General features: G+C 56.1%; 48 protein-coding genes (2 of these 48 running past the window's edge). 25 read left to right on the top strand and 23 right to left on the bottom strand.

Translation table 11 applies throughout. The annotated features are described in order from the left end of the window. Both PVU19_RS00505 and PVU19_RS00500 read left to right on the top strand, forming a co-directional pair. Positions 1-118, top strand: partial view of a bifunctional enoyl-CoA hydratase/phosphate acetyltransferase gene (locus PVU19_RS00505; protein WP_050664207.1) — the end only. Its footprint begins 1,301 nt before the window's first position; the window shows 118 of its 1,419 coding nt (coding positions 1,302-1,419); its start codon lies off the left edge, out of view; it ends in the stop codon at positions 116-118. Further along, complete coding sequence (locus PVU19_RS00500) at positions 118-1,287, top strand: acetate/propionate family kinase (RefSeq protein ID WP_050664200.1); 1,170 nt, start codon at positions 118-120, stop codon at positions 1,285-1,287. The genes PVU19_RS00505 and PVU19_RS00500 overlap by 1 nt, the downstream gene beginning before the upstream one ends. A gap of 72 nt (positions 1,288-1,359) precedes the next feature. On the opposite strand, the gene PVU19_RS19370 is transcribed toward PVU19_RS00500, so the two are convergent. Continuing rightward, positions 1,360-1,413 (bottom strand): hypothetical protein, encoded by a 54-nt coding sequence (locus tag PVU19_RS19370; RefSeq protein WP_369038192.1) that lies wholly within the window; start codon positions 1,411-1,413, stop codon positions 1,360-1,362. Positions 1,414-2,093: 680 nt separating this feature from the next. On the opposite strand from PVU19_RS19370, the gene PVU19_RS00490 reads away from it, so the two are divergent. The 3 genes from PVU19_RS00490 to PVU19_RS00480 all read left to right on the top strand — a co-directional run bounded on the left by PVU19_RS00490 (position 2,094) and on the right by PVU19_RS00480 (position 5,605). Beyond that, a complete protein-coding gene (locus PVU19_RS00490) occupies positions 2,094-3,602 on the top strand; it encodes a hypothetical protein (protein WP_152911707.1) in 1,509 nt (502 codons plus the stop codon). A 243-nt stretch (positions 3,603-3,845) separates the two neighbouring features. Next, positions 3,846-4,607: a VPLPA-CTERM sorting domain-containing protein gene (locus tag PVU19_RS00485; RefSeq protein WP_050664197.1), complete on the top strand. Its 762-nt coding sequence runs from the start codon at positions 3,846-3,848 to the stop codon at positions 4,605-4,607. A 308-nt stretch (positions 4,608-4,915) separates the two neighbouring features. Then, positions 4,916-5,605 (top strand): VPLPA-CTERM sorting domain-containing protein, encoded by a 690-nt coding sequence (locus PVU19_RS00480; protein WP_274789854.1) that lies wholly within the window; start codon positions 4,916-4,918, stop codon positions 5,603-5,605. A 63-nt stretch (positions 5,606-5,668) separates the two neighbouring features. Here PVU19_RS00480 and PVU19_RS00475 read toward each other — a convergent pair whose 3' ends face one another. The 4 genes from PVU19_RS00475 to PVU19_RS00460 are packed head-to-tail and all read right to left on the bottom strand — an operon-like array spanning position 5,669 to position 9,767. Further along, positions 5,669-6,529 (bottom strand): glycosyltransferase family 2 protein, encoded by an 861-nt coding sequence (locus PVU19_RS00475; RefSeq protein WP_274789853.1) that lies wholly within the window; start codon positions 6,527-6,529, stop codon positions 5,669-5,671. Between the two features lie 20 nt (positions 6,530-6,549). Continuing rightward, positions 6,550-7,362 carry a CpsD/CapB family tyrosine-protein kinase gene (locus PVU19_RS00470; RefSeq protein ID WP_050664233.1) on the bottom strand — a complete coding sequence of 271 codons (813 nt, stop codon included), beginning with the start codon at positions 7,360-7,362 and terminating at the stop codon, positions 6,550-6,552. Positions 7,363-7,392: 30 nt separating this feature from the next. After that, entirely contained in the window at positions 7,393-8,949 is a 1,557-nt protein-coding gene (locus PVU19_RS00465; protein ID WP_050664232.1) for a GumC family protein, read from the bottom strand. Continuing rightward, positions 8,946-9,767: an ExeA family protein gene (locus tag PVU19_RS00460; RefSeq protein WP_274789852.1), complete on the bottom strand. Its 822-nt coding sequence runs from the start codon at positions 9,765-9,767 to the stop codon at positions 8,946-8,948. The genes PVU19_RS00465 and PVU19_RS00460 overlap by 4 nt, the downstream gene beginning before the upstream one ends. Before the next feature lie 586 nt (positions 9,768-10,353). On the opposite strand from PVU19_RS00460, the gene PVU19_RS00455 reads away from it, so the two are divergent. From PVU19_RS00455 to PVU19_RS00425, 7 genes are all read left to right on the top strand, one after another. Then, positions 10,354-11,031 (top strand): sugar transferase, encoded by a 678-nt coding sequence (locus PVU19_RS00455; protein ID WP_050664230.1) that lies wholly within the window; start codon positions 10,354-10,356, stop codon positions 11,029-11,031. Between the two features lie 131 nt (positions 11,032-11,162). Further along, positions 11,163-13,610 (top strand): tetratricopeptide repeat protein, encoded by a 2,448-nt coding sequence (locus PVU19_RS00450; RefSeq protein ID WP_050664229.1) that lies wholly within the window; start codon positions 11,163-11,165, stop codon positions 13,608-13,610. Positions 13,611-13,734: 124 nt separating this feature from the next. After that, positions 13,735-14,340, top strand: coding sequence for a polysaccharide biosynthesis/export family protein (locus tag PVU19_RS00445; RefSeq protein ID WP_050664228.1), 606 nt, complete (start codon positions 13,735-13,737; stop codon positions 14,338-14,340). Between the two features lie 9 nt (positions 14,341-14,349). Beyond that, positions 14,350-15,762, top strand: coding sequence for a hypothetical protein (locus PVU19_RS00440; protein WP_152911709.1), 1,413 nt, complete (start codon positions 14,350-14,352; stop codon positions 15,760-15,762). 163 nt (positions 15,763-15,925) lie between these two features. Further along, a complete protein-coding gene (xrtD, locus tag PVU19_RS00435) occupies positions 15,926-17,521 on the top strand; it encodes a VPLPA-CTERM-specific exosortase XrtD (RefSeq protein ID WP_050664226.1) in 1,596 nt (531 codons plus the stop codon). Positions 17,522-17,734: 213 nt separating this feature from the next. Continuing rightward, positions 17,735-18,724 (top strand): hypothetical protein, encoded by a 990-nt coding sequence (locus PVU19_RS00430; RefSeq protein WP_050664225.1) that lies wholly within the window; start codon positions 17,735-17,737, stop codon positions 18,722-18,724. Positions 18,725-19,065: 341 nt separating this feature from the next. Beyond that, the gene (locus PVU19_RS00425; protein ID WP_235575893.1) at positions 19,066-19,497 is read left to right on the top strand and encodes a rhomboid family intramembrane serine protease; all 432 of its coding nucleotides are present in this window, start codon (positions 19,066-19,068) and stop codon (positions 19,495-19,497) included. A gap of 3 nt (positions 19,498-19,500) precedes the next feature. On the opposite strand, the gene PVU19_RS00420 is transcribed toward PVU19_RS00425, so the two are convergent. The 5 genes from PVU19_RS00420 to PVU19_RS00400 form a co-directional block, all read right to left on the bottom strand. Then, positions 19,501-20,814: a nucleotide sugar dehydrogenase gene (locus PVU19_RS00420; protein WP_274789851.1), complete on the bottom strand. Its 1,314-nt coding sequence runs from the start codon at positions 20,812-20,814 to the stop codon at positions 19,501-19,503. 83 nt (positions 20,815-20,897) lie between these two features. After that, entirely contained in the window at positions 20,898-21,401 is a 504-nt protein-coding gene (locus PVU19_RS00415; RefSeq protein WP_274789850.1) for a glycosyltransferase, read from the bottom strand. Next, on the bottom strand, positions 21,398-21,859 hold the full coding sequence (locus tag PVU19_RS00410) for a glycosyltransferase family protein (RefSeq protein ID WP_235575916.1): 462 nt from the start codon (positions 21,857-21,859) through the stop codon (positions 21,398-21,400). Before PVU19_RS00410 ends, PVU19_RS00415 begins: the two co-directional genes overlap by 4 nt. Before the next feature lie 194 nt (positions 21,860-22,053). Then, positions 22,054-22,452, bottom strand: coding sequence for a hypothetical protein (locus PVU19_RS00405; protein ID WP_152911723.1), 399 nt, complete (start codon positions 22,450-22,452; stop codon positions 22,054-22,056). 360 nt (positions 22,453-22,812) lie between these two features. Then, positions 22,813-23,481 (bottom strand): polysaccharide deacetylase family protein, encoded by a 669-nt coding sequence (locus tag PVU19_RS00400; RefSeq protein ID WP_160316398.1) that lies wholly within the window; start codon positions 23,479-23,481, stop codon positions 22,813-22,815. 140 nt (positions 23,482-23,621) lie between these two features. Here PVU19_RS00400 and PVU19_RS00395 point away from each other — a divergent pair, with 140 nt between their 5' ends. From PVU19_RS00395 to PVU19_RS00385, 3 genes are all read left to right on the top strand, one after another. Then, entirely contained in the window at positions 23,622-24,398 is a 777-nt protein-coding gene (locus PVU19_RS00395; protein ID WP_082238037.1) for a methyltransferase domain-containing protein, read from the top strand. Positions 24,399-24,487: 89 nt separating this feature from the next. Then, on the top strand, positions 24,488-25,642 hold the full coding sequence (locus tag PVU19_RS00390) for a glycosyltransferase family 4 protein (protein WP_082238035.1): 1,155 nt from the start codon (positions 24,488-24,490) through the stop codon (positions 25,640-25,642). 385 nt (positions 25,643-26,027) lie between these two features. After that, entirely contained in the window at positions 26,028-26,702 is a 675-nt protein-coding gene (locus PVU19_RS00385; protein ID WP_082238032.1) for a capsular polysaccharide synthesis protein, read from the top strand. Between the two features lie 30 nt (positions 26,703-26,732). Here PVU19_RS00385 and PVU19_RS00380 read toward each other — a convergent pair whose 3' ends face one another. Further along, positions 26,733-27,401 (bottom strand): GNAT family N-acetyltransferase, encoded by a 669-nt coding sequence (locus PVU19_RS00380; RefSeq protein ID WP_274789848.1) that lies wholly within the window; start codon positions 27,399-27,401, stop codon positions 26,733-26,735. 293 nt (positions 27,402-27,694) lie between these two features. Between PVU19_RS00380 and PVU19_RS00375 the strand changes: the two genes are divergently transcribed. Further along, entirely contained in the window at positions 27,695-28,588 is an 894-nt protein-coding gene (locus PVU19_RS00375; protein ID WP_274789847.1) for a glycosyltransferase family A protein, read from the top strand. A 164-nt stretch (positions 28,589-28,752) separates the two neighbouring features. Then, positions 28,753-29,586 carry a sulfotransferase family 2 domain-containing protein gene (locus PVU19_RS00370; RefSeq protein ID WP_338049939.1) on the top strand — a complete coding sequence of 278 codons (834 nt, stop codon included), beginning with the start codon at positions 28,753-28,755 and terminating at the stop codon, positions 29,584-29,586. Positions 29,587-30,918: 1,332 nt separating this feature from the next. Here the strand turns inward: PVU19_RS00370 and PVU19_RS00365 are convergent. Next, positions 30,919-32,100, bottom strand: coding sequence for an aminotransferase class V-fold PLP-dependent enzyme (locus PVU19_RS00365; protein ID WP_160316397.1), 1,182 nt, complete (start codon positions 32,098-32,100; stop codon positions 30,919-30,921). Positions 32,101-32,296: 196 nt separating this feature from the next. Here PVU19_RS00365 and PVU19_RS00360 point away from each other — a divergent pair, with 196 nt between their 5' ends. The 3 genes from PVU19_RS00360 to PVU19_RS00350 are packed head-to-tail and all read left to right on the top strand — an operon-like array spanning position 32,297 to position 35,508. Then, positions 32,297-33,292: a glycosyltransferase family 2 protein gene (locus PVU19_RS00360; RefSeq protein ID WP_050664407.1), complete on the top strand. Its 996-nt coding sequence runs from the start codon at positions 32,297-32,299 to the stop codon at positions 33,290-33,292. Next, positions 33,289-34,485: a GNAT family N-acetyltransferase gene (locus PVU19_RS00355; protein ID WP_050664406.1), complete on the top strand. Its 1,197-nt coding sequence runs from the start codon at positions 33,289-33,291 to the stop codon at positions 34,483-34,485. Before PVU19_RS00360 ends, PVU19_RS00355 begins: the two co-directional genes overlap by 4 nt. A gap of 9 nt (positions 34,486-34,494) precedes the next feature. Continuing rightward, positions 34,495-35,508 (top strand): lipid II:glycine glycyltransferase FemX, encoded by a 1,014-nt coding sequence (locus tag PVU19_RS00350; RefSeq protein ID WP_050664405.1) that lies wholly within the window; start codon positions 34,495-34,497, stop codon positions 35,506-35,508. 74 nt (positions 35,509-35,582) lie between these two features. Here PVU19_RS00350 and PVU19_RS00345 read toward each other — a convergent pair whose 3' ends face one another. From PVU19_RS00345 to PVU19_RS00305, 9 genes are all read right to left on the bottom strand, one after another. Next, a complete protein-coding gene (locus tag PVU19_RS00345) occupies positions 35,583-36,194 on the bottom strand; it encodes an FkbM family methyltransferase (protein WP_082238024.1) in 612 nt (203 codons plus the stop codon). 240 nt (positions 36,195-36,434) lie between these two features. Next, positions 36,435-37,685, bottom strand: coding sequence for an IS256 family transposase (locus tag PVU19_RS00340; RefSeq protein WP_089280568.1), 1,251 nt, complete (start codon positions 37,683-37,685; stop codon positions 36,435-36,437). A gap of 226 nt (positions 37,686-37,911) precedes the next feature. Then, positions 37,912-39,441 carry an oligosaccharide flippase family protein gene (locus PVU19_RS00335; protein WP_050664240.1) on the bottom strand — a complete coding sequence of 510 codons (1,530 nt, stop codon included), beginning with the start codon at positions 39,439-39,441 and terminating at the stop codon, positions 37,912-37,914. A 246-nt stretch (positions 39,442-39,687) separates the two neighbouring features. Beyond that, entirely contained in the window at positions 39,688-42,522 is a 2,835-nt protein-coding gene (locus PVU19_RS00330) for a right-handed parallel beta-helix repeat-containing protein (RefSeq protein ID WP_160316392.1), read from the bottom strand. A gap of 134 nt (positions 42,523-42,656) precedes the next feature. Beyond that, on the bottom strand, positions 42,657-44,048 hold the full coding sequence (locus PVU19_RS00325) for an efflux transporter outer membrane subunit (protein ID WP_082237974.1): 1,392 nt from the start codon (positions 44,046-44,048) through the stop codon (positions 42,657-42,659). Between the two features lie 158 nt (positions 44,049-44,206). After that, complete coding sequence (locus PVU19_RS00320) at positions 44,207-45,520, bottom strand: HlyD family type I secretion periplasmic adaptor subunit (RefSeq protein ID WP_160316391.1); 1,314 nt, start codon at positions 45,518-45,520, stop codon at positions 44,207-44,209. Between the two features lie 10 nt (positions 45,521-45,530). Next, positions 45,531-47,261, bottom strand: coding sequence for a type I secretion system permease/ATPase (locus tag PVU19_RS00315; protein WP_082237968.1), 1,731 nt, complete (start codon positions 47,259-47,261; stop codon positions 45,531-45,533). Between the two features lie 488 nt (positions 47,262-47,749). After that, the gene (locus tag PVU19_RS00310; protein ID WP_050664235.1) at positions 47,750-47,971 is read right to left on the bottom strand and encodes a hypothetical protein; all 222 of its coding nucleotides are present in this window, start codon (positions 47,969-47,971) and stop codon (positions 47,750-47,752) included. A gap of 269 nt (positions 47,972-48,240) precedes the next feature. Further along, positions 48,241-49,020 carry a VPLPA-CTERM sorting domain-containing protein gene (locus PVU19_RS00305; RefSeq protein WP_082237966.1) on the bottom strand — a complete coding sequence of 260 codons (780 nt, stop codon included), beginning with the start codon at positions 49,018-49,020 and terminating at the stop codon, positions 48,241-48,243. Between the two features lie 157 nt (positions 49,021-49,177). Between PVU19_RS00305 and tnpC the strand changes: the two genes are divergently transcribed. From tnpC to PVU19_RS00285, 4 genes are all read left to right on the top strand, one after another. Then, a complete protein-coding gene (gene tnpC, locus PVU19_RS00300; RefSeq protein ID WP_274789764.1) occupies positions 49,178-50,593 on the top strand; it encodes an IS66 family transposase in 1,416 nt (471 codons plus the stop codon). A gap of 207 nt (positions 50,594-50,800) precedes the next feature. Next, positions 50,801-51,106 (top strand): hypothetical protein, encoded by a 306-nt coding sequence (locus PVU19_RS00295; RefSeq protein WP_274789846.1) that lies wholly within the window; start codon positions 50,801-50,803, stop codon positions 51,104-51,106. 983 nt (positions 51,107-52,089) lie between these two features. Further along, positions 52,090-52,812 (top strand): AAA family ATPase, encoded by a 723-nt coding sequence (locus PVU19_RS00290; protein WP_274789845.1) that lies wholly within the window; start codon positions 52,090-52,092, stop codon positions 52,810-52,812. 437 nt (positions 52,813-53,249) lie between these two features. Then, entirely contained in the window at positions 53,250-53,987 is a 738-nt protein-coding gene (locus PVU19_RS00285) for a VPLPA-CTERM sorting domain-containing protein (protein ID WP_274789844.1), read from the top strand. A 464-nt stretch (positions 53,988-54,451) separates the two neighbouring features. On the opposite strand, the gene PVU19_RS00280 is transcribed toward PVU19_RS00285, so the two are convergent. Further along, complete coding sequence (locus PVU19_RS00280; protein ID WP_274789843.1) at positions 54,452-55,141, bottom strand: hypothetical protein; 690 nt, start codon at positions 55,139-55,141, stop codon at positions 54,452-54,454. Between the two features lie 855 nt (positions 55,142-55,996). On the opposite strand from PVU19_RS00280, the gene PVU19_RS00275 reads away from it, so the two are divergent. Continuing rightward, the gene (locus tag PVU19_RS00275) at positions 55,997-57,112 is read left to right on the top strand and encodes a Fic family protein (protein ID WP_050664518.1); all 1,116 of its coding nucleotides are present in this window, start codon (positions 55,997-55,999) and stop codon (positions 57,110-57,112) included. Between the two features lie 440 nt (positions 57,113-57,552). Here PVU19_RS00275 and PVU19_RS00270 read toward each other — a convergent pair whose 3' ends face one another. Then, positions 57,553-57,671: the end of a type II toxin-antitoxin system HipA family toxin gene (locus PVU19_RS00270; protein ID WP_050664517.1), read on the bottom strand. Its footprint extends 1,207 nt past the window's final position; only the last 119 of its 1,326 coding nucleotides appear in the window; its start codon lies off the right edge, out of view; the stop codon is at positions 57,553-57,555.

Here is a 57,671-nt window from a genome sequence, read left to right as displayed (position 1 = left end):
TGGGGCGCGGGTGCCGATCATGCTGACCAGCCGCTCGGACAGCGCGGCGGCACGGCTCGCCTCGGCGGCACTGGCGCGGTTGCTGGCGGCCGCGGCGGAGCCGGTCGAGGCCAGCTGATGTCGCGTGTCCTGCTGATCCTCAATACCGGGTCGTCGACGATCAAGTTCGCCCTGCATGGCGAGGATGGGCAGGCCCGGATCGCGCATGGTCTGATCGACGGCGTCGGCCGCGCGCCGCGTCTCATCCTGCATCGCGCAGGAGAGGTGCAGGAGATGCATCCAGATTTCGCGGAGGATGCCGGGACAGAGGCGCTGATCGACTGGCTGCTAACGGTGCTGAGCGACGCTTTGGGGCCGATGGAAGTGGTCGCCGCCGGGCATCGCGTGGTGCATGGCGGGCGTGAGTTCGCGGCGCCGACGCAGATCACCGATGCGGTGATGGCAAAGCTGCGCAGGCTCTGCCCGTTGGCCCCGGGGCATCAGCCCTACAATCTCGCCGGGATCGAGGCGGTGGCGCGGCACTGGCCCGGCACGAGGCAGATCGCCTGTTTCGACACCGCCTTTCACCAGAGCCGCCCGCGCGTGGCGCAGCTTTATGCGCTGCCGCGCGCGCTGAGCGACGAGGGCATCCTGCGCTACGGCTTTCATGGGTTGTCCTATGACCATATCGCCGGGCGTCTGCCTGATGTGCTGAGCGAGCGGCTGGCGCAGGGCCGGGTGATCGTGGCGCATCTGGGCAGCGGGGCGAGCCTGTGCGCGTTGCAGGGCGGGAAGAGTGTCGAGACCACGATGGGCTTCACCGCGCTGGACGGGCTGATGATGGGCACGCGTTGTGGGCAGATCGACCCGGGCGTGGTGCTGCACCTGATGCGGGAAAAGGCGATGGATGCGGATGGGCTGGAGCGGCTCCTGGGGCGGGAGAGCGGTCTGCTGGGGGTGTCGGGGATCAGCCCCGACATGCGCGACCTGCTGGCCAGCCCCGCGCCCGAGGCGGCGGAGGCCGTGGCGCTCTTCGTGCATATGATCCTGCGCCAGATCGGCGCGCTCTCCGCCACGCTCGGCGGGCTAGACGCGCTGGTCTTCACCGCGGGGATCGGTGAACATGCGCCCGAGATCCGGGCACGGGTGATGGACGGGCTGGGTTGGTTTGGCCTTGTGCCGGACGCGGCGGCCAATCAGGCGCAGGACACAGTGATCTCGGCCCCCGAGAGCCGTGTCGTCACCGCCGTGATACCGACCGATGAAGAGGCCGTGATCCTGCGCGCCCTGCTTGCACTCACACCCTGACGAATGACCTCTCGGCAGGTGCTGGTTGGCCAGCACCATGACGGTCTCGAGCGGATAGTGGCGAAATGCGGGTCAGGCTGCGGCGCGGCGGCCGGCGAGGCCAAGCGCGCCAAGCCCGGTGAGCAGAAGGATGATGCCGGCAGGCAGGGGGATTGGCTGCGTCGGATCGGATCGTGATATTAACCGATGACATCATCGAGCGTCTGTCTGGTGGCTAAGCCAGAGATCGTGTTTCTGTCCAAAAACTTGTCGCTCCAACCTCTTCCAGCGTGACTGAGCGAGAGAGCTGACCTCGCTGAGAAGCGCGTCGTTCTGTACGGTGGCATCAAAGACACGCATCTGATTGTACTTTAACGTGATAAGGAATTCGGTCGGCAGGGACACGCACGTAATTTACCGGGCCTCCCACAACGTTTGCCGTGTCACTAGAGGTAAGCCAGTGCTGCCGTTGAACGAATCGGTCATGAGTGTTGTGTCCACCGTTGTGGCACCCGCTGTGTGCGACCCGCCCAGAATGATCAGGCTGCCGAAAATCAATCCCGCAACAGATCTCATATAAATGGTCACACCGCCTGAGAATTAATCGAAATTCCAGAGAAAGCATCTTTCCAAGTGTTAGACGTCGAGAAATGCGCGCCAATCGCCTAAACTCCGAAAGTCACGACTTGGAATGCCAGATGCCTCTTACCGTCACGCGTCGTAAACTGCTCAGATACCTCGCCGGTTTCGGGCTTTTGCCTGGCGCGGCGACCTCTCAGGTGGGTTTGCCCGGTGGGGAGCCCATCCAGGCTGAGGGCGGCAAGGTCATGTTGCGCCTCTCGTCGCTGTCGCGGCTCTTGCCTGGGCGGCGGCTTCTGGCGCGGGTGCGAATCCCCGAAACCAGCGCCCCGGTGCTTGGGTCCGAGGCGCGAGCGGCGGGGCATCGGTTGCTCTGGCGGCTGGTCTTCGAGGGGCGTGCGGCGGGCAATCATGGCGATCTCTATGAAAACCGTGATCGAGCGCATTCCCTGTTGCCGTCCGAGGCGCATCCGCAGCTGACCCATGTCGCCTATGACGAGGAGATGCGTAAGGCGGGGCTCGATTACGGCCTTGCCGGGCCGGTGATCTTTGATGCACCGCTTATAGGCAATTCCTCCACGGCTGTGAAAAACGGCCCGCTCTGGCGGTCGCTGCCGCGCATGGCACTGACCCGCGAAGACGGGCCGCTGACGCTCTATCAGAACTACCTGGCCGGGCAGATCCACGTCTACCCGGAGCATCGCGATCATGATCCGGAACATGGCGATCTCATTCCGGCCAACACGCCTTTCTTTCTGATTTCGCAAGGCTCGTCCGGGTCTGATCGACCTCATCTGGAAGCGCTGGCCATGATCCTTGCGGCCTTTCGTCCCGAGACCAAGAGGTATCTGCACGAAAACCAGCTTCTGGCGCCGACCGTGCAGATGATCTTTCGACGCAGCCTTGCACCGGTACTGAGCCGCGAGGCCTATCTGTCGGGGCAGGCGCATCCATCGGTCGTACCGGCTAACCAGATCAATCTGATGCGTATGGTGCAGCTGGCCAATGCGCTCACGCCCGAGACGGTGCCGCCGATGGTGCGACTCGCAGTTCTGTCCGAGACGGACGCCACCGAAGGGATCGACTATTTCGGCGAGGGGCTGAGCGAGCGGCTGCTCGACACGCCCGTGGCCGTTGCCCGGCTCTGGCGCAGTCATGTGCATCGCCGCAGCATGGTGGTCTCGGTCGAGGCGACGCGTGATCCGCAGGGGCGCAGGCCGACGTTTCTATGGCGTCTTTTGCGCGGAGATCCTGCGCGCACCCTGATCGAGCCGTTGGATGATCGTGGCCTGCGTGCCCGGATCACCGTGGACTGGCAGTTGCCGCGCCCGGTGCCGGGTCAGCCTGACATTCGCTCGAACCGCGTGGATATCGGTGTATTTGCCCGCAGCGGGGATCACGACAGCACACCCGGCCTGATCTCGATCCTGCTGCCGCAGCACGAAACGCGACGCTACGCCCCTGGTCCCGATGGCGAGATGCGCATCGAGCGCCGTGATCTGGGGGTGCCGGAGGGGGGCTATGCCGACCCTGTGCTTTTTCCGCAGAGTGCGTGGCATGATGTCTATCGCTATGACCCGGCGGGCGCGTTGTTGGGTTGGGACCGACAGGGGGCCGATGGCGCGATGCGCTTTGATGCCGCCGGGCAAAGGCAGACCGAAACAGGTACTGCGCCGGTGCGATATGTCGTGGAGCGCGCCCCCGGCGCGGCCCCTCGGATCGTGATGAAAACACAGGGTTTGGATGCGGCGGAGTAGACGAATCTGTGTCGTTTGAAACCCGCGTTTCCTAAAGCGTCCCAATCAAAATAAATTGATGACATTGATGCAAAAATGGCAACAAAGTCAAACACTCATCCTATGGTAGAGGCTCTTTTTAATCAGCGAGTTGATAACGAATATGGCAGGAAAAAGACTGTTTCGTGTCGCAAACCGGGAATATTTTAGCCGAATTAAGAAAACTCACGTAATATTGTTGAATAATTGACTTTGGAGAGACCTATGTCTGTTTTTCAATTGAAAGCCGTGACCTGCGCGATGGCTGTGTCCGGCGCACTTATGGCCGCTCCGGCGCAGGCGGCGACGATCACCGTATCGGTCCTCGATGCAGCTGCCTATAATGGCAGCTTTGACTCGGGATCGAATGTGGGTGAAGACTTCGAAGCCCTCGGCGCCACGAACGGCGAGGGTCAGGTGGCCAATGGATTTGCGACTGCGGTCGGCAACTTCGCGACGTTGGGTGGTCAAGGAACCGGCGGCACAGTCACCGGTCTGCCCGGGAACTCGGGCGAACTCCTGGCCTTGCGGGATGGCAATGTCTTCGGTCGCGAAAATATAACGCCTGTTGGTGGCTCGTGGTTCCTCGACAGCAATGACACCTGGGGGATGGACTGGGATGTCGCGCTTGCTGGCGGACGGGCCTTCAGCAAGATCATGTTCGCGCTCAGCGATGCCAGCGATCAGGGGGCGTATCTGCGCATCACCACCGGTACCGATAGCGCCGAAGTGCGCACAGGTGGGACGCTGCCCAGTGGCAATGACAAGCTGGTGATTATCGACTTTGGGGCAGCGGTCACATCGGCCGAGATTTTGCTGGGTAATTTCACCACGTCGGGTGGCACGACGTTCAAGAAGAATGACGGCTTCTCGATCGATGGGCTGCAGGTTGCGGCCGTGCCGATCCCGGCGTCCCTGCTGCTGCTCGGCACCGCGCTGGCTGGCCTTGGCGCGGCCTCTTCGCGCCGTCGCAGGCGCACTGTCTGAACGCGACAATCACATTTGCGCGCTCACTTGGAAACGGTCGCTTTTTGCGGCCGTTTTTCTTTGTCCGCAGGTCGGGGTGATTCGCGTCAGTTACCGTTTCTGTATCTGCAACAGTTCATGTTAAAATCATCAATTAGTGCGAATTTCGCGCTTCAGCCCGCAGTGCTCGCTTTCCAGTTGCATAGCCCCCCTCGAACTCTACCAGATTGAGGCGGAAATGTGGCGTAATTCGGATGTTTTTCTTTCCAGAACGCTTTGGATAGCTTATCTTGTAATGGTGATGAACGATCCTGTTAGGGGGAATTGAAATGGAATTCATAGGTAAAACTTTACACAACAGTGGCCTAGCAGCGTTGGCGCTGGGAGCAATGGTTGTGCTCGGCGCAGAAAAAGCGGACGCGGCGACTGTAACTTTCACTAATGGAGAGGGCGGCAACGTCGGCTCGATCGTCAGTGGTTTTGGGGCTGTTTCGCAGAACAATTTGGGTAACGGTACGGCGAACATTGACTTTACTTGGTTCAATACGGACCCTGACAATTTTCTTGCGTATTCTGAGTTCACGACAAATGGGTCTTTCCGGCTTACGTTTCAGGATTACGCACCGGAGAGTGATTTGGCCGTTGGTCCTGGGGCACGCAGCGGCTTTCAGATATACTACGGCTCTTTCGGGGGCGCTCTTCAGCCCATCCTGCCTCATACTCCGAATTCGGAACCGGCATGCGGCTCTGACGTTCTGACCAGTTTCGGCTCGACAGACTGCGTTCTTGTGACCGGTGCCGATAACGATGGAACGCCGTTTGTTGTACCGCCGATCTCCTATGATATTGATGGGTTCGGTGCGGGCACCTACGTCTTGATGTTTTCGGAAGGGAACGAGCCGAACAATGGCAGCGCAGAGTTCATAATCTCCGCCATTCCGCTGCCTGCCGGAGGCTTACTATTAATCACTGCACTTGGTGGAATGACCGTCCTGCGTCGTAAGCGCAAGGCTGCGTAACCCGAGTTATGTATCAGACTTTCGACAAAGGGCCGCCTCGTGCGGCCCTTTTTCACGTGCGCCTCAGATGTCCAGCCCCACAGCCTGGCGCAGCATCCAGACCATGCGCAAAAGGCGAAGGCGGATCAGGGTGACTGCCGCGCGCCAGCGGTCACCGGCGGTTGTGAGTTTAGGGCTGCGAAGGACTTTTGGTAGATGTGCTATCGCGCTAAGTGGCATTGCCAGTGCTTTGATCACCCAGAGCAGGCGGGTTTTCGGGCCCTGTACCTTCAAGCCAAACTGTTCCTGGGTAAGGCGCCGCCATTTTGTGCGTAGTGCTGGCCAGTCTTGTCGTGAAGGATGGCCGACACGCAGCCTGTCCTCATAGATCAACTGATAGCCCTTGTCCGTGGCGCGGAAGGACCAATCGGTATCCTCGGATACGCCGCCGCGGAAGGGACCCACATCCTCGAACACATCACGTCTGGTGATCAGGTTGCCGGTGCCGGAAAATCCCTGCGCCTCGATGTAGTGGCGAAAATCGAAGGCGAAGACCGCCTCGAAGGCTTCGGCCCCGCTTCGCGGCGGGGGGGTCTCATCAAACACCTCGACGCGACCACCGATCAGATCGGCCTTGTCCGCGACCGACCGCCCGACCGTGACCCAGTCAGGGGCGGCCACGCAATCGGCATCGATGAACATCAGGCAAGGGGCCGAGGTCTCCTGTACGCCCCTGTTGCGGGCTGCGGCAGCGCCTTTCTCGGGTTCGGTGACGAAACGAATATCGGGGAACTTTTCTTGCACCTTGGTCAGCGACTGCGTCGAGGCGTTATCGACCACGAGGATCTCACAGCCTGAAAGATCGTTCTCCTGCAGTGCGCAAAGGCAGCGCTCGAGCCGCACCACATCATTGTAATGCGGGATGATGATGGCAATCTCGGGCATCGTCCTCTCCGTTCAGGAGGTCAGTAGTAATCATACCCTTCGGCATCGCTTACGTAGCGGCACTTGTTGAGTACGATCCCCATCACATTCGTTAATTCCGCCACCTGACGCTCGGCTTGGTCGATGCGGCTCATCGGAGTTGATTCGGCCGCTGCAATGATCACCGCGCAATCGACATTCTGGAGAAAGGCGATGTTGTCGTCGCTGGCGTTGAGCGGGGAGATGTCAAAGAATGTCAGATCGGGGGAATAATCCTGCTCTATCCCATCCAGTGCCTCCCGAGCCGCACGGCTCAGCAACAGCTCCGATGGATTCGACGCGGGCCCGTTATTGAGGCCGAAACCCACGCGTTCGCCGAGACGCAGACCATGTTCTGAAAAGCGCAGGTGACCATCCAGCAGCTCGGCCATGGAATGATCGGGCTTCTGCGCCAGAACCTTATGTAGCGCGGGACGCCGCAGGTCGAGATCGATGCACATGACGCGCATGTCGCGCTGCCGCTCGAAGCTGAAGGCGAGATTCGCCAGTGTGGTCGATTTTCCGGCCCCCATATCGGGCGAGACGATCGCCACGCGTCGCCAGCCGTTGGTTTGTGCCTGATGAATGATCTTGGTCCGCAGAAGATCATAGGGTGCCGCGTCCCGTCCGGGTTCGGAGGCGACCACCCGATTGCGCTTGAGCGCGGCGCGGTTGAGCTTGAACGGCGCAAGGGCCGCCCAAGACTCCTCAACGGGTTGGCTCGGACCGGGTGTCGCGGCATGCTGCGTGCGTGTCGTGCTGCCCTGCTGGCGCTGCGCACGCGCCTTGGCCAGGGCTTCCTGAATGCGTTCCATCTCAAGCGCTCCTGATATGTTTGCGACCGATCACCAGCGGACCCCGATCTTGTTCATGGCCCGATCGGCGAGAAGGTCGAGCGGCAGGTAATACAGATGGACCGCGTAGACTACGGCGGGCAGCCCGACAAGGATCGCCAGATAGATTGTGAGCTTGATGAGGCGTTTCCAGAAGATCTCGGACCGGCTGCGCATGTAAGGAAGTGTCGCCAGTGGGCGCACGCCGATACGCTTCACGATATCCTCGGGACGTCGGGCGGTGCGGTTGAGCAGCTCGATCAGCACGATCAAAGCGATGCCAGCGACGATGCCAAACATCGTGCCGCCGCCCGCGATCAACATTCGGTTTGGTTTGGTTGGCGCGTTGGGTACGGCGGGCGGTTCGATGACCGATATACGGCCCCCGCGCGAGAGCGATTCGATCCGCTCGCCGGTGCTGGCCTTGGCCAAGCGATCAACGGCAAGGTTATATTGTTCCTCGATATTGTTGTAGGCCCGCGTCAGCTCTTCCAGAGCAACCGAGTTCGCCGGGGTTTTCGCGAGCGAGTCAGACAGGGCAGACAGCCGCTCCTCGGTCTCGCCGCGCTGCTCCTGCAAGATCGAGATACGTGCGTCGATCTCACTGAGTTGCAGGTCAAGTGTGGTCGATCCGGCGCGTCTCTTTGGTGTTTCCGCGTCGGTTTCGGCGGAGGGCTCGGGTGCTGCTGCGATTCGCTCTTCGAGCTGCGCGACACGCGCCTGCAGCATCTTCACCCGCGGGTTTGTTTCCGAGTAGATCGACAGCGCCTCGTCGAGTTGGCTTTGAAGTTCCTGGAGCCGCTGTTCATCGGGGGACAGCTGTGGCGTCGCTTGTTCCTGAGTCAGTTGGCCGGTAGCCTCGAAAATCTCCACCAGACGGGTGCGCTGGTTGCGCAGGGAGGTAATATCCCGATCAATCTGGCGCACCTGCTCCTGCAACGTGGCTTGCTGGTCCAGCCGGTAGTCGAGACTTTCTGGGAGGGCCCCAGAATTTGCGGTCTTGAACTCCAGGATGCGCGCACTTTGCGCATCGAGATCCTGGCCCAGCCGTTCGACCTCCTGCTGGAAGAACTCCAGCGTATTCCCAGCCCGCGACGTGCGGAATTCGGCATTCTGTCGTTCAATCAGCGTGAGATATTGATTCAGCACGCCGGCTGCGATCTGCGGGCTGCGCGCCTCGAAGCTGATATTCATAATCGGAGTTGGATTGCGGCCTCTGGGTTTTACAATGATTGTTCGAGCGCGCATCGCTCCTACGACCTCGTCGGCGGTCATCTTCTGGATATCCTTAAACACGGCTTGGCTACGCGCCACGTCGAGCATGTTGGCGCGCGTCATCAGCCGCTGCTCGATGATCTCGATTTGCTCGAGGAGGCCCACCATGACTGTCGAGCTGGCCAGTTCCGAAGGAATCTGCGGCCCTTCCAGAAGCAGACGGGTCTGCGACTCGTAAGCAGGCGGCAGGGCGAAAGCCGCGATCCCAGCGACGGCAGACACGATCACCGATACGAACAAAAAATAGTGCAAGCGTCTAAGAAAGATCGAGAAGTAGTATTTAAGTTCGCTCATGTTGCGTCCGTCTCTTCGGTGCCCATGGTGGCTGCAAAGAACAGCCCGTCATTGAGCACGCTATTCAGCGTATCTTCTGTCACAGTTTTTTGTTCCTTGCTCCAGGCATAGACCATCGCGATATCACAGAGCTGATTGACAAGCCGGGGCACGCCGCCAGTCTGTTCATGCGCCATCTGACAGGCGCCATCGGTAAATTCATCCCCGTCCCCACCGACCGATTTCAGTCGGTGCCGGATATATTGTGCGACATTCTCGGCGTCCATCGCGGGGATGTGAAAGCTTGCCGCGACCCGTTGTGCCAGTTGTTTCATGTTCGGGCTGCGAATGACATCGCGGAGTTCGGGCTGCCCAACCAGTATCAACTGGATCAACTCATCCTTGTTGGCATTGATGTTGGTAAGCATGCGCAACTCTTCCAGACCTTCCACCGACAGGTTCTGTGCCTCGTCAAAGATCAGCACAACGCGCCGGTCTGCGGCATATTCGGCAATCAAAAAATCCTGAAGTGTCTGGAATTTCTGCACATAGGTGGAATCATTGGGCACATCGACCGACAGTGCATTCAGAACCCATTGCAGGAGTTCACCCCGTCCGCCCTGCGCATTTGAGATCAATCCGATTGTGATCTGTTCGTCGGTGTTCTTGAGAAGATGCTGCACCAGCGTCGTCTTGCCCGAACCGATCTCACCGGTCACGACGGTGATGGGGGCACGCGAGAAGATCCCATAATCCAGAATCGTGTAGGCGTTACGATGTGCCTTGGACCAGTAGAGAAAGGTCGGATCGGGCAAAAGCGTGAACGGGCGCTCGGACATGCCGAAAAATTCTGCGTAAAGGGTCTCCGGTTTCATATGCATCTTTCACATAACATCCTTATCCAGAACTCACTCTCAACACATTGAGAATATGGCAGAGTTCCGCTGGAATTAAGAGCATAAAATACCTCTATCCAGTCACCTTGGGGTCTGCCCTTTCGCCACATCCCATGCAACAGACAAATCCTTCGCATTCATGGCACAAGCAAGAAATTTTCGAGGCTATGCGACCGCAGCGCCTTTTTTCACCCTGAAAAGCGGCGAATCATGTAGAGTAAGGAAGAGACGATGAGCCATGTTTCAGTTATCTGTTTCGCGTGGATCGACAATCGCTCTCGAGATGTTCGAATGCTATTTTTATTTTTCAGGGTTAAGAGGCTTAAATCCAAGGCTTTCAAACATTTGCACCTCGAATTTTGAGATTTGGGCAAAATTATGTCTTGTTTTGGACCGCCCTTAAATGTTCACTTGTTTGGGGGCGTAAACGCGGATCATGAGCTGCTGGTTAGTGGATTTGGTTAAAAAGAGACTCATCGGTTTGGTGAGTTCGAATTCATCCGTGTGATATGTGAGTTGAGGATATTATATGACCTTCCGGGATTATTCCGATACGACAATTAAGGTAGATTCGACCACGCCGCATTCTGGCAGCCGCCGTGCCATATACCGCATCGGGGCAAAGCGCTGCCTTGATGTCGTTCTGGTTCTGATGACGTTGCCGATCTCGTTGCCGCTCATTCTGGGCATGATGTGCCTTGTGGCGCTTGACGGAGGCAGCCCGATCTACAGGCAGAAACGTCTGGGTCGCGGCGGGCGTGTTTTTCACATGGTCAAGATACGCACCATGGTGGCTGGGGCGGATGCTCTGCTGGAATATCATCTGCGCAAGAATCCAGAGGCGCGGCGTGAGTGGGATGAGACCCAGAAGCTCAAGCGCGATCCTCGGATTACACGGACGGGCTGCTTCCTGCGTAAGTCGTCTCTCGACGAGTTGCCGCAGCTTTGGAATGTGCTCAAGGGCGACATGTCCCTCGTTGGGCCGCGCCCGATGATGGTGGACCAGAAGGAACTCTACCCGGGGAAAGCCTATTATGATCTGCGCCCGGGCATTACTGGTCTCTGGCAGATTTCGGAGCGCAATGAGACAAGCTTTGCCGAGCGGGCCGGCTTCGACAATCGGTACCTGGCGACCCTGTCACTCTCGCAGGATGTGGCGATCCTGTTGCGGACTGTAACCGTGGTGCTGCGCGGAACCGGATACTGACGCAGGCGCGTTTGCCTGCGTGATCTGGACACTTTCCGTCCCGGCTGGAATAGTCGAAATATGGTTTGTCCAGACCGGGTGGTTGGCACGCAAGGATTGTTGCCCGCGCCCGAACATGCAAGAGTAGCGATATGATAAAACCGACCTTTCTGGCTCTGGCCACCGCTGGCCTCTTATCCTTTTGTGACACGGCTGAAGAACGCGCCGACGGGCACTTCCAATCCGGCCTGGAGTTGCTGCAGGAGGGCGATGTGGATCGTGCTCTGGTCGAGTTCCGCAATGTCTTCAAGCTGGACGGCACGCATCGCGAGGCACGGTTGCGCTATGCAGAGGCCGAGCGCGCGCGTGGCAATATCCGTGAAGCCTATGGCCAGTATCTGCGACTGGTGGAACAATATCCCGACAGTTTGCCCGGACAGCGCGCCCTGGCCGAGATGTCACTCACGGTCAATGACTGGGACGCGGCGCAGCGGCACGCATCCGCCGCAGCGGAGCTTGCCCCGGAAGATCCCGTGGTTCAGGCGGTGAATGCCACGATCGCTTATCGCGATGCGTTGACCGGCTCGGGGGATGATGCCGCCCGGCGCGCAGCGGTTACCAAGGCGCAAGCCCTTGTGTCGGAGGACCCGGACCTGATGATCGCGAGACGGGTGGTGATCGACGATCTCATTCGAAATCAGGATTGGACGGCGGCGCTGTCAGCGATAGATGCGGCGCTGGCACGGGAACCGGACGACCGGCAACTCTACACGATCCGTCTCGGGGTGCTCAATCAATTGGGTGAGACCAGCGAAATCCGCGCACAGCTCGAGGACATGATCGAGCGATTCCCAGAAGATCCGAACGTTTTGGCGACGTTGGTGCGCTGGTACATGTCTCAAGGGGATGTGGACGCGGCACAGGCCTTTCTTAAGGAGCGCGCCGACGAAGACCCCGGGGAGATAGACGATATCGTCACTTATATTCGGTTTCTTGCCGAAGCGCGTGACAACCAATTGGCCCTGGCCGAGCTTGAACGTATCCTTGAAGGCGACCCGCCCGAGGTCGAGCGGTTGACCGCGCTGCGCGCTGGCTTTCGCTTTGATCTGGGTGAGCAGGATGGAGCCATCACCGAACTCGAAGACGTGATCGACGGGATGGAGCCTTCCGACGAGAGGCGCAGCATCATGGTCATGCTCGCCCGGATGCTGGATGCGACCGGCAATAATGTCGGGGCGCGTGCATTGGTCGAGCAGACACTGGAAGAAGATGAAAGCCAACCTGACGCCCTCAAGATGCGGGCGGGCTGGCTGATCGAGAGCGATCGCACCGATGAAGCGATCGTCGCTCTGCGCTCTGTTCTCGGTGAGACTCCGAATGATGCCGCGGCGATGACCCTGATGGCACAGGCACATGAGCGCGCGGGCAATCGCGATCTGATGGCCGACATGCTGAGCCGTGCGGTAGACGCATCGCGCAACGCGCCCGAGGAATCGCTGCGCTATGCCAGATATCTGATCGGACAGGACAATCTGCGATCGGCGGAAACCGTCCTGATCAACGCGCTACGGCTAGCGTCTGGCAATGTCGCACTACTGAGTGCGCTGGGTGAGGTTTACATGGGGGATCAGGACTGGCCCCGCCTCACGCAGGTGATAGAGACCCTGCGCCGTCAGGAGGGGCCCTCTGCCGAGCGCCTCGCCAACGAACTGACAGCGCGTCAGCTCGCGGCACAGGATCGCGAGGACGAGCTTTTGAGCTTTCTCGACACGCTTGCGGGCGAGGGTGCCAGTGGTCTGGGAGCGGCCGCGACGATCGTGCGTGCCCGTCTTGCACAGGGCGATGTGGAGGGGGCGCAGGAATATGCGCGCGAAACCCTCGACGCGAATCCCGAAGACCCCAATGCACGGTTCCTGATGGCGTCGGTGCAGGCGGTGACCGGTGAAATCGAGGCCGCCGAGGCGACGTTTCAGGACCTCGCTGCAAAAACGCCGCAGGATCAACGCTTCTGGCTGGCGCTCTACAATATTCGTGCGGCACAGGAAGATAGCGAGGCGGCTCGGCAAGCGCTGCGGGATGGGTTGGAAGCCTCGCCCGACAGCCTGCGCCTCAATTGGGCGCTCGCTGGCATTCTTGAGCGCGAAGGTGACGTGTCTGGTGCCATCGAAATCTACGAGAAACTTTATGCCGCCAACAGCAACAACCTGATCATTGCCAACAATCTCGCAAGCCTGCTGGCGACCGGCCGCGAAGATGCCGAGAGCCTTGATCGGGCGCATGAAATTGCGCGGCGCCTGCGTGATCGCGCAGTGCCGGCCTTTCAGGATACCTATGGCTGGATCGCGTTCCGCCGAGGTGATCTCGACACGGCGCTTTCCGCGCTGGAGCCTGCGGCGGCTGGCCTTCCGGGCGACCCCACGGTGCAATACCATCTCGCGCGGACCTATGTCGCGAGAGATGAGCAGGCCGAGGCTCTTGCACAGTTTCGCAAGGTGGTCGAGGCCGTGGGCGATAGGCCACCGCCTGAATTCATGGGCGAGGTTGAGGCGGAAATCGAGCGCCTTGAGGCAGCTGTCGGGGATGACGACGCGCAGAACTGACAAAAAATACCCTGAAATTGCTACAAATCTGCCGCAGCCTAGCGCTTTCTGTTTCTTAGGTATTTTGCTGGTCCGGCAAATACCGTAAGTTCAACGCAAAATGAAAAACCGACAGAGGCACGGGATGATCAGATTTCTAACAGCGCTTCTTCTCATGGTGGGATTGGCCGGGGTGGCCACAGCGCAGAGCAACTATCGCATTCAGCCGGGTGACACCCTGCAAGTCGAGGTTCTGGAGGACCCCAATCTCAACCGCAGTGTTTTGGTCTTGCCCGATGGCTCGATCAGCTTTCCGCTGGCCGGAACAGTCAAGGCGGGGGGGCGCAGCGTCGATACCGTGGCCCGCACGCTGTCTTCGGAGATGGCCAGTAATTTCGCAGTCGAGCCGACGGTACTTGTCTCGGTCGCTGCCCTGGCCCCGAGGACACCCCGGGCCGAGGCCGAACCGGACCTGATGAATGTCTATATCGTCGGCGAGGCGAATGAGCCCGGTCGCAAGGAAGTGCTGCCCGGCACCACGCTTTTGCAGTTTCTTGCCGAAGCGGGCGGGCTGTCGCGCTTTGCGGCTGAGAAACGCATTCAGTTGCGGCGCGTCGATCCCCAGAGTGGGCAGGAGACGGTTTATCGTTTCAACTACCGCAGCATGGGCGGCAGCGACAGCATCAGTGGTACGACGGTGTTGGCCCCGGGCGACGTGATCGTTGTTCCGGAGCGGCGCCTTTTCGAATAAGGGCGGGTTGTGAGACGCGCGCAAGGTCTGATCCGTACTGGTTGTCTGTCCGTGCTCTTTCTGGGCGCGGGCCCGATGCTGGCGCAGCAGGGCAGCAGCCCTGAGGCTGGCGGCCCGGTTCTGACTTTCGGGATAAGTTCGACGCTCAGCGCGACGGACAATTACAACCTCGAACCCAACAATAGCGAAAACGCCGAACTTTTCGACAACCGGCTGTCCTTCGGCTATGAAAAGCGGCGTGCCAATGATGTGCTCAGTTTCGATCTGAGCGGGGTGTTGCGCGCAACCGAGCCACCGGGGGGCAGCCGAACATTCGACGATCAGCGGGCACGTTTCGGCTATGACAGGCAGGGAGTGAACAGCACGCTGAGTTTTGGTGCAGATTACTCGCTGTCCTCGGTGGATGCGCTTGATCCGTTCGACGAAGATCCTTTCTTCGAAGATGACCCGTTGGAAGAGAGCGACCTGACGCAAGACCGTGGCGACCGTGAACAGATCGGGGCCAGGTTCAGCTTTGAGAGCGGGTTGAATGATCCGGTGGGCTTCATTCTTGATGGGCGCTACCGGGAGCAGACGTTTACGGACACAACCGACCCGGACTTGTTCGACACCGAGACATTCAATCTGTCCGCCACGACCCGTTTCACACTGAGCCCGGTCACCGAAACGCGTGTGGTTCTGCGCTATGAGGATTACAGCGCCGATGATGTGCCGCAAACCGACCGGCAGACCAGCAGCGTCAATCTGGGGCTGACGCAGGCGCTGTCGAAGGTCGACACGCTCGATGTGTCGCTTGGGCTTCAGGATATCGAGACAGAGGAAACCATCGGCGGTGTGCGGAGCGTAGACCGGGAGAGCGGTGTGATTGGCAACATTGGCCTCACCCGTGATCTGGCGCGGGGCACGATCGGCACGACATTTGATGTGAGCGAGAGCGAAAACGGCCGGACTGCGACCTGGCTTGTCAGCCGTGACATGCCCTTGCCGCGTGGCGCGATCGGGATCAGCGTCGGGGTGACCAGCGATGTCGACGATTCGATTATTCCCGTGGGCAGCGTGGATTTCACCCATCAGATGAAGCGCAGCACTCTGACGGCGTCATTGGAACGACAGGTCACGACCAGCTCGCGTTCGAACGAGTTGCGGACCACACGCGCCTCGCTGGGATACAATTACGAGATCAACTCGCTGTCGGCCCTGGAGTTCTCGGCGAATATCGCAGAGCTTGCGCAGTCGGGTGGACCGGCGGTGAACGATACCGTCCGCGCCGACCTGCGCGCGGCCTATTCTCGCGAGATCACCGAGGATTGGCGGCTTTCCTCGGGTTATGAATATCGCATGCGCGACGAGGACAGTGTTGGCTCGGCCACGTCGAACCGCATCTTTCTGACGCTTGAGCGGAATTTCGTACTGCGCCCGTGAGTCCGGGTACTGTATGCGATTGAAAAACAGACTGTTTTAGTCGCTCCTTCTTTGGCCTCGGGGCCTGTTTTGAATCGCCTTGCTTCGGGTTTTCCGATAGAAATTCGGGAAAGGCAGGCCCTTCTTTGGGGTATGGTGAAATAGAAAAGTGGAGTGTGACACCATGTCGGTGACGGATCAGGCTGGTTCTGGGATGATTGCCCGCCCGCTCAACCCGGCGGGCATTATGTGGTTCACGCTTCTGTTGGCCGGATCGATCCCGATCTTCTGGATCGGTTTCGTGTCTCTGGTGCAGGCCTGGTCCACGGCCGAATACAGCCACGGTCCGCTGATCCCGCTGATCTCGCTTTATCTTTTCCTGCGCGAGCTGCGTCGCCTGCCGCCACCAAAACCGGTGGTTCGGGATCGCGGCCCGGGCCTTGTCATCCTGACCCTTGGGCTCCTGCTGGCGATCGCCGGCAATCTGACGCGCATTCCCGATATCGTGACCTATGCCTTCATCATCTGGGTTGGTGGCGTGGTGCTCACGATCTTTGGTTGGGAGCGCGGCAAGCTGCACCAGCTGGGGGTGGTGCATCTGATCTTCATGCTGCCGCTGCCGCAGTTTGTCTATCTCAAGCTTACCATCGTGCTGCAGACGATCTCGTCGGAGATCGGCGTCTGGTTCGTGGCGCTGATGGGGGTGCCGGTCTTTCTCGAAGGTAACGTGATCGATCTGGGTGTCTACAAGCTGCAGGTCGCCGAGGCCTGTTCAGGGCTGCGCTATCTCTTCCCGATCCTCAGCTTTTCCTACCTCTTCGCGATCCTCTATCGCGGGCCGATCTGGCACAAGGCGGTGCTGCTGCTGGCGGCGGCCCCCCTCACGGTGCTGATGAACTCTTTCCGCATCGGGGTGATTGGCGTGCTGGTCAACAGCTACGGCATCGAGCATGCCGAAGGCTTCCTGCATTATTTCGAAGGCTGGGTGATATTTGGCGCCTGTATTGCGATCCTCTTCCTGATGGCCGTGGCGCTGCAACGGCTGACCGCGGATCCCAAACCGCTGTCGGAGGCGATCGATCTCGACACCACCGGCTTCGGCGCGATTGCCGCCCGCATCACCGGCATCCGCGCCTCGCGTGGGTTGGCAGTGGCTGCACTCCTGACGCTCGGGGTCTCGGCGGGATGGGCGTTGCAGCAGAGCAATGAGCCCGCGCCGCTCGACCGCGACCCCTTCACGCTCTATCCACGCCAGCTTGGCGAATGGTCGGGCACCTTCTCGATGCTGGAACCCAAAATCGAGCGGGTTCTGGGCGCGACAGATTACCTCGCCGCGTCCTATCGTAATCCGGCAGAGTCGGCCCCGGTGGAACTTTTCATGGCCTTCTATGAAAGGCAGACCGAGGGTGATGGTATCCACTCGCCAGAGGTCTGCCTGCCTTCGGGTGGCTGGGAGATCTACAGTTTCGAGACCGTGCCAGTGGATATGGAGGGCACCGGTTACGGCACCTTTGATATCAACCGCGCGGTGATCCAGCAGGGGCTGTCGGAACAGCTGGTCTATTACTGGTTCGAACAGCGCGGCAAGCGCATGACCAATGATTTCAAGGCCAAGATGAGCGTGGTCTATGACAGCCTAATGATCGACCGCACCGACGGCGCCATCGTGCGCTACATCACTCCGATTCTGAAGGATGAGCCCGAAGGCGCTGCCGATGCGCGCCTGAAACGCTTGATGCGGGAGAGCTTGCCCAAGCTACCGAGGTTTGTGCCGGAGTGAGTGGCCGTACGTTTTGGAAACAATAACGCACAAAATGACTCATCGTTTCGGCATGAAGTTGCACCGCGGACATCGCTTCTTGGAAAATTGAAATAGTGGCAAAAAAGTGGTGTCATTACGGCTTTTATAGGTAAAATCTTTGTGAGGGCACGTTCCTCAATTCAACGTCCTACACGCGTAGTCATTTCAAAAGTCAGAAGGATACATAGTAGCATGAAGATCATGCGCTATGCTGCCATTGCCTCTTTGGCATTGGCAGTCAGCCCTGCCGTTGCCAGTACGCTGCCGCCCACGGCTCTCTTGGAATCCAATGGCGTTCTATCGCTCAGTGGCGCAGGGGGATTTACGGCCGAAGGCGATCTGCGCGCCGAATATCGCGCGCCGCCGCTGGGACCCCAACGCTATACTTTCAGCACCAGCCTCAGCTTTGGCACACTCACCGTAACACCGGATGTCACGATCACGACGCCTGAGATTGTGCTTTCCGAGGGGTCTCCGGCAGGCTGCGCCTTTGCCATCGGTCCCAGATGCATCATCCCCATCCCGGCGATCCCTCCCGTTGTTCTGGCATCGCAAACCATCACCGTCAGCCCCACCGTTCCGCTGACTGGGCTTGGTACGGTGTTCGAAGGCTCGGTTCGCAGCCCTGATCTGCCTTTGGGCGACATCTTCGCTTTCGATTACGGCTCACCGCTTCTTGGCACGCCGCTCAGCTTTGGTGATCTCGTGCAGGACCAGTTCGAGACCGGGGATGCAATAGTCAATGTTACAGGTGGGATTGGGCCATTCAGCTCCGTTTTCGATTACAACGGTGAGCTTCAGTCTGGTGGCGAGGTCATCATGGCCGATTACGCCTTGAGCATCACCGGGCCTGGCATTCTGGGGGATATCGAAGCCTTTGCGCTCGACCTGATCAACGACAACACGGATCAACTGACCGGGCTTGCGTTCGATCTGTTCCTCGGCACCGATCCCTGTGGCAGCTTTGGCGGGTTCGCGAGCATCTGTAATTCGCTTCTGGCCGGACTGGATTCCGATGCGTTCGGCCTGACCATCAACAGCCTTGGCACACTTAGCGCCGATTACACGCTGAGCAAGTCTATCGCTCCGGTGCCGCTGCCTGCAGCTCTGCCTTTGATGGCCGGTGGACTTGGTCTGTTGGGTCTGATGGGCTTGCGCCGTCGTCGTGACATCGCAGCCTGATCTCAAGATACTTCAGTGATCTTCATGAGGCGGCCTTAGGGCCGCCTTTTTGTATTATGACGCCCGTTTGGCTTGAGTTTCTCGTATCCCTGGCGCATCCAGTGATAATGGATGAACGACACGCAGTATCAGAACACTCGCCTTTTGGGGCATGGGTTTCCGCTCATGGCGTATTACTGGCGATCGTTCTGGTTTGCGTGGCGTTTGAGGTCATCTTGCAAGGGGCTGATTACGGGCTCTGGGGATCTCCTCGCTGGCGTGGACTGACCTATCAATATGGGGGGTTCTGGCGAGGACTTCTGGACAACTGGCAACCCAACTATGCGGCTCAGCCCGTGGTGATGTTCGCAAGTTACGGGTTTCTGCACGGTGGGGCCGCGCATCTTCTGGTCAACATGATCACGCTCGTCTCGCTCGGGCGTCTGGTGATCGAGCGGGTGGGGCAATGGCGGTTCGCAGTGATTTATGCCCTTTCGCTTCTGGGCGGGGCCTTGGGCTTTGCACTCCTGTCCACGGCGGTGCAGCCGATGGTGGGGGCGTCCGGGGCGCTCTTTGGCCTCGCTGGGGTGCTTACCAGCTGGGAATATACTGCGCGCCGTCTCGCACGCGAGGGAATGGGGCCCGTGCTGCGGGTGATCGGCCTGCTCGTCGGGCTCAATGTCGTCATGTATTTCGCGATGGGGGGCAACCTCGCCTGGGAGACCCACCTGGGCGGCTTTCTGGCGGGTTGGGCCGCAGGATGGTGGGTGCGCGAGCGCTCCGACCTGCTTTGATCCTTATGCCTTGGCGACATTCTCCATTGGCAGGTTGCGCCGTTGCATGGCGTTGCGCGTGTCGATGATTGGCAGGTTCATCGCCGCAAGCGCCGCATAGTCGATGGCGTCATGGTCCGTCGCGATCAGAATCGCGTCGAAATCGGTTGGGTCAATCTCTGCGAACGGAATGGATTTGTAGCCTTTCAGCTCTGAGTATTCGCGCATGCGGGGGATTTCCGGGACGTGCGGATCATGGAATGCCACCTGCGCTCCGGCGGCACGCAACAGTGACAGAAGCCGGACTGATGGGCTTTCGCGCATGTCTGGGATGTTCTTCTTGTAGGCGATCCCCATGATCATGATCCGTGACCGCGAAAGGCCGATGCCGAGGCGCCGATCGAGCACTTCTCGCAGTTTTGAGACAACGTAATCCGGCATGTTCGAATTGATCTCACCCGCCAGTTCGATGAAACGTGTGGACAGATGATATTCGCGCGCCTTCCAGGTTAGGTAAAACGGATCAATCGGGATGCAGTGTCCGCCGAGACCCGGGCCGGGATAGAAAGGCATGAAGCCAAAGGGTTTGGTCGCGGCCCCGTCTATCACCTCCCACACATCGATATCCATGGCATCGAAGATGACCTTCAACTCGTTCACGAGCGCAATGTTCACGGCCCGGAAGATATTCTCTGTGATCTTGATCGCCTCTGCTGTGCGCGTTTTGGAAACTGGCACCACCTTGTCTATAAACTTGCGATAGAAGGCCTCTGTGAGCTGTCCTGCATGCTCTCCGTCCCCAGCGACGATTTTGGGGATCGTGCTGGTACTGAAATGTGCGTTACCCGGATCTTCGCGTTCCGGAGAAAACCCGATGAAAATGTCTTGACCAGGCGTCAGACCAGCTTGAGCAAAGATTGGCGTAAGAACCTCGTCGGTCGTGCCGGGATAGGTCGTGGATTCCAGTATGACAAGCGCCCCTGGCTTGATGTGGTGAGCGATCTCTTTTGTCGTGGAGATGACGTAGGACAAATCTGGTTCACGATGATCGGTCAGGGGCGTGGGCACACAGATTACGAACACATCGATATCCGCGAGTTGCGTAAAGTCGTCTGTCCAGGCAACACACTGCGTATCACGCAACCTGATCAGATCCGCATCCGAAACCGCTCCGATATAGCTCTGACCAGCATAGAGCCGTTTTACTTTCTCAGGATCAATGTCGAAACCTGTGACATGCAAACCTCCTTTGGCCGTCGCAACTGCCAACGGCAGGCCCACGTATCCCAAGCCGAGGATTGCGATCTTCGCTGAGCCAGACTCGATTTTGGTCAGCAAGTATTCAGAGAATTTGTGCGACACCGGAACTCCATTTCCTGATCTGGTATGACATTTTGGTTCTTGGTCACTCTAAGTCAGCGCTATTTGGAAGAAAGTATGAAACGGCGCAGGGCATCGGTGAATTCTGGATTTGCAACAGATTGCAGCTGTGGTTGCCCATCTCTGTGACTTTCTGAGAGTGCCGCCTCGACGACGTCTGCAAACTTGGTTTCATCTTCTGCGATGAAAAGGCCGGGCCTCTTCTTGAGGTTTTTCATCGTGGTATATTGGTGGTCATTCCGCGTTTCTCGCAGGTGCCCTCGTCGCGGCATGATGACGATTGGCTTGCCATGGGTAAAGGCCGTAAGAATAGACCCAATGCCAGCATGTGACACAATAAGGTCTGCTTGCAGAATTAACGCCTCGTAATCACGCGGGGATAGATGTGGGGTAATCTCGAAGTTCTTGGGAATATAGGCATCTGATACGGGGGAGACGACCTGAGCCACGACCTCATGTCCCTGACCTTTATCGCTGGTCCATTCATCCACAGCCTGTACGAGCCGGTCGAAGGGTTCATGCGTACCAATCGTCAGGAATATCACAAAACTGATCCCAGATATTTCGGTCCTTCCGGTTTGGCAAGGTGTTCCCATTGCGTCAACCACAGATCAGCATACTTTCCGATGCGCTTGCCCGACATGGAGAGCTCTTCCGCGTTTGCCATGCTATCAATCCAGATGGTCTTCGCGCCGAGCAATTTTGCTATCCTCAGAGCAAAATACCCCGGGGCTGCGCCAGTGGACAAAACGACATCGGGGCGAATACGTATCAATATGAACGCAATGCCAAGAAGCTGCTTGATCAACCGCCATTTTTGCCAGCGATTGGCCTCGGTGACGGTATGAAAGCCGGGTGTTGGTTCTCCATCCTGTTCTGCATGTTGGCGGACCGTCTGGTGAAAATCCGCGTCGGTTGTGACATAGGTTACGCGGAGTCCCGCCCAGGCCGGGCGCAATCTCATCAACTGCACCCAGTGTCCCCCGGCTGACGCGATGGCCATCACATGTGGGTTTATTTTCATGTTCTACCTTTAGATGCGCCCCTCACAGGCCTGAAGAAAGGGCCACAAGATTTTCTTCGACGGCCTTTTTTAGGAGGCAAAGTGGTTGTATCTTTTGAAAGGGAGCCAACCTATATAAGTTAAGGTTCGCGGATCAACATCACTCGATTGTCTTGTACCTTTCATTCAGCATTTTACATATCAGATGTTTTCCAAAGCCCCGCATGTTTTCCGGATTCGTTTTCCTTAATAATCCGAATAGGCTCAGGAAGACTGAATGGCGGCTCACGAAGGTCCACAGGGCGCCAGTGTCCTGACAAGATGTCCTCGTTTTTTGATGTGCTTGGCCAGGTAGACATTAAAACAAACGGGGATCCAGACGATTTGATGTTTTTTAGCGCCGAAAGTCCGTCGGCGAAAGACAAATGCAACATACAATCACGGAAGACCGCCAGATCTGCCTTGGGGGGGATTTCTCGGATAACATTTGCTACCTTGAAATCAATCCGCTCCGATCCATAGCTCTTTATGTTGTCTTCAATTACGCTTGGAACAATATCGAGGCCTAGGTACTTAATATCGACATCTTTCATTACATCAGACATCCAATTAAAATCACCACAAGCAATATCGACAATGCTTTCGACGTTCGAATCTGATATTATTTCAGTCAGAAGATTACGCAGGTTTTCCGTGCTTCTGAATGTCGAGCCATCCCCGGATCTGCTTTCATCACTGCCCCAACGATTATATTTGTATATCCGACTAAACCTGTACTGAACGGGGAGAAGAGTATAAGAGAAGTCCCGAAGTCTTCTAAGCATTTTCATATTTCTCCAGTTTGCGGCTCTGCGTTTGAAGAGGGCTGTCCGTTGCGGAATAATCAGGAACAGGGGAAAGAGCGGTTTGGTGATGATGATATTTTAAGTGCTGACCCAACGACGGCACAAGTCTCAAAACAGGGATTTACGTGCAATGGACAGTTTTTGGCGCCAACGACATCGGATCCCGTCACCCATATCGAGCAGGCGTGTGATTGTATCGGGTCGGGTATCGTTTCGGATGGACAGACGTGGCCGCAGGAACCCGCTGAGCGTGGTTGCGCTGCCATCGCTGCTCCAAGCCGTTGTATACCCGTTGGAGCGCAGGCACCTTAATACCCTGCGTCGATAGCTTCCGAAAGGGATGGCTGCCTCGGTGACCGGTTCGCCGAGAATCTCTTCCAGGACGGTCCGGGACCGGAGCAATTCCCGGTTTAGCCCGGACACATCCTGTCGTGCCCAATCCACGTGGTTGATTCCGTGCGCGCCAATAGTGAAGCCCATGCCCCGCAGATTCTGAACACTCCGCCGGTTCAGATAGGCGGGATGGTCCAATCGGCCGGTAAGTACGAAGAAACGGGCGTCGAGCCTGTGCTTCATCAAAAGTGGTGCCGCGATTTCCAGATCAGAACGATTCCCATCATCGAACGTGATCACAATCTTCTGTCGGTCTCGATATGAGGCGAAGATGTCCAAAAACGTTTCCAACGCGGTCGCGCTGATCCAGTAAGGGCGCTCATCTTCCGGAATTTCCGGCCCCGGCTGACCAATACCATGAAAGTTGAATGCCCTCGCTGTCATCATGACCCTCATGCTTCAGGTGGTGGTGTTCCCGGACTGGATAGAGCGCTTTCAACGTGATGCCAATTATATACTCACCAGCAGCGTGCCGCGCTTATACCTAGTTGGCAGAACGACTGAAGTGTGGCATCAGACTGGAAATGTATGTCTGGCAAGCGTACTTTCCTTTTTGCATGCTGCAAATAACTCAGATGGACTTAGTGACATTGAATACCGACTATCCGGATAAAGATTATCGCGTTGCTTTTCATGGCTTCCCCGATACGGTGCGAGAGATTTGTGCGTCCTATGAGCACCCAGATATTTTTGAAATAGGTGGTGGACGACGACCTTTGTTTATGCCGGATCAATGGCCTGATAATCTCAATAGTTACACAATAAACGATATCGACCAACAGGAACTTGATCTTGCACCGGCACAGAACAAGACCCAGTGTTTTGATATCTGCGACACAGTCGAGCATCTGAATAACAGCTATGACATCATCTTTTCGCGCTTTGTTGGTGAACATGTGCGCGACGGAGAAAAGATGCATCGGAACATCCTGTCAATGCTGCGTCCTGGCGGCACAGCCTTTCATTTCGTACCGACCCTTTATTCGCTGCCTTTCTTTGTAAACTGGCTCGTGCCGGAGACATTTGCTCGTCAAGTCTTGTTCGTGGTTAACCCTAGTCGTGGCAAGATGAAGGTGAAATTCCCCGCGCATTATTCGTGGTGTCGGGGCAGCAACAGCGCGATGCAGAAGCGGTTGAAAGAACTAGGTTATTCCGCTGTTCACATTGACCGCTTCTATGGGCATCATTATTTTCAGAAAATCCCGGTTTTGAAAGGCTTTGAGCGAACGACCCGCAACCTCTTGCGAAAAACCGATCTGACGCCTTTTGGATCTTACGCTTACATCACGGTGACAAAGTAATGTGGTTGCCTCGAAATCTCTGCCTTGTTCCCGGGGCAGACTGCATTTCCTCCTGATTCAAGTTCGGGTATTTATTAGGTCTTCAACCGATGGTTCAGCCCCTTAAATACAAAAAACGATCCATCCGGACCCTCTTGGCAATGGCCTGTGATGGGGGCGGGCCAAGTCAGACTTGCATCAATATCATGAGCGGGGCCCATCGGGCTGGATATACAGTTGATATTTTTGCCAACCGTCGCCGGATCAAGAGACCGGACGTTCCTATGATCTTGTCGTTGCCGGGACCAATTTTGGCGACACTGCCCTATCGAAAAGTCGTCTCCCAAGCCTCTCGTATTCTGGAAAACCATTTTCTCGAATCGATTCAGCCTGGTGACATTGCCTATCTCTGGCCTGCGGCGTCCTTGAAAGTGCACCGCCTCCTGAATGAACGGGGAATCCCGGTTGTGCTGGAGGGGATCAATACACGTATGGCCTCAGCCCGAAGAATTCTTGATGCTGCCTATGAGGACTTTGGTGTTGAACCGATCCACGGAATTACCGATGCACGAATAGCCGAGGAAGAAGAGAAATATCACCATTCCCAAGCAATTTTTGCCCCGAACCGGCACGTCGAAAGCGCTTTGGTGGGGTCTCCGCTGGAGAACAGAATTCTACCTTCGAGCTATGGCGTGGATACGAAGAAAGCCTCTCCTCCCCGGGACTATCCCACCAAAGAAGCGCTGACTTTCATGTTTTGCGGCTATGCCTGCGTGCGCAAAGGCATGCATTTTCTCCTTGATGCCTGGCAAAACATACCGGGACCGCATCGGTTGCAGATTGTTGGCGATGTCGAGCCTATCATAGCAGAGCGCTATGCGACGCTGCTCAACAGCGGCAGGGTCGAGTTGGTGGGTTGTGTTGATGATGTGCACCACTACTTCGCAAGGGCGGACGCCTTTGTGATGCCGTCGTTGGAAGAGGGTGGACCCCAGGTAACGTATGAGGCCGCGGTGCACGGGTTGCCAATCATAGCCTCCCCAATGGGGGCCAGTCGTCTGGGCGACGAGGATGGCACGATGCTGATTGTCGAGCCATCAGACCGCGATGCGTTTGAGGATGCATTGGACCAAGTCATCCGCTCGGCTGAACTGCGCCAGGCGCTAGGCTCGCGCGCCCGCGAACGCGTTCCCTATTTCGACTGGGATGCAGTCGGGGCGCGGCGTGCCGAGCAGTTGCAGACCACGGAACTGCTGAAGTTTTAAGGCGGTGTTATCCATGAGCCAAAAGGAATTAAGATCGGCCATGGTTTCTGACCCTGTTAAGGACGCGTCCGTTCCGATGCCCGTGGAACACAAGATAATCAGCAAGCCGCTGTCTGCGCGATAATCTGTGGCGCGGTAAGGGGTCAGCGGTTAAATCTTCAATACCGGACATTTAAGGAGCCTCATCTTGGCTAAAAACTCTTGGATCGCCTTGTTCGTGGCCCTCGTGAAAGCAAAGCAGTTCCGCAGCATATTACGACGGCTGGCCCGGAAGCTTGGCAAACGGCAGGAGGATGGATTCGAGTGGTCTGCACCACGTGTTCTGCCACGCAATGTCTGGATATATTGAGACCGCGGTCTTGGTGCTGCCCCCGAGGTCGTGAAAATGTGTATCGAGTCATGGCAGACAAAGAACCCTGGTTGGGCGGTTCATATTCTCGACCAAGACACGGTCTCTGAATTCATTTCCATGTCTGAGAGTTTATCGAAAATGCCTGTTCAGGCCTATTCAGATCTTTTACGCCTCCGGCTTTTGAAGGAGCACGGCGGGGTCTGGGTTGACGCGACCGCCTATTGCGTTCGTCCCTTGGATGAATGGTTGCCGATCGTGGCGCAGCGTGGCTTCTTCGCCTTTTTCTGGACCCCAGAAATACATTGGTTCACTTGGCCCGGATACCACCGGGAAGTTGCCACTTGGTTTCTGGCCTCTGAACCGGGGAACCCGATCATCTCTGATTGGGAAAGCTACAGCTTCCGCTATTGGGAAAATCGCCAGACCCCCCACTCCTATTTCTGGTGTCACACATTGTTTGAGCTTTTGGGCTACATGCGTCAGCCGTTTGGCAGGATGCTGTGCACTGTCCCCAAGATCGGATGTCATGGCCCGCATATCGTGCAGGACTGCATATTGCGTAATCGCGATATCTCGCTTGTAGCGCCGATCATCGACAGCGGTGCCGCGCCTGTGCAAAAATTACGATGGCAGTGGGAGGGTGAAACACTGGCTATCGTGAAAAATCTTCTTCATGTCGACAAGACTGGAAGTGACCGGGAGGTTTGAATAAATTCTCTCCGGCAAATCTGGGGTGATTCATTTAGCGTTGCTTTGCTCTTCTAGCTTCGTAACCGATGGTGGTGTTTCCTGATACCATACGGTTGTTCCGTTCCGTTTGTGGATGGCACGACCGATCCGTAAGAATCCTGCCGTCAGAATGCCGCGCTCGGAGGAGAGATTGCTGTCGCTACAATCAATGTAAATCCTCGAGAACCCTTTTTCCCCTAGCGACCGGCAGACATACTTGAGGATTGCGACATAAAAACCCTGTCCGCGTTGCTCGGGGGCGGTAAAGCAATGCGATATGAGCGCGCAGCGCTCTGTCATCGGAAAGAAATAGAGACGTACATTCTGGCCGGGGCGTGTCTGAGCAATCGTGGCTGGCGCCCCGTCAAACGAGCCAACCCAGACTGACATTCCCTCTTTGAGATGCTTTCTGACATCCCACTGAATCTTGTCGTGATTGGCTTCAAGAAAGTCGAGGCTCTTGGTGTCAAAATCCGACCAATCATCGAAACGCAGGACCGTCAGCTTCCTAGTGCCAAGATCAACCTGCCGAGCCTTGTCTCCGCTCATACAAAAAAGCAGTCTGTATTGACCCGTAATCCGGTCGCGGCCAATCCTCCAGATCGTCTGTATGCTGCCCGATAAATCGCCCCGGCGAAGCGCCCTCAGAACCAGATTGATCCGATGGTAGGCTGTCATATCATAGTCCCTCCTTATAGCTTGGCCGGCTCGTGTGATGATGAATATCAGAAGATTTTGTTGTCCAAACGTCCATCCGAATGAATTGACAACGGAGAGAACAGCGCCAGATCTTCTGATTTTGATGAGGGCCTCTTGGTCGACCTCCTCGGCTTCGTGTGGAGGAAGGTTGCCATTGGTTATCTTTTAGGAGCATGTATTTTCCAAATAGTCACGGCTTATCAAATCGTTTGATTGCAGGCAGACATGCGGCAATACTAAGCGTGATTACACATGTTGGCGCAAAGGGTCAGATGACCAAGTATTCTATCGTTATTCCCGCATATAATTCAGGGCCATTCCTAGCTAAAACCATTCAGAGCGCGTTGGCCCAAGATGTGGACGGTTACGAGATTATTGTCGTCGACGATGGCTCGACAGACAATAGTTTTGATGTTGCCAGCTCATTCGACGGTATCTTGGCTATTAAGCAGGACAATGCCGGAGACTCGGCCGCTCGAAACACAGGCCTTGCCCGGGCAACCGGTGACTTTGTTCTCTTCCTTGATCATGACGATGTCCTGCACCCCACGGCGATTTCTCTGCATTCTTCTGCTTTCGAAGATAACCCCGAAATTGATATGGTGTTTGGGTCCAACCTGCAGATATCGGAAACGGATAAGGTTTTGGGTGAGAACCGGCAGCCCGTTCGTCAGTTTTCTGGTCGGGATGTCGCGATGAACACGACACCGTCCTTTTCGCAATGCATGTACCGAAAATCGGCACTGGACCGGATTGGTGGTTTTCGCCCCGAGGCGCTGAACTGTGCCGATCATGACCTGAATATCCGCCTTTTGGGTGATCGTCTGGCGGGATTTTGCCATGGTGAGCTGGTTATGTCCTACCGAAAACATCAAGGCCAACAGACCCGATCTCCGTCAAAACTCTACACCAATCACGCGCGGGTTCTGAGGCGTCATTTCGGTCCCGGGGGTTTTCTTGAAGATGCAGATTACCTCTCGCGGATCCTCAAGCGCTGGAAGTCACATTACGGCCAAGCCATGCCGGGGGAAGTGGTCCGGTTGTTGCGGCAGGCCCGGCTCGACGATGCTATCCGCTGCTTCGGCGTGTTTCTTCGTGCGCAACCGTATTCCGGATTAGGGGCGCTAAGGTATCTACCGAGGCGCTTTGCACAGAGTTTTACGTGATTGAGGTGCCCCTAAATTTGTAGACGCTTCGCTTGGTAACTTTGGAAGCCTAGGAGAAGTGCTAATGTCATCGCAAAATCAGTTTACAGACGACTTCAAAAGAACCGATCCTGCTTTGCCGTTGACAGAGGCAGCGATAAGTATTGTAACAGCCGAGTAATCCGATTGTCAGTGGAAGTGAGGGACGTCACATCATTATCTCTGATCGGTATAAATTCGTATTCATTCATATCCCAAAATGCGCAGGAACGACGGTACGCAACCTTCTTGGGCGGCTTGATGACACAGGCGGTAAATACGAATCCAGGGTGCATGATCATCCTGAGTTGGGTCGCCTCGACTATACGCATTTGCCCTTGGAGGTACTGCGTCGTATTGCTCCGGAAGACTTTAAGAAGGTCATAGATTATAAGGCTTTTACCCTAATCCGAGATCCTCAGGCCAGATTTGTGTCGGCCCTGTCCCAACGGCTCAAAATGTATAGTACACGTGAATTGGCACAACACGACCGAGCCGATGTCAACCGTTTAGCGCTGCAGGTTGTAGAAGCCTTGCAAGAGCCAGATGCGACCCATACTCCGGAGTTCATCCATTTCGCCCGCCAATCAGAATTTATTTTCTGTGATGATGAGCAACTGGTGGAAACCATCTATCCAGTTTCCAAAGTGAGCACTATGGTCCAAGAATTGAGCAAACTGACCCGTGAAGATTTGGGTCAGGCTGGGAATGATAATCCAACAATGGTTTTCAGATTTGATGCTTTCCGAAACCTGGCTCTGGCGGGAAAATGGGTCGGCGAACGGACTCTGGGCCCCGGTAGAGCGCGTTATGCACGAAACGTTGTGCGACAGGTCTTGATGAAACCGCTTAAGAACAGCAGCGACATATACATGTTCAGCGATGAGGTTATTGATTTCGTGCGAAACTATTATGCACAAGATTTTGACCTCTATGCAAAGGTGATGGAAACCTTCGACACAAGCCCTTCGAGAGCCTAACTTTGGCAGATTCATCCACAACGAACGGATCTCTGAGAATCCAGACGGCGGCCAGCTCGAAACTCCCTTGGCCAGCGGTCCTATTTATCGTGGGGCTGGTCATTCCCTTCTTTATTAATATCGGACCGATGCGGATGTCGGTCTATCGGGTTATCCTGCTGATTTTTCTATTTCCAGCAATTTTTGCATTGTTCAGTGGCAAGGTGGGGCGGATTCGCTTGTCCGATATTGCGGTTATTCTGATCTGTGTTTGGACCTCAATCTCGTACTTTGTATTGTATGGTGTCCAGCCCATGATCGAGCGTGTTGGCATTGTTTGGGTGGAAGTATGGGGGTCTTACTTGATCGCCCGGGTTTATATCAGGACGCCCGATGCATTCCTGAAGATGTCCAAGCTCTTTTTCTGGATCGCTATTGTGCTGATCCCTTCAACCTTGATCGAGTTGCAAACAGGCCGAAACGTGCTGATCGAGTTTTTTGATAAATTTGGGGACAGCTATACGAACCAGCTCAAGGAGCAACGGTTGGGGTTTGAGCGCGTCCAAGGACCATTCAGCCATCCGATCCATTTTGGTGTTTTTTTTGGTAGTTTAATAGGGTTGGTCTTTTATGTGATCGGCTATCATGCCTCGTGGCTCGGGCGGGTTTTACGCGCCACCTTGGTTGCGTTAATTGGCGCTGGCGCTCTGTCTTCTGGCCCACTTGCAGCGATCACCATGCAAGCCTTCTTTATTTTGTGGGATAGGATACTTTCATCTTTTAAATCTAGGTGGAAACTTCTCCTTATCCTGAGCGTCCTCGCCTATATAGCCGTCGATATTTACTCGAACCGCTCACCTTTTGAAGTGTTTATTGCATACTTTGCAATGAACGCTGCCACTGCATACGGTCGTATCCTGGTTTGGATCTGGGGCACGAAGAGTATTTGGGAGAATCCGCTCATCGGAATCGGTCTGAGTGGTGAGTGGGAAAGACCTTGGTGGATGAACTCGTCAAGCGTCGACATGTTCTGGATCGTACCCGGAATGGCGCATGGGATTCCGGCTTGGATCCTCTGGTTCGTCCTGTTCTTCAGTGTGTTTATTCCCGTAGCTCTTCGTAAGATTCAAAGTGATCGCGTACACAATTACCGTATGGGATATGTTTGTTCGATGCTCGGCTTTTTTGCAGTCGGATGGACAGTACATTTCTGGGATTCAGTCTATGCGTTACTGTTATTCCTAATCGCGAGCGGTATTTGGATCTTGGACTGGAGAGACGACCAAAAACTGCCGGATCCGCTTCAAAGCGATCCGGATGAGATGCACCGAAAAGGGCTCCCCTACTCGCGTTTCACGCGGCAAGCGTCGCCTTCATCTGTCCCACGATCCGAACGAGGTCAGATTGGGTCAGGGGGGGATCCAAGGGCAAAGACAGAACGTTATTCTTCAGTGTCAAAGCCCCTCCCGCTGCGGTCCAATCAAGCCCTTGGTGAAAACCAGCCCACCAAGCCGTGACGTCAAATCCAGCCGCTTGCAATTCAGCTACTATCCGATCCCGATTGGGTATCAGAACTGGCATCGAATGCGGACAGATATCATGTGGCAAATGGGGAATCAGCAGTTCCGCTTGAGGAACTTGGGCGAGGAGTTCGCGGTAGATGTGCCAGTTTTGGCGCCGCTGCTGCAGGGCCGCATTCAGATCGACATGTCGAAGAACATTGGCCGTAAGACCACTCATTCCTCTGCCCATCAGGTCCGGATCGAAATAATAATGACTAGGGATGTCCTGCTCTATTCCTGAAGGTTCAAACGCATGATCAACTGATGCCTTGCGAAAGGTGCGTTTCGCTTTCTTCAAACGATCAAGCCCTATCGTTGCCTCAAGATACCATCGAGCCAGAAATTTGAGATCTGGCCGACGCAGAGGAGGTCGGTCAAAGGACGGAGACAAGGGTAAATCATCCGTGTTGATCACCAATGCGCTGCCGCTTGGCACCGAGAAAAACTTGTGAAAGCAAAAGAACGATACATCTCCGGTTCTACCCTCAACAGGGCGCGGTCCACTCAACAAGCTGAGGGCGCAATCCTCCATCAGGCGCAAACCACGAGCATCACAGAGCGCTCTGATCTCGGCCAGTCGCGGCTGTAACAGCCCAAAGTAATGGGTGACATAAACTGCCCGTGTTCGCGGAGAAATAAGCTTGGCTATTACATCCGGATCTGCAACGAGATCACGGCCTACCGGATAGAGGGTTGCTCTCAGCCCTGCATGCAGAAGGGGGTCAACTTCTGATCCGCAATTGTAAGCGGGCACAAGCACCTCGTCACCGGAGGCGAGACCCAAAGCATCACAGGCGGAGCGGATGGCCGTCCGGGTGTTGAAGGTGAAATGTACTCGACGCCCTGCGAAAAGGTCATCAACCCGGTCAAGGTTTGAGGCAGTCGTGCCATCCTCCTCAAATATTGCCCTAGCCTGGGACTGCTGGCCCAAGGGATAAGAGAGGGGGGAAGGAGGTAAATCAGGTTTAGTCATCAAAATCTCATAGAAAATGTGAAATAAGAACACAATACATAGGTTATTTCATCGCCAGTAGGGGTGCGACTGCCTTAGCTGGCAAGACGCTCTTGCAGGTGATAAAGGATTAGCCCAGACTTGAGGTAGGCGCGTTCAAAAAACAACCTTACTATCTCACGTGATGTGACATTCATAGGATGCCGCTAACTTTGAAATGGCAGAATTCATGGGAGAAATTATGGGCCGGTCGCTTGAACCAGAGGTCGCCCGCTATGATGTCTCGATTGTTATAGTCAGTTGGAACACGCGGGAAATTTTACGGGATTGCTTAACCTCTATCTCCCAACAAACACACGCCTCCCATGAAGTGATCGTCGTCGACAATGCATCGACCGACGGGACCCAAGGCATGCTGAAGGAAGAATTTCCCGCCATCACGCTCATTGCGAATACCGAGAACGTCGGCTTTGCCGCAGCCAACAATCAGGGCCTCGAGATTGCCAAGGGCACCAAGCTTCTTCTTTTGAACCCAGATACAATCATACTGGACGGAGCCATCGACCGCATGATCTGCTGGCTCGATAAGCATCCTGATGTTGGCTGTGTCGGCTGTCAGGTCTGGGAGGACGAAACGACGATTCAGCACACCTGTTTCGCGGATCCTCATCCGCTTAACTTGGCAATCGGAGAATTCAACCTGTATCGGCTTGCCCGCTGGGTTCCGATGTTCGGACGAACTGAATATACCGGCTGGGAAAGAACGGAAACCCGGACGGTAGACGTGGTCTCGGGCATGTTCATGCTTGTACCGCGTGCGGTGTTTGAAGCTGTCGGCCCCATGGATGAAGCTTTTTTTGTCTACTCAGAAGAGGCTGACTGGTGCCGCCGTATACGTAATGCAGGCTGGCGTTGCGTCTTTGCGCCGGAGGCACGGATCTTACATCTGGACGGTGGCTCAAAGAGCACCGTGCAAATCCGATCCCGGATGTATGTTCAGATGCAGAAGAGCAAGACGATATATGTCCGCAAACACTACGGGCGCATTGGAGAGTTGAGTGCGCGAACAGTGTTCGTAGTCGGCGCGTTGATGCGTGGGACTGTTTTTGGTGTTCTGGGTTTGGTGCGCCCCGGCGCTGAAGCCAAAGCAAAAATTCGGTTGGCCAAGGCGGCTTTGGTTTACCATCTGGCCGGTCAAGAACCAGTATCATGAATTATACTGTAACCGTAACCTCAAGTGCGGAAGAAGCGAAGACGGACGCAGAGAGCGCCGCCCTGATTGATCAGGCCGGAGCAGAGATCTATTTCACTGAATCCTGGCGCGCAGCCTGGTGGGCGCATTACGGAAAGTCTTTTGCGCGCAGCCGCCGGCCCGCAACCTTGGTTGTTCGCGACGGAACGAAAATTGTGGCGGTTCTCCCGTTTTGCATCGAGCGTTTCTGGCTGGGACCCATCCCCGTGCGCTTGGCGCGGCTTGCCGGAGTGGATCCGAATTTCGCCGTCCTGAACCTGCCCATAGCAGAGGGGTATGCAGCCGACGTTTTCGAGGCTGCCTTCAGTCATCTGACCAGTGGCCTTAAATGCGACGCTATAAGCTTTTCGCCGATTTCAGAGCGGTCGACACAGTTGACCGCTGTGCGAACGGCCATTGCCAAAAGCAGTGAGGTCGTGCTTTGCCGGGACCGTAGCCAACGGCATCATACCTTGATGGATCTGCCCGGAACGCCTGAAGCCTTTCTAGCAAGCCTGTCCAAGAGCCGTCGACGAGAGCACAATCGGGATGTCAAAAGATTGACCGAAGTGGATCCTCTAGAAACGCGCGGATCAACGCCAGAAATCGTGGAAGCAGCTATGGACCGTTTTGTCGCCCAGCATACGCAACAATGGGAACAAAAGGGCAAGGGTGGGCATTTTTCGGACTGGCCTCTGGCTGAATCCTTTTATCGGGATCTTCTCGAACGTCTGTCGCCATCTGAGCAGGCTGGGCTCGACGAGCTTTGGCTGGGCAAGACCCTGCTGTCCAGCCAGTTGCGGTATTCTCAGGGTGCGAAGGCCTATTGGTGGCTGAACGCGCGATCTACAGCGCCTGAGTTTGCCAAGATAGGGCTGGGCCGGGTTGGCTTGGTTGAGAGGGTTGGCGACTTGATACGGGCCGGGGTTCGGACCGTCGATGCGGGGGCTGGCGAGTATGAATACAAACTCGCTTATGGCGGTGAACTGGTTCCAATCCACGATCTTCTTGTCAGCAGGAGGAACCTTCTCGCCCGCAGCCGAGTGAAGATGCTCATGGTTTGGTCTGATCTTCTACATTTGTTTTATTATCGGCTTTGGTTCCTGAAAATCATCCCTCGATTTGGATTTGGGCCCCGGCCACTCTGGCGGGCCTGGATTCGCAGCCGGTTCTAGGGAGGCAAGATGCTGACTGTGCGCAACATACCTGCCGAAGCTTGGCCCCAAGTAACTGCGGGCTTTCAAGACCTATCATATGAACAAACGCTGACGTATGGCGTCGCTGCGGCACATCGTATTGGCGCCAAGGCGGAATTTGTGGTATTGGAGAGAGACGGTCGCCCAGTGGCCGCCGCTTGCCTTCGGATCAAGACGCTGCCTGGATTGGGGCGAGGGATTGCCTGGATTGCTTCAGGGCCGCTCATTCAGCCGCTCACAGGTCGACATGATGACCTGGGCTCAATACTCACGGCGCTTCGAGAGCACATCTGCGATAAGAAAGGCCATATTCTTAGGCTTCGTCTGCCCATTGCTGCAGAAGGCGATGCCGCTGCGCTGAGTAATCTGGCCTTGAGTTCAGGGTTTGTAGAAACGGATCGTGCGGCGGCCTATAGCACAGTCCTGATAGACCTCAAGCCGGGTGAAGAGGCGCTTATGCGGGGCCTGCATGGGAAATGGCGCAATATCCTCAGGAGTGCGTTGAAGAACGAGATTAAGCTGGACCGAGGCCCAATGTCAGAGCTATCTGGACGCTTTGCAGCGCTCTATGACGCCGTGCAGACGGTCAAAGGCTTCCAGCCCGATATCCCTCCGGATTTCTACTATCAACTCAGTGGACCGGATTTTGACCATGACGTTCTGATCGCACACCGGGAGGGTAAAGACCTCGCCACAATCACGGTTGGCCGGGCCGGGCGTAGAATGGTCTATCTTTTCGGAGCGACACCAGAGGCTGGGCGGCGATTGAATGCCGGCTATTTCGTGATTTGGAATGCTATTCTGATTGGTCTGGCTGAGGGCATGGAGACATTCGATTTGGGCGGGATAGACGAAGAGAGCAATCCTGACGTAACCCGATTCAAGCGCAGGACAGGTGGGGAAGAAATACTGGCCCCGGGGCCGTTTCAGGCCCAACCCGCAGGGCCGGTACCGCATCTTGTCCTGAGGGCCGAGGCATTTCGAAAATGGATGAGAAGGTAGATCATCTGATAATCGCTCGGCATCCAAGGTTAACAAGCGAGCCGACATCTAGGCCTAGATCTCACTTATCAGGCTTAACATACCAGCACATTCATGTGGAACCTGTGTTCCTCTGGGTTCAATCCGTGTAATCCGTTTTCCGGTAGATCATACCATTGGTCCGAATATAACCTTGCTTTGTCATAGGCATCGACGACATTTTTCTGTATCCAATTCACTTCGTCATCCGAATAGCGGTGAGGTGAATATTCAAAATAGATCACCGGCTTGTGCGACAAAAGTTCCGACATGCCGACAAATGCCTTAGGTTCATGCCCCTCGATGTCCATCCAAACGAGAGTTACGTCTTCTGGCTCTATTCCAGCCTCTCTAAGAATATCATCCGCTGTTCGCAAGGAAACGCTTTGCTCGCCAGAAACCGTACCTTGGGCAAAGAAATTCTCCGTTGGTTCGAGAGTTGACATGCCTGAATGCAGAGCATGGCGTTGCAGAAGTCCTTCACCCATATGATCCGAGACCCCTGCGTAAACTGGCATAATTACATCCTGCAGGTTATTGATCCGGATGTTAGTACACAGGAGGTCAAAATTTCTGGCATCGGCCTCCACAGCTAAAATCTTGGTGAATCGACCAGTTAGGCCTGCGTAGATTGACGATGTGCCAATATTGGCGCCAATCTCCAGCATCACACCATCGCTTCGGCGCTCAGTGACAGCTATCTTGGCGATGTTCTCGATCTCGGCGCGTTGGAACTCTCCATTCTCGAAAATATTCCGGCCAATAAACTCTGAGGGGTCATAAACAAATGCAACGTCGCCTGATCGAGTGTAGAGTCGTGCACCATTTTGAGAAATAATCCGAAAAAAGAAATTCAGTGCCTTCTTAGAACCGATAAGGAGATATGGGCAAAAGTTGGTGATGCCTGATCAGGCGGCAGTTTGAAGTTGGCGGATCCCATCGCGGAACTCAACCCCCTGGATGATCTCGGGCAGGCGGTTCTGTCCGTCGAGTTTGCGCCATTTCTTCTGCGCTGACATCATCAGCTTGAAGGCCATGGCCAGCCCGGTCTTGCGGCTGAGGCATCCTTTGGTGCGTTTCGTGCGGTGCCGGACCGTGGCGAAAGTGCTTTCGATCGGGTTTGACGTTCGGATGTGTTTCCACTGTTCCGCCGGATAGTCGTAGAAGGTCAGCAGCGCATCCCGGTCCTTGACCAGCTTGGCGACCGCCTTGTCCCATTTCACGCCGTAGGTTTCGACGAAAAAATCGAAGGCTGCGTTGGCCTTGGCTTTTGTCTCTGCCTGCCAGATGTCGTGCAGATGACCCTTGGCCTTGGCTTGCACGGATTTCGGCATCGCGTTCAGCACGTTCATGGTCTTGTGGACCCAACAGCGTTGCTCCCGCGTCGTGGCGAACACCTCGCGCAGGGCTGTCCAGAACCCCATGGCACCATCGCCGATAGCCAGCTTTGGATCCTGCTTCAGGCCACGCCGCTTAAGATCAAGCAGAACCTCGCGCCAGCTTTGAGTGCTCTCGCGGAAGCCGTCGGTCATGGCCAGCAGTTCCTTGCGGCCATATTCGTCTGCGCCCACAACCACCAGAACACATTGTTTTTCCTCAGCCATTCGCGGCTTGAAGTAGACTCCGTCTGCCCAGATGTAGAGAAACCGCCGCGAGCCAAGATCGCGTTTCTGCCAAGCCTCGTAGTCCTGCCACCAATCGGCTTTCAGGCGCGTGATGGTCTTGGCGGATAGACCCTTGGCATTCGGGCCCAGCAGCGCTTCAAGTGCCTCGGTAAAATCGCCCGTGGACACGCCCTTGAGGTAAAGCCAAGGCAGCAGTTCTTCGATAGATTTCGCTTTGCGCAGGTAACGTGGCAGGATGCTGGGCGTGAAGGTGATCTTGTCTTCGTAAGCACCCCGATCCCGAACCCGCGGCACCTTCACGGGCACCGGACCAATGCCGGTCATTACCTCGCGCTCAGGCAAGTGACCATGACGGACCAGGCGTGCCCGCCCATCCTCAAGTCTTTCTCCGGAAAAGGCCGCCATGAGTGTGGCCAGCTCGGCGTGGATCGCCTGTTCAATCAGCTTGCGCGCGCCATCGCGGATGACATCCGTGAACGGATCGGCGCTAAATCCCGATGGATCGGGCAGTTGAGTAATGGTAGTCTCTGACATGGGGCATATCCTTTTCTCAGCAGAGAATCGCGGCGTCTGAACACCGCCATGATATGCCGCCCCTCAGGGCGTCACCAACTTTCGCGCCTATCTCACCGATAAGGTATTCAAGATAATTCTTTGTTAATGATCTGATCACTGCGAAACCCCTGAATAAGCTGTAAGATCATGTACAATACCGGCGGAGTGGTCAAGCCGCGTCACCCAAAATCCCGAATAGCTCATCTCATCTGGCTGCCGGACGTAGAACCCGAGACTTGGCTCTTCGTAGCAGAGCAACAGCCAAACTCTCTATCCCATTGGGGCACCCACTCATAGCCCAGAGTATGAAATGCATAGCAAGATAGATAGAAATACCCAGACTGGCCTTGAATGCCAGAAACACCGCAGCCGCTGAGACGCTCGTATCGGCAGTAGTCGATGGCCCGCAGCTTATCACCAAGGCAATGGCCAGAACCATGCAGGCCCCTGCGAAAAAGCTCCTCCAGGCGCGCAGGAACGGAGCAAAGAAACTTGTATTGGTTGCCTTGTCCGCAAGCCTGAGGGTCAATATCAGGGCGAAGATCTTGACAGCTGCGCTCGCCACAATGACCCCCTCGAAACCACCCAGGGTTACGCCTGCGATAAGGAGGGGCATGGCAACGCAAAAGATGAGCAGATTCCGAAAGAAGATCTTCTCGGGTGCATTGTTAATATAGATCAGGGCCTTGACACCACCCTCGAGCGTAGTGAGGGCAATAAGGGGGGCCAGAATCCACATCACAGGAGCGGCTGCCAGCCAATCAGGGCCTGCCACAATCCGAATGATCTCTGAGGCGCTCAATGCCGTCAACAGACCCATTGGAAGCACCACACCTATGACAACCGACTGGGTCTCGAGATAGGCATTCATCAATGAGGACTTGTCTTGACCTTTGGTCGCCAATCCCGGGTATATCACCCGCTCCATCGGTTGGGCGAATTGCTGCGTTCCAAGTTCAGCAATATCTACCCCCATCCGGTAAATACCCACTGCGGCGATCCCTGCAAAGGGACCAAGGAGTAGTCGGTCTACGCGTATCGAGAGAAAGTTGAACAGATTGCCGGACATCACCCAAAGCCCGAATCTCAAGAAAGCACGCCATTTTACCAAACTCACCCGTGGACGATACGGTGCAACCCAATGGGAGTGAAGAAGCGTAATGATTGGCATCAGGACGAGGCCCGTTACCAGCGCCCAGTAATTGCCCCAGGCAAAGCCAAGTGCAATCGCGGAACAAGTGGTCAGGGTTCGTACCAAAATGACCTGAAATGCGGCAGGGGCAAACCTCAGTTCTTTCTCCAAGAGCATGAAGCGTGGGCTCGAAAACGTCCCGATAATCTGGGCAATCGCGATCCAGTTCAAAACAGCATAGAGTTCAGGTGAATCGACCCATACCGCCACCGGCTTTGCAGACAGAGCAATCCCGCCCGCAATGATCAGGCCGGTCAGCAGGCGCAAGGTAAAGAGTGTGTCGAGATGTTTCTCTGTTACCTGCGGCAACCGCACCAGGGAGAAATGGAAATGACGATAGAAGCAGGAATCCGTAAGCGTGCTGACAAAGACTGCATACGCGAAGATGCCGAAATCCGCAGGTGTCAGAAGTCTCCCCAGAACAGCAACCGTTATGATGCCCAGTAGCCGCACCCCGACGCTGGAGCCAAAATGGAGAAGCGCGCCAGTACTGATTTTTGCCCTGATCCCGGGGTCCCTTGAGCCTTGACGTTCAGCACTCATCTCGCAAAATTTCTGTTTGAACCCGAAAGAGTCTTAACTCTTTCACCATTATTGGCCAGTATCCCTTGCTTGAGCGGTATATCTTCTCAAATCAAGCAATGTTCTAGAACTAAACGTCTATTGGTCGCTGAGTGCCGAGTTTTGTATGGTGGTCGTGACCCGCGACGGGTTTGCCTCCATGGTTCAAAATGGAGGCAAACCCCTGGTCCGATCGCCCGTTTCAAGGGCAAACCCGCCTCGGATTTTTCACACACTCAACATCGGATCTTCAGGGATGAACTGGGCACTATCGTCTATCTCAAGCCCGGTTACCGCGCCGTCAAATGTCGAGGCCCAAGGTGTCCCGATCATATAACCCCACTGGCCCAAGTCAGCCTGAATGAGATCAAGGTCGCGACTGCTGTCATCCAGTACGATCTCATTGTCGACAATGATCTGCAAACGATCCGACTCGCCATCAGCAACAATCCGGAGGCTGTGGGTGTCTTCGTCATTCAATCCCGAATTCATGATCCTGAACCCACTGTGAAACGGATTATCTACCTGTCCAACCCGAACCTCGAGCATGTCGCCGTTCATTGAGACCCCAAGCCGTCCATGGTTCCAGAAAAGAATGTCGTGGCCGTCCGCATCGCCGCGCTGGAACTCCAAATCGACAGTAATCTTGTCGGAGGTTTCGTATTCTTCAATACGACCCAACTTGATGTGGTCTTTGTCCCCATCAAGGATCAGGGTACTTTGGTCCAGAAGATCAGCAACATGCGCATCGTCGCCAAACTTTACAGTTTGGTTCGGCTTCTCAAGGTGCTCAAAGATCTCGAAACCGTCAAGTTTCCACAGCGGTGCACTAGCGTCCTTATCGGGTGAGCTTTCGGGTGCAGTCGTGTCTGATCCCTCATCCGGAGTGGTCTCTGACTCAGGTGTCTCTGTCGGGCTGTTTGAAGAATCAGGAGCCGCCTCTACCGAATTATCGCTTTGACCTTCTTCTTCAACCACAGGTGCATCAGGCTTCCCCTCTTCAGAGGTCAAAGGAGTTGTCCCTTCGTAGACGGAGTAATCTGACGCAGTAATATCCAAATCAAAGGAATGCATCTGTCCATCGAAGGACCCGCCCCACGGGCTTCCAAACTTCAAACTGTGATTGATACCCTGTGACAACTCACCGCTGAACTCGGTGCTGTCTCTGAGCGCGCCATCAACTAAGAGCTGAATGGTATCACTCTCATCGTCCAGATGAATCTCGAAAGAATGGACTCCACCGTCATTGAGGTTCAGACCAGCACTCTTAAGGTTGAACGTTGTCCCTGCATCATTCCAAAGAGAAACTAGAATATCGCCGAATTTATCCATCTTAACCGTAAGAACGCTGTGGTGGTGAAGCAACCAACCTTGGCTGATACCGGGTTGATCGGCCTCAAATGACATTGAGAGGTCAAAACTCTTGCTTCCAAGAAAATTGTTGAGATTATTTGCACGAATTTCAGTCAAACTTTCTGACGCGCTCAAGTCAACCGTCATCCCACCGCTGTCTCCCCTGGCGGAGGCGACATCAGTTCCCGCAATTGCTTCCTCCTCGCCGTAAGACTGAAGATAAAACGTTCCATCGTCAGAGTTGAATGTAAGCACATCGCCTCCGATAACACGCGCATTGCTTGCAGCCGTGCCCGTCGTTCCGTCCTTCAAGGCCACTTCCAAAGTCACATCATAGATGCCAGCCGCTCCAAACTTGTGCTCAACGATCTGGCCAGTTGCCTTGGTGCCATCTCCAAACGTCCAGTAAAATTTTGCATCATCTGCGGTAATTGCCCCGCTCGGACCATAGGTGTGGCTCGCGTCAAAGACCAAAGTCTGACTGTCCGTACCTTTGGAGTGGACATCAAATTGGGGCGCAAGTGTGTCAGGCGATGCATCGAGGCCCATCCAGGTAACGCCTACACCTGATGTTGCAAGCTCCCCATCGGGATCAAGAATGAACGCTCCGACCCCACCAGTTGTGGAAGATGTGATGAACTGGTCGTCGTCGTAGCCGGGAAGCCCTGATGAAACGGTCTGCAGGATTAGATTGTTCTGAATGGTCCAAGTTGGGTCTGGACTATCAGCATTCGCAATCCCAGGCACAGCATTATCCTCAATCAAAACGTTGATCGACTGATTGGTACGTATAACAGGTGCGGCAGCCCCGTCAGGATGTTTGGCATCAAGCATCGTATTGTTGCGGATGGTCACTCCGTCAGTTGCCCCAACCGAGATCCCGTGTATATGCGATCCTTGGATCAAGTTGTCTTCGATTGTGATGTCCTGATAGAGCCACGCATTGTCTTTGGTCAGGTCATACTTGCCATTCGCCATGAAGATCATCTGGGTGACGTCACCTTCACCGATGTCCAGGATGTTTCCACGAATTGTCAGATCTGCCGTCGTTGTTTCTGCGTGGGTTGTCGAAATGACCTGAATCATGTCGGCGTGGTCACCACTTTCTTTGGAAACCCTAAAGTCATGAATATGGTTACCCTCAAAAAGTACTGACTGGACCTCCGAGAAGTTTACACCATCTGAACGAATGTCATGAATGTCGTTGTTCGTTATTGTAAGATCTGTCGAGCGGGAGAATGCCGCTCCCTTCCACCAGGATTTGAACTCGGTGTTGTCAACTGTCACGTCTGATGATGACCAAACGGTCAAGCCGAAGCCAGTACCATAGCCATCAGAAAAAGTTCCAGTTTCCGAGGCCACGTCGCCATCGAACACCGAATTCTTAATAGTAATGTTATTGCTGTCGGAAATTGAAAATGGCTTATGCCAAAGCGCGTCAGTCGTTTGGTATGTATAATCGAATTGGATACTATCGAAAACAATATTGGACGCGCCTACCATACTCATCGACGAAAACGAAGCTGGGCTGTCTGCGTTAGAGGAAACGATGGTAACGGGACTGTCATAGGTGAAATCAAAGTCGGTCTGATGGTTCAGGTTCAGATTCCCATAATCTGCCCCCGCCAACTCAATCGTATCGCCACCCGTGGCCGAAGCTAGGGCGTTCATGAGTTCTTCCGAGTTTGAAACCGAAAAGATTTTGGACATTTGGGACTCCGCCTGTGTCATGGGATGAGACTCGTCTCTCTCGCTGAGAATAGAACAAGCGAGAGTGGCCTATCTGAGACAGTACTATGGCGGAAGGTTGTTTTGATTCTGTGTCGTTTTGGGCAGTAAGCCGCCTACTTCGCAGCGACCTCCTCCCCCACTGCATGTCCCGACCCCAGGTTCACATTGAGTTCCACAAAGCTGCGTCCCACCTGGCGGAGGGTTTCGGCGAGGGCGGTGTTGGCGGTGGCGACGCTTTGTTCTGCGTCGATCAGGTCGCGGATGGTGGCGCCGTCTCCAGTGACGATCTGGCGGGTCAGCGTGACCACCTCTTTGTAGAGCCGCACGGTTTCTTCCGATGCGCGCTGCGCCGAGAGCGCCGCAGAATAATCGCCCAATGAGGTTTCGACATCGCGAATGGCCTCAAGCACGGTCAGTTGCCACCGTGTGTGGGCTTGCCGGACCAGAGACTCGCGCTGATCAACCGTGGCGCGCCGGGCGCTGTTCGGCAGGATCGGGAAGGTGAGCGCGGGGCCGAAGAAATACTCGGTTCCTCGAGATCCTGATAACGAGGTCTGCGTGATCGTGCCGCTGAGGGACAGTTGCGGATAGAGATCGGCCCGCGCGCCTGCCACATCGCGGAAGGCCGCATAGTAGCTGCGCTCGGCCACGCGGATATCAGGGCGATTGCGCAGGAGATCAGCTGGTATGCCCACTTCGGGGGAGAGCGAGACGCGCGGCTGGCGCGCGGCGTGATCGAGGTCAAGCGCGAGCGTTCCGGGCACCTTGCCCGTGAGCACCGCGATCTCGTTCTTGGCGGCAGCGATCGCGGCCTTGATTCCGGGAATTTCGGACCGGGTCTCGGAGACGAGCGCACGCGCCTTGACCACATCGACCCGGGTGGCGGCATTACCTTCCTGCAGGCGCTCGATCAACTCCAGCGTCTGTTGCCGCGAAGCCAGTTCCGAGCGACGCAGGCGCAGGCTCGCCTGTTGATAGCGCAGGTCCACATAGGCGTTGGAAATATTGAGCAGCAGCAGGAGCCGGGCGGCATCCACTTCGGCATCGGCGACCTCTATCCGGGCACCGGCTGCATCGATCTGGGCCCGGCGTCCGCCATAGATATCGAGGATCCATTCAAAGCCCAATGAGGCTTCGCCGACAGTATCGGTGCGCCCGAACTCGTCGCGTTCGCGACGGGCCCCGGCCCGCGGCGAAAGAAACGCCGATGTCGGCACGCTGCGCTGGATTGCTTTTGCTTCGTTCACCCGCTCCTTGGCGATGTCGAGATTGAGATTTCCCTCCAACCCGGTCTCGACCAGGGCGTTCAGAGTGGGATCCTCGAACCTTGTCCACCAGTCGGTATTGCTGAGCAGCACCGGGGCTCCGCTCTTTGCGGACTTGTAAGAGGACAGGAAAGAAAACAGGGGTGCCTTGTAAGGCTCACTTGAGCAGCCTGCCAAGAATGACAGCCCAGTCAGAGCAACGAATATGGGTGACGCCCTGCGCCCGATCCGGCCCACCATAATAAATATCCTGCCTCATTGCGCATGCGTTCCGGATTTTGGCTCCGGTTGATCACACACGACCACTCTGGTTCAGCATGCCCTGAAATGCCTTTTAAAACAAGATTTACTGTATGAAGATCGCAGCTTGTGCCATTGACGCATCACTTCAGGAGGGCTCAATCGTCCCGGAAGGCGCGACGCAGCTGGTCACTCAGCGGTCGGGTGAGGTAACTCAATACCGTACGCTCGCCGGTTTGGAGATAGGCTTCGATCGGCATGCCGGGCAGGATGTCATGAGATCCCAGCTTTTGCAGTTCCTCGGGTGGAATGGCCAGGGTCACACGGTAATAGCTTTGCCGCGTCGCCGGATCGGTAATGCTGTCAGGTGAGATACTTGAGACTGCGCCGAATATTTCGGGGGCGGTGCGGGCGTTGAAGGTGGTAAACACCACCTTGGCCGTCTGCCCCTGTATGACCTGGTCAATCGCGTTTGGATCGACACGCACCTCGAAATCCACCCCGTCCGAAATCGGAATGATCTGCAGGATCGTCTCGCCCGGCGGCACGACGCCGCCGGAATTGAAGACCTGCATTTCATGCACGATGCCATCTACCGGTGAAACAACCTCGATCCGGTCAAGCTGTTTGCGGGCGGTGACGATCTGCAAATGCAGCTCTTCGCCCTCCATCACCGCCTCTCGCAGGTCGGTGACCACCTGTTCCTTGAACTGCCGTTCCGATTGGAGGATCTCAAGCTCGGTGTCGCGAATGGAATTGCGGATTCGGGCCAGTTCCGATTGATGCTCGGAAATCTCGCCGAGAAGCCGCGCTCGCGAGCGCTGCAGTTCGAGCACCTGTCCCTCGCGCGCCAGCCCTTCCGCGTGCAGCGCACTGACATCTCCCAGCTCCTGCTCGATAAAGGTCAGCTGATCGCGCTTGGCCTTGATCACCCCATCGACACCGGAAATCTGGTTGTAGAACTGCGCGACCTTCTCGCGGAGCTGATCCTTGCGGCCCTTCATCACCTCGCGTCGGGCGTCGAAAATCTCCGCTTGCCCTGCATTGATCTGCGCCAGCGGCAGCCCGTCGAGATATGTGGTGTCGTAATCGAAGACCACATCCCCGGTATTCATTTGTTCAGCCTGCAATCGGCTGATCTCGGCGCGGGTTTCGGCGAGGCGATTGCGATACATTTCCAGATTGATGCGCAGCAGTGTCGGGTCGAGCCGTAATAGTACATCGCCCGCGCGCACCAGGTCACCATCGTTGACACGGATCTCTTCGACGATCCCGCCATCGAGGTTCTGGACTATCTTCGGCTTGCCGCGCACGACGGCCGAGCCGGAGGCAATGACCGCGCCGCTGATCGGCGTCATATAGGCCCAGCCGAAGACCATAGTCAGCAATGCCAGACCGGCAAGGATGCCAAGACGGCCTGCACGCGTCAGGTCTGTCTTGAGGGGCGGGGCGGAAAATGCGTCTGCGGTCATCTCGATGCCCTCACTGCGCCACAACTGAGACCGGACGGGGAGTGCCATGCAGCACCTCATCCTTGTCGCCGAATTTCGCCATCCGTCCCTGATGCAACAGCAGGATCTTGTTGACCGAAGCAAGAGCGCTTGGCCGGTGGGCCATCACGATCACCACACAGCCCTTGGCGCGCATCGTGCGGATCGCCTCCGCCAGAGCATCGTCGCCATTGGCGTCGAGATTGGAATTGGGCTCGTCCAAAACGATGAGACGCGGCGCACCATAGACGGCCCGCGCGAGACCCAGTCGTTGAAGTTGGCCACCCGAGAGGGGATGGGTCATCCGGTCCATATGGGTGGCATAGCCGTCGGGCAGGCCGAGGATCATCTCATGCACCCCGGCGATACGCGCGGCCTCGATGATATCGGGGTCTTTCGCCTCGGGATCGAACCGCGCGATATTCTCGCCGACGCTGCCAGACAGCATGTGCAGGGATTGCGGCAAATAACCGATATGCCGTCCAAGAGCCTCCGGGGTCCACTGATCGAGCGTGGCCCCGTCAAGCCGCACCTCGCCCGCATCCGCCATCCAGGCCCCGACCAGAAGGCGGGCGAGCGTGGATTTTCCTGCTGCACTGTTGCCGACGACACCCAGACCGTCACCCGCCGACAAGGCAAAAGTGACCCGGTCGAGAATACGCGCACGATCGGCCTGCGCTTCCGGTCCGGCCGGGGCCAGTTTGGTCAGGGCTGTCACCCGGAGGTCACCCGCAGGTGCGGGCAGATCGACCCGCGGCTTCTCGGCGGGCAATTGGCCAAAGATATCGCGCAGACGGCGATGTGCCTCACGCGCGCGCCCGATGGCCCGCCATTGACCGATCACCTGATCGACCGGTGCCAGCGCCCGGCCGGCGATGATCGAGGTGGCGATGATCATGCCCGGGGTGATCTCCTGCCGCAGGGCCAGGAACGCCCCGAGGGTCAAAAGTGCCGATTGCAAAAGCAGCCGAAAGGATTTCGAGAAGGAGGCGAAACCTTCGGAGCGATCGCTGCCCACCTGGCCTGTCGCCAGGGTCGCATCATGCATCTGTCGCCAGCGCGCGACCAGACGCTCGCGCATGCCGAGCGCGTGCAGAGTTTCCGCATCATTGCGGGCCTGATCGACAAGGTTGCGCTCTGATCCTTCCATCGACATCGCCTGGTGAATCGATTTCTGGGCCATGATCTGATTGAGCAGTGCCGCCGCCGCCACGATCCCGGCCCCGGCCAGCGTCAGCCAGCCCAGCCAGGGATGAATGAGGAAGACCAGCCCCAGAAAGAGCGGCATCCAAGGCAGATCGAAGAGACCGGTAGCCGCCGGGCTGCTCATGAAGCCGCGCACCAGTTCCAGATCGCGCACCGGCTGTGCACGCGGGTCAACCCGTGAGCGCGCCCCGATAGACCCTGCGCGCAGGGCAAACCGAAACGCCTCGTCCCCCACTCTGGAATCGAGACGCAACGCAGCACGGGACAAGAGACGCGCTCGCAGAAAGTCATAGAGCCCCAGAAAGCTGTAGAGCAGAATGACGATTCCGAAGAGCCCCAGGAGCGTTGCCACCGATCCGGACGAGAGCACACGGTCGTAGACCTGCAGCATGTAGATCGGCCCGGTCAGCATCAGCAGGTTGATGGCGGCGCTGAACAGCCCCACCAGCACGAATGTCCTGCGCAGCCCCCGTAACGCTTCTAGATAAGCATTTTTCGTCGATTTCTTATGCCGCATGCCGCTCCGCCAATGCCTGTACTGCCTACCAGTTTCGCGCTCACTTTAAGCGACAATCCTGTCCCTGTCGCGCGATTGTCTACAGACTTTCCACAGCGGAATGGCGAATTTATGGCGGAAACCCGATCTTCGGCTGCTTTTCGCGCAGAAATCTACCCAAACGCGGCAAATGAACGAAAACAGCCGCCGAAAGGGGGCTTCCGCCATGATTGTGAGTGGGAGCTTTTGTCATCTAGCCTTGCGCCGACGGCGGGCGGTGAGGCCGAGACCCCTGAGCGCTGTAATTAGCAGGAGCCCATATTCTGATATGGAGTTAAAGGAATCCGCCAATATGCAACCCTTGGAAGAATTATTGGGCCGCTCAGGGGAGCACGTACACGCGTGCGCTGAATTTTTTAAGGATTTGGAGGCAAAGGCAGCGGTTTGTTCGCTATCCGAGAAATATGATGACGCACATGATTCGGGTTTGTCGCTGCTCTTGGCTCGGATCAGCTGCCTTGCGGGTCGGTAAGGGCATAGGGTTTGGCCTGTTCGGCACTTTCCCGAGGATCTGGGCGAAGGGCGACACATACGGCCAGCCCAAAAACACTCGTCGCGCCTATGGCGGTATAGATCAAAAGTGCAATCCAGATCGAGTAGCCAAGCAGCAGAGCACTGGCACCTGCGGTACCTCCAAGCACTGTTCCGATCAGGATAAGCCCGATGATCATGGAATGCCTCTCTTATGCTCACAACCTATGATTGAAGATATGCACCTAACTCGCCCATGTAAAGGTAATCCTACTTTGAGACCAAAGCTAAGCACAATTGCGGCATAATTCTGTCAGAAAACCGTTACGAAACCCTCTGAGGGCGGCATTTCCAAGCGTCTTGAGTCTTCCGCGCAACAGCAAAGCCTGCAAAACGGCAAAAGGGCCGCAGCTTCACAGCCACGGCCCTTATCATGAGATCAGGGCCTCAGCCCCGTCAAAAGCCCTGTTCAGGCCGCCTTGCGACGACGGCGCGCGGCGATGCCCAGACCGCCCATGGCGCTCAGCAGCAGCCAGCCGGCGGCGGGAAGCGGGATGGGGGCAGCCGCCGTGGCTTCGAAATTGTCGAAGTAGATGGTCCGGTTGACCCCGTCAGTTGTGTTGATGTTCTGAAGAATAGCGTTTGCGAACGTCTTGGTTCCGCTGCCGTTGAACGCCGTCAGTAGAAGCTCATCGTTCACCGAAAAGTTGATTTCGGCTCCGCCCATGACGATCTCAATCGCCAGATTGGCGAACTCACCGAAAGCGAAACCCGTTGGTGTGCCCACGGATTGGAACGCAGCGCCATCCCACACTTGAAACGCATTATCGGAAAATTCGATAATCGGGAAAGATGTGATCGCATCTGTTTCATCGACACCGGTGCCCCAGATTCCACCGATCCGTCCTGCATCCTCGAACTCAGATGCGATGAACATGTCGATCGACAACCTTGTCGCGCCCGGCGTATCAAACTTACGGCCTTGGGTATTGTAAAACCCGCTGGAGAAACTTGAAGGACGTCCGGTCGCGCCGTCACCCTCGGAAATGGTGTGTGCGAGCCGTTCGTCGCCCATGAAGACTTCGGATTCGAAACCCGCCGGAGCAAAGCGATCAGTGTACCACTTGCCCGCTTCCTGCGTTGCGGACAGGGGCGGGTCTGTATCAAAGGTCTGACTTGTTATAATGGTTGAAGCCTGTACATCGGCGCTAATCCCGAATAGCCCCACAACGGCCAAGGCAGGAACCATTCCGGCAATTTTGAAAAACTTCGTAACTCCCAAGCACCCCCGCGGTAGGGGTTATTGTCAGTTTCGGGGTGAGTCCAATTTGCCATTCGGCGCGTGAAGTTTTCGTTCCGGGCTGAATTCCGTGGCGCCGGGTCGATTTCTCTGAATCAGTGGTGGCATGGATCGGCTTACCACCCTTGAACAACAACTCGCCACGGCTCTGCGCAGGATCACTGAGCTTGAAGCCGCGTTGGCGACCATGGCGGAAGAAAACGCGGATCTGCGCCGACAGTTGGCCAAGAACAGCAACAATAGCAGCAAGCCCCCTTCGAGTGATGGCCTGAAGAAACCGTCACCGCGCAGCCTGCGTGGCAAGTCCGGCAAGAAAAGCGGCGGCCAGGTTGGCCACCGGGGCAACACCCTGCGCCAGACGCCAACACCCGATTTTGTCGAACGGCATGAAGCGACGCGTTGTGGCGCGTGTCAACGCGCCCTGACGGCGGAGATGACGAAGGGGATGGAGAAGCGTCAGGTGTTCGACCTGCCCGCGCCGCGCCTGGAGGTCACCGAGCATCAGGCGGCGGTTTATTGTTGCGACCATTGTCGAGCCATGACGACGGCTGGCTTTCCCGATGGCGTGAACGCGCATGTGCAATACGGCACGCGCATGCGGGCGGCGGCGGTCTATTGCAATGTTCAGCAGCTGATACCCGAGGATCGGGTCTGCCTGCTCCTGCGCGACCTGTTTGGGGCCACCAGCCTGTGCGCAGCCAGCGTGACCAACTGGGTGAACCGCGCGGCGCACACCTTGGGTGGCGTGGTCGAGCACATTCTTGCCCGCCTCACCAAAGGCGGCGTTCGGCATCTGGACGAGACCGGACTTCGTGTTGCCGGCAAGCTGCACTGGCTGCACTCGATCTGCGATACCGCCTTCACGCATTACCGCATCGACACCAGGCGCGGTGCCGTTCCAACCTTCCTGACCGGCGGGACGATCGTTCATGATCACTGGAAACCCTACTACGCCCATATGAGTGGGGTCGACGCCCACGCCCTCTGCGGGGCGCATCACTTGCGCGAACTCAAGGCCATCGAAGAGATCGAAAAGGAGCCGTGGGCGAGAGAGGTGAGCGCGGTGCTCAACCGCGCCAATCAGCTCAGGTGCGAGGCTCAGCACCGAGGCGAGACCGAACTTCCGGAACCGGTTCGCCAGGGTATCGTCACCAGATACATGGCGATCCTCGCCGAAGGGCTCGCCTTCCACGAACGTCAGCCCCCACTGGCCAAAAGCCCCGGCACCCGCGGCCGACAAGCCAGGCGGCCAGGCCATAACCTGCTCATCCGCCTGCGTGACTACCGCGACGACGTCCTGCGGTTCCTCGCCGACTTCGCAGTCCCCTTCACCAACAACCAGGCTGAACAGGACCTGCGCATGATGAAGCTGCGCATGAAAATCTCGGGCACCTTCCGCACAGTTGAGGGTGCGCAGGTCTTCGCCGACATCAGGTCCGTCATCTCGACGGCCAGAAAACACGGGCTCAATGTCCTCGACACCCTGACCCTGTCACCATCTCAGATCATCGCTCGGCTCTGAAGGCAGCCCCCCGCACAACCTTATCGGAGAGGGTGCTTGGGAGTTACAAAACTTCATCTGATACTCCATTAGTCAGAGGACGCCCCGCACCGCAGGACATATTATGGCGAAAACAAGGCGAGCCTGCCTGCCCATGTGATTCACTGCAACCTCTGCACCCGGAAAAATCACGGATTTCGGTCAGAAAATTAACCATACTGTTAACGAATGCTGAACAATCCCTCTGAAATACCCCGGATCGGTCACGAAGGCATTGGGAAAATCACCTGCGTATTGATCGTCGGCCGCAAAGGTCGTGCGACTGGCCAGACGGTGGCACCGGATCTCGTGCATACTCAAAAAGACCGCCCAAACGTGACGAATACCTGCCTGTATCCGGAAAATGGCACGCCGCGAGGCACAGAATATCCCGCCATGCCGCGGCATGACGTGTCTGCCTTTTCTGAGAGCTTTTCAGAAAGGAGCGTAAGACATCTGGCCTTGCGCCTCTTGATCCTCTCGGCCTTGCCCTGACTCATTCCAACCGATCCATACTCGAGTTGATTCCGACTGCCTACCAGCAATGGAGACGGCTCAGAACGCTACACCGTTGGTACAGGCTGTCTCGAAGGGTCAGCTCAGACCAAAGTATGGTGCGAGTGTCACGGCGTTGGCGGAAGCGTAGAGGAAAACACCTGAAACCATAGGGCTAGAGCACCGCACGCGTGCAGCAACTAACGCAAAGATAGCCCTGCTCTCCCCATTACTCTTTCATTTCATAACGAAAATGTTGAACGAACTGCGTTCAACATGTCGTATATTTTTCTCAACAAAATCGTTATGCAACTCAAGAATTTTGCCACTTCCTGCGGCGACTAGGGCCTTCTGTGGTTGCCGCCCGTAGTTCAAGTAGCTCTTGACCCTATTGGCATGTGATCGAATGCAGTCTTTTGTAAGGCCTGTCAACGTGGCGCTATCAGAAGCCGCTGGCCGATATCGTGATCCGCGGAACGGGTCCAAATCTGTAGATCGAGCTTTGAGCTCGTAGGCCCTATCTGGTTTTCCCATCCCAGTTCCGGTCTTCGTGACCACTATTCAATAGGTGTGTGGTGTTTGGCCTCTCTACTGTTCCCGGAACGCTCGTGTCATGCTGTCTGCGACTGATTTGGCAATATACTGCGCGAAAGTTCGCATTGCAGATCGGAAGAACGCTGTCAAAGTCGGACAGATGTCCGCGCTCGATTCCGACACCAACAAGGCGATCGAGACATCGCTGGAGGAAATTGCGGATCTGAACGCTGAATATTGGGCGCGAATAGTCGAGTTCGGTTATCCTACATGAAAATCAATCACCGGCTGTCTTTTCAATTGGCGCGGAATTCTCACGACTAGCGTAATAGGCGATCATTTTGGGTAGATCTGACAAAGGCCAGACAAGTGATGCAGACAATCCCTTTTTTTCGTCCGAGAAAAGGTACGATTTCTGGAGTGACGCGCATTGCCTTGCCGCCGAGCAGTTGGATTTCGCGCTTAATAGCGCTGCGCCTTTGACGCTGTTCATTGGGCCCGAAGGTTCTGGCAAAACGACGGTGGTACGCAAAGTTGCGAGCGAGACAAATTCAAAGCGGCTTATAGGGACTCTTTCGCACTACTCCGTTCTTGAATCGACGCCACGCGCAGCCATTTTCCGAGCGCTCGGCGCGTCTGCCCCTCGAAACAATACGGATCTGGACAAGGCGACTTTCGACGCAACCATGATACGCGCCAACATGCAACATGGCCTGCCTACCCTTATGATCGACGACGCGGACGAGATCCAAGCGTCTACTCTACAGCGGCTGTTTGATATCTGTGCAACAACGCAAGAGGGGTTGCTCGTCAAGCTTGTGTTGGTTGGTCGGGAAGATTTTGACCATAAACTGAATCCGGAAATAAGGTCACTTTACAGTCCTGTTGTGAAGCTCGGGCCGATGTCGGAAGAGGATACATCGGACTATGTGCATCATCGCTGCGCAGTGGCTGGCTTCAAAACGATGCCGTTTACTCCAAAAGCCTTGAAAGAGCTTTATCTCGTCAGCCAAGGCAACCCACTCATACTTAACGTTGCCTGTATGGTCGCGCTCGACGAGGCGCGACGAGAGAGACAGCCGATGATAGACTCGGATCAGATCAAGCGCTGCTGCGCGAAAGAAGGAATTCGGGCCAGCACGTTTGTGGCGGGCCAAGTGGCAAAGGAGTGAGCGGCCTAGTCGCATACAGTGCTGCCATATGAATTGGAACGGGCCAAAGGATTGGAACAATTTGTCTTTGCCAGAAATGGTGCGTGAGATAGCATGTCTGGCGTGATCTGCGCCCCTGGAGTCACAGCACGAGAAGTGGCGCTAAGGCCGTGGTCTGAATGGCGTGATGCGGGGTGTAAGGCCACCAAACGGAACCTGTTCAACTCAACCGAGCCACCTCTGACAGACTGAGGCGATTCGCACCTTGGGTGATGCCATGGCCATCGCATTGTTTCTTTATCGGAATTGGTTCGTTGGCTTGTCGCGGATAGGCGAGGTGCTGGGCAACAATCATCATACCCAGAGGTTGAAAATCTGGTTGTGATTTAGGGTGGGATTGTCTGCTGGCGCAATTGTGACCATACTAAGGCGAAACATAATCGAAACTAGGGGTTTTCATGTCGTATCAGTTCAAAAAAATGAGTTTGGCGAGCGCTGTCGCGCTGTCCTTTCTGGCAGCCGGGGCTTCGGCTAGCACGGTTGATCTGACGTATCACGGCGCAAGCTCTGGTAATGACGCCAAGGGTGTCAAAATCAAGAATGCCCCGGCTACTTCGGGAGCCAACACGCCGCTGATTGCCGGTGCCTTCGGGTTCAAGATGCGAACAGATGCCGTCGATCCGCTGACCGAGTTTCTTGCCTGGTGCCTCGATATAGGTAGCAACCTAGGAACGAACGGTTCCTTCGAGTACAAAGTGACCAACACTCCGTTCAGCAACAGTTTCGGCCTCGATCCGGACCAACGTGGCCGCGTTCAGAGTGTTTTCGACGCGAATTATGGGATGCTCGATATCGCCGACGGCATCGAGGCCGCAGGCTTCCAGGTGGCGTTGTGGGACGCACTTTATGACGATGATGGAGATGCGAGTGCCGGCGATTTCAGGATATCATCCGGATATGGTTACGGGTATGGGGCCGACATCATCAAGCAGGCCAATTACTTTCTTCGCGATGCGAATATGTACAAGGGTGGTAAAGTTTTCAATTTGACGTTCTTCGAGAGTACGGGCGAGGGCGCCGCCAAGAAGCAGAACCTGGTGACGGCTACACCCGTTCCGCTGCCGGCGGCAGGGCTGCTGTTTTTGGGTGCGTTGGGTGGGTTGGCGGCGCTTCGGCGGCGCAAGGCCGCCGTCTGAACCTTTGCGGTTCATCTGCTGCAGGGTAGCGCCCGCCCCTGATGCTGCTGATTGAATCGGCGCCGGATTTGCTCGAGACCATCAACTTTAGATCTGCCACTGAACTTGCGTCCAGTAGGAACCAGAGCCGTTTGGATTATTGGTCCGACCCCGAACCTTTTACCGCCCTTGGCGAGAGTTTTTCCTGCTTCTATGCGTTCGGTGTTACCCGGGAATCTTTGATTTGCCCCTGGCTAAGATTGCAGGTCGCGTGGCCTCATGTATCGTTAGCTCATTGGCGCTCAAGGGTCATGCCCCCGTCCAGACTTACAAGACGACGATCAGTCGTTGATCAATCTACTCGTCGCCCGCAGATTCCATTGTGCCCGCGATCACATTTTCTTGGTTATGTACCAGCCACTGCGGTTGGTCGACATCGCTCTTCGTCGGGAAGGCAGTTCATCCCATAAGCTCAAGATCAGTTGTTATTTTCCCAACCTGAATTGGTAGCCGATAGTGATCTCGACGTGATCTGTTTCAACTTCAAGGTCACCGGCAGCAGGCGCACCTCCGAAAACCGTGCTTAGCGGAACAGTTGTGCTATCGCTGAAGAGGTAGCTGGTGCCAAACGTTAGAGAGCCTTTGTCACTCACCTCTCTAAGAAACCGGAGTCCGAGTTTGCCATAAGGCACATAGTCGTCTTTCCGGCCTTGTACGACAGTGTCGTTCGTTGAAATGTCACGGTACATTGCGCCAAAACCCACGCCTGCTTCCATGCGCCAGATTTCGTCGGCATGAAACGGGGTCCAGAAGTTCACACCGAAGCGGCCTGTTTCGATTGAACTGTCGTAGAAAGCGGTTGGCGCAGGGAGACCCGGAAAACTTGCGGACTGAGTGTTGTAATCCCTATACCACGCGAAATCGACTTCTGGCGTTATGGATGTATTGCCCAGCGCAAACTGATCCTGCAAGCCGAACGCCAGCGAAACACCAGAGGTGTATTCCCGTTGTTGGTCCGTGTTGGGAAAGCTACCGCTGGTATTGACCCCACCAAAGTCTACGAGCGACCGTGTTCCAACGATACCAAAGCTCACATAAGGGTTCTGTGCTGAGGCCGCTGTGGATATTCCCAAGAGAACTACAGCTACAATGATCTGCGAAAGGTTATTGGTCATTGCTCGCCTCTATGAATTTCAATGCTTTCTTAAAGCATTGTTTCTTTTCAGACAATTCTATCCGCAGTACGCTGAAAAAGAAGATATCCGGGTTCCAAAATTACAACACATAGCCATGTGAAATGGCCCACATTTCGACCGGACACCTTGACCTGACCAAGGAGGTGGGGTGGTTGCCGTCCTCCCCCAAACGGCATCGCCGCGCAGGCCCGCCAGCACGAACCTGATCTTCTTCCGCTGAGTAATGCTTGCGCGTCTTGCGCTTGATCCCTTTATGCTGTTCGGGAGGCTGGCTGGTCGGCCAAAAGCATCGCCAGCCGGGTTCTCGACGCAGACCGGTTGAAGACAACCGCCCCATCAGGCCCAACTGCGCAGACCTGAAAACTGCCTTTTGCCAAGTCGATCGCCAAAATACTGATCTTTGTTTTCATCGATATGCCCTCCACTAAGCGTATATAAAACCGTCATGGTAAGCGATGCCGGCGCGTGGGGGCATCCACCGCATCAGTTCATATACTACTTGAGATTCATACCGGCCGTCTTTGATTGGAACGCCATGCAGGACATGTGTCCTTGTCCGCTTCTGCCGACCTATCAGATCGTTCGCAACATACTTGCGGCCGTGGTGGATCAAGATGGCCGAGTCTCTGACGGACTTTGACAGACAGGAAACTCCTGAACTGCCGTTGGTGGATTTGGCTGAGGTGATGGCTAAGCCTCCCTGCTCAGGCCAAGGTGTCCGGTCGAAATGGGGGCCAGTTCACAAACTACCTCACGACCCTGTGAGCCATAGAATTGACTTCTATACCCCAAACGCGGTCTATTAGTGAGTTATAGAAAGGGATTCTATAACTCATGGCATGGAACTGGCAGATATCCGGTTGGCCGGAATTCCGGTATGACGAGGCCGCACTGGCACCGCTCGAGCAGCGCTTCCTGATGTCGTCGGGCGAAGTCCTGGGGGCCCTCCACCATGTGAACCCGTCCGAGCGTGATCAACTCTGCATCGACCTTCTGAGCGATGAAGCCATGAAGACCAGTGCCATCGAGGGCGAGATGCTGGACCGGCGCAGCGTGCAATCCTCACTCCGTCGGCACCTTGGATTGGAACCTGACAGCTATCCGAACAAACCTCGCGAGCAGGGTGTGGCCGAGATGATGGTCGATGTTTACTCGACCTATGCGGAGCCGCTCGAGCATGGCACGCTTTTTCGGTGGCATGAGATGCTTCTGGCCTTCGACAAGCGCCTCGAGGCCATCGGGTCATACCGGCAGCACGAGGACGCCATGCAGATCGTCTCTGGCCGTCTTGATCGTCCGGTCGTGCATTTTGACGCCCCGCCATCCGCGCAGGTTCCAGATGAGATGGACCGGTATGTTGACTGGCTCAATCGGACAGGGCCGGGTGTCGTAGAGCCCTTGCCGGCACTGACGCGTGCGGGTCTCAGCCATCTCTACTTTGAGAGCATTCATCCGTTTGAAGATGGGAATGGTCGCTTGGGTCGGGCCTTGGCCGAAAAGTCCCTGGCTCAGAATATCGGCCAACCTAGCCTGATCGCGCTCGCCTCCACCATCGAGCGAAAACGGAAGGACTATTACGATCAGCTTGAGCGGCACGAGAAAACACTGGATGTCACGCCTTGGCTGATGTGGTTTGCAGAGACCGTTCTGGAAGCGCAGCAGGTCACCCTGGACCGCGTGGGCTTCGTCATTGCCAAGGCACATTTTTTTGACAGGCAGCGTGAGCACCTAAACGTCAGGCAGTCCAAGGCGATCGAGCGAATGTTCCGCGAAGGTCCAGATGGCTTCAAGGGTGGACTGAGCGCCGAGAACTATATCTCGATCACGGGGACATCGCGAGCGACGGCAACGAGAGATCTCCAGGATCTTGTTGAAATCGGTGCTCTCACACGCACCGGCGAACGCCGATATACGCGTTACTGGCTGATGCTAGATGGACCGGGTGGGTAGTGCATCGTTGGCGGGGAGGGCGTATTTTGTTCTCTAATCTGTCAATGCGCTTTTCGATTTCCGTCGATGTCCGAGGTTGCCTTCGTTCTCTTCGAGCTCATTGGCTCACGATGGGGTTGGCTGGAAGCAGGTCGGCAAGGTTGAAATCACAATCTGGCCGAAGCCGCTGCTACCATGGCCATGCTCGACGTCGCACGCGAGATCGCGTCGGATATTGGCGCTGATGCCCACACCGCCGTCCCAGTGACAGATTGCATGTGCTGGCCGTCAATCTCCAGCCACGATGTGGAGTATCTGTCGCAGTGCGACCCGTCCGACGCCTCTATCGGTCCCATGACCCGCTCAGGACGGATAGGTGAGTATCCTGGCCCAAGATGAGTTTCATACTGTTAATGACCCTATTTACCGCAAACAGTCTCTCTTGATTTGAGGAATCTCAACTACAGGGAATAGTTGTATTTGAGGCGTCCGCCGACACGCAACGCGTTGCCTTCCACGAGATTTGCCACATGCTCGACCATCTCGGGCGTCGCTCCGGGAAGAGACGAGATGCGTTTGG

The sequence above is a fragment of the Roseovarius tolerans genome, assembly GCF_028885395.1.
Classification (GTDB): Bacteria; Pseudomonadota; Alphaproteobacteria; order Rhodobacterales; family Rhodobacteraceae; genus Roseovarius; species Roseovarius tolerans.
Note: the sequence above shows the minus strand (reverse complement) of the source record. Positions and strands in the feature narration are given on the sequence as shown.

What these genes read in the sequence shown, in the direction of transcription:
- PVU19_RS00500 (WP_050664200.1), top strand. Translation starts at nt 118, where the DNA reads ATGTCGCGTGTCCTGCTGATCCTCAATACCGGGTCGTCGACGATCAAG.
- PVU19_RS00490 (WP_152911707.1), top strand. Translation starts at nt 2,094, where the DNA reads ATGTTGCGCCTCTCGTCGCTGTCGCGGCTCTTGCCTGGGCGGCGGCTT.
- PVU19_RS00485 (WP_050664197.1), top strand. Translation starts at nt 3,846, where the DNA reads ATGTCTGTTTTTCAATTGAAAGCCGTGACCTGCGCGATGGCTGTGTCC.
- PVU19_RS00480 (WP_274789854.1), top strand. Translation starts at nt 4,916, where the DNA reads ATGGAATTCATAGGTAAAACTTTACACAACAGTGGCCTAGCAGCGTTG.
- PVU19_RS00475 (WP_274789853.1), bottom strand. Translation starts at nt 6,529, where the DNA reads ATGCCCGAGATTGCCATCATCATCCCGCATTACAATGATGTGGTGCGG.
- PVU19_RS00470 (WP_050664233.1), bottom strand. Translation starts at nt 7,362, where the DNA reads ATGGAACGCATTCAGGAAGCCCTGGCCAAGGCGCGTGCGCAGCGCCAG.
- PVU19_RS00465 (WP_050664232.1), bottom strand. Translation starts at nt 8,949, where the DNA reads ATGAGCGAACTTAAATACTACTTCTCGATCTTTCTTAGACGCTTGCAC.
- PVU19_RS00460 (WP_274789852.1), bottom strand. Translation starts at nt 9,767, where the DNA reads ATGTCCGAGCGCCCGTTCACGCTTTTGCCCGATCCGACCTTTCTCTAC.
- PVU19_RS00455 (WP_050664230.1), top strand. Translation starts at nt 10,354, where the DNA reads ATGACCTTCCGGGATTATTCCGATACGACAATTAAGGTAGATTCGACC.
- PVU19_RS00450 (WP_050664229.1), top strand. Translation starts at nt 11,163, where the DNA reads ATGATAAAACCGACCTTTCTGGCTCTGGCCACCGCTGGCCTCTTATCC.
- PVU19_RS00445 (WP_050664228.1), top strand. Translation starts at nt 13,735, where the DNA reads ATGATCAGATTTCTAACAGCGCTTCTTCTCATGGTGGGATTGGCCGGG.
- xrtD (WP_050664226.1), top strand. Translation starts at nt 15,926, where the DNA reads ATGTCGGTGACGGATCAGGCTGGTTCTGGGATGATTGCCCGCCCGCTC.
- PVU19_RS00430 (WP_050664225.1), top strand. Translation starts at nt 17,735, where the DNA reads ATGAAGATCATGCGCTATGCTGCCATTGCCTCTTTGGCATTGGCAGTC.
- PVU19_RS00425 (WP_235575893.1), top strand. Translation starts at nt 19,066, where the DNA reads ATGTTCGCAAGTTACGGGTTTCTGCACGGTGGGGCCGCGCATCTTCTG.
- PVU19_RS00410 (WP_235575916.1), bottom strand. Translation starts at nt 21,859, where the DNA reads ATGGCCATCGCGTCAGCCGGGGGACACTGGGTGCAGTTGATGAGATTG.
- PVU19_RS00405 (WP_152911723.1), bottom strand. Translation starts at nt 22,452, where the DNA reads ATGAAAGATGTCGATATTAAGTACCTAGGCCTCGATATTGTTCCAAGC.
- PVU19_RS00400 (WP_160316398.1), bottom strand. Translation starts at nt 23,481, where the DNA reads ATGACAGCGAGGGCATTCAACTTTCATGGTATTGGTCAGCCGGGGCCG.
- PVU19_RS00395 (WP_082238037.1), top strand. Translation starts at nt 23,622, where the DNA reads ATGTATGTCTGGCAAGCGTACTTTCCTTTTTGCATGCTGCAAATAACT.
- PVU19_RS00390 (WP_082238035.1), top strand. Translation starts at nt 24,488, where the DNA reads ATGGTTCAGCCCCTTAAATACAAAAAACGATCCATCCGGACCCTCTTG.
- PVU19_RS00385 (WP_082238032.1), top strand. Translation starts at nt 26,028, where the DNA reads ATGTGTATCGAGTCATGGCAGACAAAGAACCCTGGTTGGGCGGTTCAT.
- PVU19_RS00380 (WP_274789848.1), bottom strand. Translation starts at nt 27,401, where the DNA reads ATGACAGCCTACCATCGGATCAATCTGGTTCTGAGGGCGCTTCGCCGG.
- PVU19_RS00375 (WP_274789847.1), top strand. Translation starts at nt 27,695, where the DNA reads ATGACCAAGTATTCTATCGTTATTCCCGCATATAATTCAGGGCCATTC.
- PVU19_RS00365 (WP_160316397.1), bottom strand. Translation starts at nt 32,100, where the DNA reads ATGACTAAACCTGATTTACCTCCTTCCCCCCTCTCTTATCCCTTGGGC.
- PVU19_RS00360 (WP_050664407.1), top strand. Translation starts at nt 32,297, where the DNA reads ATGGCAGAATTCATGGGAGAAATTATGGGCCGGTCGCTTGAACCAGAG.
- PVU19_RS00355 (WP_050664406.1), top strand. Translation starts at nt 33,289, where the DNA reads ATGAATTATACTGTAACCGTAACCTCAAGTGCGGAAGAAGCGAAGACG.
- PVU19_RS00350 (WP_050664405.1), top strand. Translation starts at nt 34,495, where the DNA reads ATGCTGACTGTGCGCAACATACCTGCCGAAGCTTGGCCCCAAGTAACT.
- PVU19_RS00345 (WP_082238024.1), bottom strand. Translation starts at nt 36,194, where the DNA reads ATGCTGGAGATTGGCGCCAATATTGGCACATCGTCAATCTACGCAGGC.
- PVU19_RS00340 (WP_089280568.1), bottom strand. Translation starts at nt 37,685, where the DNA reads ATGTCAGAGACTACCATTACTCAACTGCCCGATCCATCGGGATTTAGC.
- PVU19_RS00335 (WP_050664240.1), bottom strand. Translation starts at nt 39,441, where the DNA reads ATGAGTGCTGAACGTCAAGGCTCAAGGGACCCCGGGATCAGGGCAAAA.
- PVU19_RS00330 (WP_160316392.1), bottom strand. Translation starts at nt 42,522, where the DNA reads ATGTCCAAAATCTTTTCGGTTTCAAACTCGGAAGAACTCATGAACGCC.
- PVU19_RS00325 (WP_082237974.1), bottom strand. Translation starts at nt 44,048, where the DNA reads ATGGTGGGCCGGATCGGGCGCAGGGCGTCACCCATATTCGTTGCTCTG.
- PVU19_RS00320 (WP_160316391.1), bottom strand. Translation starts at nt 45,520, where the DNA reads ATGACCGCAGACGCATTTTCCGCCCCGCCCCTCAAGACAGACCTGACG.
- PVU19_RS00315 (WP_082237968.1), bottom strand. Translation starts at nt 47,261, where the DNA reads ATGCGGCATAAGAAATCGACGAAAAATGCTTATCTAGAAGCGTTACGG.
- PVU19_RS00310 (WP_050664235.1), bottom strand. Translation starts at nt 47,971, where the DNA reads ATGATCATCGGGCTTATCCTGATCGGAACAGTGCTTGGAGGTACCGCA.
- PVU19_RS00305 (WP_082237966.1), bottom strand. Translation starts at nt 49,020, where the DNA reads ATGGTTCCTGCCTTGGCCGTTGTGGGGCTATTCGGGATTAGCGCCGAT.
- tnpC (WP_274789764.1), top strand. Translation starts at nt 49,178, where the DNA reads ATGGATCGGCTTACCACCCTTGAACAACAACTCGCCACGGCTCTGCGC.
- PVU19_RS00295 (WP_274789846.1), top strand. Translation starts at nt 50,801, where the DNA reads ATGCTGAACAATCCCTCTGAAATACCCCGGATCGGTCACGAAGGCATT.
- PVU19_RS00285 (WP_274789844.1), top strand. Translation starts at nt 53,250, where the DNA reads ATGTCGTATCAGTTCAAAAAAATGAGTTTGGCGAGCGCTGTCGCGCTG.
- PVU19_RS00280 (WP_274789843.1), bottom strand. Translation starts at nt 55,141, where the DNA reads ATGACCAATAACCTTTCGCAGATCATTGTAGCTGTAGTTCTCTTGGGA.
- PVU19_RS00275 (WP_050664518.1), top strand. Translation starts at nt 55,997, where the DNA reads ATGGCATGGAACTGGCAGATATCCGGTTGGCCGGAATTCCGGTATGAC.